We start from the raw sequence: 56066 nt of genomic DNA, 5'->3' as shown, positions 1-56066 counted from the left end.
GGCGCTGTCTGGGCCGTGCCGCAAACCGCGCTTGGCCTGGTGCAGCAGGTCGCGGCCGCACTGGCCAGCGGCAACCCGTGCTGGCTGGAAACGCCTGCGGCCAAGAGCCCCGTGGCGCTGGCGCTGGCTGCGCTGCCGGCCGAGGTGCAGGCCTTTGTCCAAACCCGAAGCGCCGGGCAATTGATGGGCGACACGCAGTTGAGCGCCCTGGTGTTCGAGGGCGACGGCGACGCCTTGCAGGCCTTGCTGCCGCGCATTGCCGAGCACCCTGGCGCCATCGTGCGGGTTGAAAACCTGACGTCGGCGCAACTGGCCGCCGGTGCCGTGTATGACGTGAGCGCGCTGATGCATGAGCAAAGCATCAGCACCAACACGGCTGCCGCCGGCGGCAACGCGCAACTCATGACCATGGGTTGAGCGCAACCTTCGTCCGGTTACTTTTTTCGCAGCACTTTTTCTCCACGACGGCCGCCCTGCTACCCCGGGGCGGCCCGGCGCCATCTGCCTACCGGCAGGGACCGCGCTCATTTTTTGATTCATCACATCCCGCTTTGAGGAGACCTTCATGAACTTCACGGATCCCACCGTCATCACCTTTGGCATCTACCTGTTTGGCATGCTGTTCATCGGCTTTCTGGGCTACCGCGCCACCGACAACCTCGACGACTACATCCTGGGCGGCCGCAGCCTGGGCAGCTTTGTCACTGCCCTGTCGGCCGGCGCGTCCGACATGAGCGGCTGGCTGCTGCTGGGCTTGCCGGGCGCGATTTATTTGTCAGGCCTGAGCGAAGCCTGGATCGGCGTTGGCCTGATCATGGGCGCCTACCTGAACTGGCGTTTTGTGGCCGCGCGGCTGCGGCTGTACACCGAACGGGCCGGCAATGCGCTGACCCTGCCCGACTACTTCGCCAACCGCTTTGAGGACAAGGCCAACCTGCTGCGCATTTTGACAACGGTCGTGATTCTGGTGTTCTTCACCGTGTACTGTGCCTCGGGTGTGGTGGCCGGCGCCAGGCTGTTCGAGAACATGTTCGGCCTGCCTTACCAGACCGCACTGTGGGTGGGCGCTGCCTGCACCATCGCCTATGTGTTCATCGGCGGCTTTCTGGCCGTGAGCTGGACCGACACCATCCAGGCGTCGCTGATGATCACCGCGCTGATCGTGGCGCCGGTCGTGGCCTACCTTGCCGTCACCGGCGGGCTGCAGCCCACGCAAACCATTGCCGACCTGATGGAGCCGGCCAAGCTGGACATGATGCAGGGCGCTTCATTTGTCGGCATCGTGTCGCTGCTGGCCTGGGGGCTGGGTTACTTTGGCCAGCCGCACATCCTGGTGCGCTTCATGGCCGCTGAATCGGTGGCCACCATTCCGGCCGCGCGCCGCATCAGCATGACCTGGATGATCCTGTGCCTGTTCGGTGCGGTGGCGGTCGGCTTCATCGGCATTCCCTACTTCCTGGCACATCCCGAAGGCGCGGCGGCCGTCAACGCCAACTCCGAAACCGTGTTCATCGAGCTGGCCAAGCAGCTGTTCAACCCGTGGATCGCCGGCGTGCTGCTGGCCGCCATTTTGGGCGCCGTGATGAGCACGCTGTCGTGCCAGTTGCTGGTCTGCTCCAGCGCGCTGACCGAAGACATCTACCGCACCTTCCTGCGCAAGAACGCCGGCCAGACCGAACTGGTGTGGGTTGGCCGGGCCATGGTGATGGCCATTGCGCTGGTCGCCATCGGCATCGCCAGCGACCCTGAAGCCAAGGTGCTGGGCATGGTCAGCTACGCCTGGGCAGGTTTTGGCGCGGCCTTTGGCCCGGTCATCATCCTGTCGCTGTTCTGGTCGCACATGACGCGCAACGGCGCGCTGGCCGGCATTGTGGTGGGCGCGGTGACAGTGGTGGTCTGGAAGCAGGCCGGCTGGTTCGGTCTGTATGAAATCGTTCCCGGCTTCATCCTGGCCTGGCTGGTCACCGTGGTGGTCAGCCGCCTGGGCCAGCCTTCGGTCACCATGCTGCAGAGCCACCAGGCGGTGGAAACAGAACTGCGCACGGTCCAGGCCTGAGGCCCCTTTGCGCACCAGCGCTGGCTACAAGACCACGCGTCTTGATTCGGCCATGCGCTGCGCGGTGCGGCTGCCCGACAGCACAAAACCGCGCTGCACGCCGGCCTCGTCCAGCCACTGCCAGAGGCCCGTTTCCGGCGCATGCCACTGGCCGGCCGTTCCCGGCTTGGGCGGGGCCACCACCAGCGGCAGGGCCGGGGTTTTGACCGACACCGGCATCAGCGCAAACACCGCGTCGCTCGGCGTTCCGGCCAGCGTGGCCGCCAGCGCCCGGGCCGCCGTCATGATGGGCATGACGTAGGGCAGGGTGACGCCGTGCGCATACTGCGCGCAGTCGCCCAGCGCATGAATGTGCGCCGCGCTGGTCTGGAGCTGGCAGTTCACCACGATGCCGCGCTCGACCGCCAGCCCGGCGGCCTTCGCCAGACGCGTGTCTGCTCTTAAACCGATAGCGCTCAGCACACAGTCAGCATGCGCCAGCAGCCCATTTGACAATAAAACCTGCAAACTGCCAGCGTTTTCGGCCGCGTCAACGCTGCGCACGGTGACGCCAAAGTGAAACGTCACGCCCAGTGCTTCCAGGGCCTGGCGCAATTCGGCGCTGGCCGCCTCGGGCAGCAGGGCGGCCAGCGGGCGCATGCCCGGGTCCACCACGCTGACGCGAAAACCGGCGCTGGCCAGGTCGTTGGCAAACTCGCAGCCGATCAGGCCCGCGCCCATGATGAGCACCGGGCGGTCGCTGCCGCTGCCGGCTTGCAACTGCGCATGCAGCGCCGCAAAGTCGTCCAGCGAATTGACGCTGAGCACCCGGTCTGCCGCATCGCCTTCAACCGGCACGCGAATCGGCTGCGCGCCGGTGGCCAGCACCAGGTCGCGAAAGGCGATGCGGCCTGCGCGGGTCACGACAGTCTGGGTTGCGGCATCCAGCGCCTGGACACGGGTGTGCGCCACCAGGGTGACGCCCAGTGTTTCGGCCATTTTGGCGGCCGGCGTGCTGATGAGCTGGGCCGGCAGTCGGCCCTGTGCAAAGGCGTTGGACAGCGACGGCTTGGCGTAAAAGTCGCCGCTGTCGCCGGTGATCAAGGTCACCGGTGTGGCGCTGTCGCGCTTGCGGAACTCGCGCACCGTGGTCCAGCCTGCCAGGCCGGCGCCTATGACAACCACGGTATTTGTCATGCCGAAGCGCCTGCCAGCGCAGTCGCGGACCTGGCCTTGCGGCCCCAGCGTTGCCAGGCTTTTTCATGGAAGAAAAAGGCAAACGCCTGCACCGTCGGCTCCAGCAGGCTGAGCGTCAGTGACAGCAGAAAGTTGCCGGTCACCGCATAGGCCACCAGCGCCGCCACCGTGACGTGCAACAGGTAATAGGTGGCGGTTTTCTTCAGCGTGGGCAAATTGTCACGGGCAAACTTGGCCATGGGGAACTCCTCGAATGCAATCAAAAAAACACAAGGTCGTCAGGTCGGAATTTAAATCTCGACCGCTTCAAAATCGGCCTTGGCCACCCCGCATTCCGGGCAGGCCCAGCTTTCGGGCACATCGGCCCAGCGCGTGCCGGGGGCAATGCCGTCTTCGGGGCAGCCGGCGGCTTCGTCGTAGATAAAACCGCAAACGATGCAGAGGTAGGTTTTCATGGGGATTCTTTCGATTTTGGTGATGAAAAAGGCTGTTTGCGCAATAGGGACGTTCGCAAACAGCTATCAAAAAAGTAGTGAATGGCGTTACGCTGGCTGTGCGTTGACTTTGTCGAGCTGCGCCTGGTAATGCCGGGCGTGGCGCTCTTCGACCCTGGCCAGCGCGGCAAAACGCTTTTGCGCTTTTTCCAGCGTCGCCCTGAACTGCGCGGCATGCACTTTCGATTCTTCGATCTGCTCGTCCATCTCGGCGACGGCGGCGGCGTTTCCTTCGGCTTCGGCCGTGGCGCGAAAGCCGGGGTACATCTCGGAATATTCGTAAGTCTCGCCGTCAATCGCAATCTGCAGCGCCCTGGCCGGCGTCATGGAGGCCTTGGGGTAGAGCAGGTCAAGGTGGCCAAACGCATGCATGACTTCCTGGTCGGCCGTGGCTTCAAAGGTTGTTGCCGTGTCCTCGTCACCGGCTTCGCGCGCCAGCTTGGCGAAATAACGGTACTTGATGTGGGTCCATGGACTCGCCGGCAAAGGCGGCTTCCAGATTGGCCAGGGTCTTGATGTCGGGGTGTGGTGTGTTCATGGTGAAACGCCTGCTATTTAATAGTTTTTACTAATTCGTATGGCTTTAATGGTAAACAAAAACTATCAATTCGGCCATTTGCTTTTCCTAAGCAGGCGATAGGCAAAGCGTGCGCCCTTTGTTGCCTGCAAAATCATTGTCATTCCATTTCTACATCATGCCGATATGTCGCTGCTTCGCCTTGCCGTGCTGCAGCACTGTGTGCGGCTTGGCGCCTAATCTCGGAATGATTTGGAAATGGACTCAGATGCGCCGGCTTGAACGCTTCTCGGCAGCCAGCTCGTTTTGCGGCATGGAAAAGCGCATCGCCCCCAGGGCTGGCACCGCTTGAAAGCGTGATGCACGCAACGTGATTGAAGGGCTGCCGGCCCGCCGCGCTTGACGAATGCAGCCTGCTTGTGCCTTTCCGTCCGGGACCGGGCGGGAAGAGGGCTTCCCGATGGCAATTTTGTTCAAGGTACCCACCCCGGCTGGCCCCTGTTCGTGCCGAGTCACGGGTTTGCCTGCGCTTGCGCCCCTGGCCGGTCGGTCACTGCGCTGCCAGGCCATGTTGTGGCCCCGGAACGAGTCGCCTGTTTTTTCGCAAATCCTTGGCCCGCCTGGCGGGGCTGGAATGGCGAATAAGCACTGATTTTTAGGACAAACAAGGCTTTTGCGCAGACTGTACGCGCATATACAGCTATGTTTTCAAGAGCACGACACCCGTTGCCTGTGGCCACGCATCAGGGGCTGGCGCGGTCCGGTTCGGCGGGCGATGAAATGTCCCCCAGCGAGTTGGCGACGTCCACGTCGCCGTCCGGCCCTTTGGCGGCAATGTCGCCAAGCGACACAATGCCGATCAGCCGGTTTTGTTCGTCGACCACCGGCATGCGGCGAATCTGGCTCATGCCCATTGTCCCAAGGATGTCGTCCAGGTCATCGTCTTCCCGGGCGGTGCGCACATGGCTGCTCATCACCTCGGCCAGTGTCGCGGTGCCGGCATCGAGTCCCTGGGCCACGCCGCGCACCACGATGTCGCGGTCCGTCACCATGCCCACCAGCCGCTCGCCGTCGCAAACCGGAATCACGCCCACGTTCAACTCCTCCATGGCCTGGGCGGCCAGCAGGACGGTGTCGGTCGGGCGCAGGCTGCGCGGATCACGGGTCATGACGTCGGAAACAGTGCTCATCGGAAGACTCCTTGCGTTGTGCCGGCGGGTTGCCGGTGCTGGCAGTCAGCTTATTCGGTCTGCCATGCCTGGCTATCGGCGGCTGCGCAAGCTGGCGTAGGACGGCAACGCGCACAGCCGGCTGCCAACTCAGCCCAGACACTTGGCGCCAGGCGCAGGTTGGGTCAGCCTGCGAACCGCGCTGCACCCATGCGCAATCGCATCCGCCTGACGCAGCGCGGCTTGCACGCTTTGCGGCCTGGCAGCGTGTTGGGCCTGCGCCAGTCGCCGCAGGACGGCGTCCTTTTACGGCAGCACCCGCAGGCTGGTCCACAGGGCCGCGTCGGACCTTTCTTCCCGCAAGTGGGCCAGGCTGCGCAGGCTGAACGCATGGCCGGCATGGCAGCGCAAACGCACCCGGCGCGTGCCGTCCAGCTCGAACAGCACGCCGCCGCAATCGGGGCATGTGAAGGGCGACGGGCTGGACATGGCCTTGAGGTTTTCCATCCCATTGACCCCCAGGCTGACCGCATGCTCCCAGCGAAGCGCGGCAGGCGATACCGGCATGCCGGTGGCGCCGTCCACCACCGCCGCACGGCTGGCCAGGTCGTAGAGCAGTGGCCCCAGCGCCGCCAGCGGCACCACGTGGTCCGCATAGACGCACGCCAGGGCGCTTCGGGGCATGCTGGGCGCATGGGCATCGGCCGGGTCCTGGACCACGGCCGTGCCGCCGCAGTCCTTGATGGCGCGCAGGCCGTCACTGCCATCGTCGAGCATGCCGGTCAGCACCACCCCGATGGCGCGCGGGCCGTAGTTCAGCGCCGCCGAGCGGAACAGCGGGTCGATGGCCGGCCGCGCATGGTGTTCCTTGGGGCCGCGCGACAGCCGGATGACGTGGCCGTCAAGCAGCATGTGCTGGTCTGGCGGAGCGATATAGATGGTGCCAGGCCGGGGCACGTCCCCCTCAGACGCGGTGACCGCCGCGTTTGGACCGCGCGCGTTGACCAGTTTCCACAGTTCACTGCGGTGCGCGCCAATGTGCTGCACAAACAGGATGGGTGCTGGAAAGTCGCGCGGCAGGGCAGGGGCCAGTTCAAGGATCGCATGCACGCCGCCTGCCGAAGCGCCCATGACAATAACCGGTTCGGGCGGGGAAGGGTTCATGGCAATGCTCTTTTTGTTCCAGGGGATCAGCCTTTCCAATATGGCCGAGCCAGGCGCAGGAATCTGTGGGTTCTCAGCGCTTGGCGGCGTAGGCTTTCATCAGCGGCCAGTGAATCCGCTTGGGAGCGGTCACCCGGCCCTGAAGGGTATTGCGCCCTTCCTCTGCCTCACCTGAATTTCGCCAGTGGGCTGGCACTTGCCGGCCCGTCGATGTCAGTTGCCAAACTGCGTTCCTGTTGACCAGCCGGTACACCACGCCCGCCGGATTGATTCACTCTTGTGGCTTGGTCCTGATTGGCGCAAAATGCGCCAATCAGGAGATTTTCATGGCATCACTTTCCAGCGGTTTTTCATCTGTCAAGCTTCCTGCCGCACTGGTTCAGCAAGCGCGCGAGGCGGCCCAGCCCTTGCGTCGTTCCGTCGCCGGCCAGGTCGAATACTGGGCCACGCTCGGCCGCATCGTCGAGCATTCCGGCCTGACGGCGCAGGAAGCGCAGGCGGCGATCGAGGGGTATGAGGCGGCAGCAGGCAAGGTCCCCCTGGACCGGGTGCTGGATGCCATCGAGGCACGGTTCAATGCCGCCGATGAAAGCGGCTGCCTGGCTGACCGGGTTCGGCAGGTCGTGGGGGGCAACCGTGCCAAAGCCGCAGGCCTGAAGAAAGCCGCCTGAGGGTGGCACAGGCCGTTTTCTATCTGCTGGCGGGCCCGAACGGTGCCGGCAAGTCCACTTTGTTCCGGGCCGCTGTCGCCGAAGGCTTGATTCCGGCTGAGGCGGAATTCGTCAATGCCGACTTGTTTGAGGCCGCTCATCTGGCGCACCTGGACAACCCGCAACTGCGCTCGGAGAAGGCGCGTGAGTGGGCTGACGGACGGCGTGCCGCGTTGCTGGAAGCAGGGCAGTCGTTTGCCAGTGAAACCGTGTTTTCCCACGAATCCAAACTGGCGCTGATTGAAAACGCCCAGCGCTGCGGTTTTGTCGTCGTATTGCTGGTGGTCTGCATGGATGATCCGCAACGCCTGCTGGCCCGGGTGCGCCAGCGTGTGGCGGAGGGTGGCCACACAGTGCCCACCGAACGCATTTTGGCCCGCTATCCCCGTACCCTTTTACACTTGGCGCGGGCCGTGCGGCTGGCTGACCTGGCGCTGCTTTACGACACCGGTGGTGCCAGCGATGATGCGGACAAGGTCAGTCCGCCGGTGCGCGTGGCGGTGTGCCGGGGGCAGCAAACCCAGCGCCTGGTGACGCGTCTGCCAAAGTGGGCCAAGCAGGTTCTGGGTTGAGGCCCGCCCTCAGGGCGCCACAAACCGCCCGCGCAGATACGCAATGATCTGGTCCGAGTCATAGAGCCATTCGCTCCGGCCGGCCTTGTCGGTGATTTTCAGGCAGGGCACCTTGGTCTGGCCACCGCCCTTGAGCAAGGCCTGCCGGTCCGGGCCTTCGGGCTGGGCGTCAATGCGCTGGATGTTCAGCGACAGGCGGCTCATTTCCTGTCGCACCTTGATGCAGAACGGGCAGGTCTTGTACTGGTACAGCGTCAGCGACTTGCATTGCCGGTTGACCTTGTCCTGCGCGGCCTGGATGCGCACCACGCCCTTGGGTCGGGTGAGGTTTTCCTTGAGCAGCATCACCGGGCCAAGGACGGTGCGCAGGGTTTTAAAAAAGGCGCGGATAAAAAATTTCATGGCCGATTTTAGGGCCGCGCCACGCCAGCCCGGCGCCACGCCCGGGTCAGCCGCGCATCAGGGCCTCGATCTCGTCGGCTTTCACCGGCACGCCGCGCGTCATCAGCTCGCAGCCTTGGGCAGTGACCAGCGCATCGTCCTCGATGCGGATGCCGATGTCCCAGAATTTCTTCGGCACGCCCTTGGCCGGTCGCACGTAGAGGCCCGGCTCGATGGTCAGCACCATGCCGGGCTGGAGGAGGCGCGACGGCTTGCGCATGACCATCTGGCCCAAGGCGTCTTTTTCGGGCTGGGGCTGGCTGCCGGGCTCGGTGTAGTCGCCGCAGTCGTGCACGTCCATGCCCATCCAGTGGCCGGTGCGGTGCATGTAGAACTGGCGGTAAGCGCCCGATTCGAGCACGTCATCGACGCTGCCGTGTTTGGCCCGGGCCAGCAGGCCGGTGTCCAGCATGCCTTCGACCAGCACGCGCGTGGCGGCGTTGTGCGGGTCGATGAAGCGGTTGCCCGGCCGCGTGGCGTCGATGGCCGCTTCCTGCGAGGCCTGCACGATGTCGTAGAGGATGCGCTGCGCCGGGGTGAATTTTCCATCGGCCGGAAAGGTGCGGGTGATGTCGCTGGCGTAGCCTTCGAGTTCGCAGCCGGCGTCGATCAGGCACAGCTGGCCGGGTTTCAGTTCGGCGTTGCCGGCGCGGTAATGCAGCACGCAGGCGTTGGCGCCGGCGGCGACGATGCTGGTGTAGGCCGGGAATTCGGAGCCGTGGCGGCGGAATTCGTGCAGCAGTTCGGCTTCGAGGTGGTATTCACGCAGGCCGCCTGTCACGCCATTTTTCCCGGCGCGCAGCATGGCCGCCGAGGTCTGCATGGCGCGCACATGGGCGCCGGCCGAGATGGCACCGGCACGCCGCAAGATGGCGATTTCATGCGCGTCCTTGACCAGCCGCATCTCGTCGAGCAATTTGCACAGGTCGTGCTGGCTTTGCGGGCATTCGGCACCCAAGCGCACGCGGGCGCGCACCTGGTTCAGCCAGCCATCGACCTGTGTTTCCAGGCCCTTGTGGGTGGCGAAGGGAAACCACACGGCGTTCTGGTTTGCCAGCAGCTCGGGCATTTTCTCGTCGAGCATGTCCGCGCTGAAGGCCGCATCGACACCGAGTTGCGCGGGCGCCGCTTCGGGGCCAAGCCGGATGCCGTCCCAGATTTCACGCTCCAGGTCCTTGGGTCGACAAAACAGCGTGCTTGTAATGGCTTTTCCGCTGGCTTCGATCACCAGCCAGGCGCCGGGCTCGCTGAAGCCGGTCAGGTAGTAAAAATAGCTGTCGTGGCGGTAAGGAAAGTCGCTGTCGCGGTTGCGCGGCATCTCGGGCGCCGTCGGCAGCACGGCGACGCCGCCGCCGGCCTTGGTCAAGGCGCGGCCAATGGCGGCGCGGCGTTTGGCGTAGACGGCAGAAGGATTCAACAGGGTGCTCATGGGGCGGGATGCTTTCAGTTCGGAAAATTTTGGTTCAGTTCGGCCAGTCGCTCGGGTGTGCCGACATCGGTCCAGGCACCCAGGTACAGCTCGGCGCTGACTTGCTGGCGGTCCATGGCCTCGCGCAGCAGCGGCGCCAGCGCGACCGCCAGCCCTGGCGAATTGCCGAAGGGCAGGGGGTCGAACAGCGCGCGCCGGTACAGGCCGATGGTGCTGTAGGTGTAACGCGGCGCGGCATCGCCGGCGGGCAGGTTGCGCGCCAGGCCGTCCGCGCCCAGGCCGAAATCGCCGCCCGGGTGCTGCGGCGGATTGGGCACCAGCCACAGGTGGGCCAGCTTGCCGCCGGCGATGAAACGGCTGACGGCCTCTGGCGTGAATTCAAAACCGGGCACGAACACATCGGCGGCCAGCAGCCAGAACACCTCGCCCAGCATTGGCAGCGCGCGCGCAATGCCGCCGGCGGTTTCCAGCGCATAGCCAAAATCATCGCCTTCTTTCGAGTATGAAATTGATAGCTGCTCGTGCCCGCTGGTAGTGCGCAAAAGGCCTAAATGGCTTGAAATTTGTTCGCCCAGCCAGGCGGTGTTGACGACCAGTTCGTGAAAACCTCCGCGTGTTAGCGCATCGACATGCCAGTCGATCAGCGCCTTGCCCGCTACCCGCAGCAGCGGCTTCGGGCAGTCGTCGGTCAGCGGGCGCATGCGCTCGCCGCGCCCGGCAGCCAGGATCATGGCCGGGATCGGCGGGCTCATCTGCACCGCCTGAATGGCCGGTGGGCGTGGCAGAAGGAAAGGCAGGCACAGAAGGGCTTGGTTTGCATGAACACGACTTTAGGGCATTTGCTGCCGCCGTTGTTGCGGCGCTGCAGAAAGCGGCGCCAAGGGGCGGTCAGCGCAGCGGCCGTTAAAATGCCGGATTACCTTGACGATCGATACTTCCGGAGCTAAAGCCTGATGGCCAAAAACGAAATGATGGCGAATGCGATCCGCGCACTTGCAATGGACGCCGTACAACAAGCCAACTCTGGTCACCCCGGCGCCCCCATGGGCATGGCCGACATGGCCGTGGCGCTCTGGGGCGACCACCTCAGGCACAACCCCGCCAACCCGCACTGGACGAACCGCGACCGCTTCGTGCTGAGCAACGGCCATGCGTCGATGCTGATCTATTCGGTGCTGCACCTGACCGGCTACCAGCTGCCCATCGACGAGCTGAAGAACTTCCGCCAGCTGCACAGCAAGACCCCCGGCCACCCCGAAGTCGACGTGACGCCCGGCATCGAGACCACCACCGGTCCGCTCGGCCAGGGCCTGACCAATGCCGTCGGCATGGCGCTGGCTGAAAAGTTGCTGGCCAAGGAATTCAACCGCTCCAACGGCAAGACCGACCACAGCATCGTCGACCACCACACCTATGTGTTCCTGGGCGACGGTTGCCTGATGGAAGGCGTCAGCCACGAGGCCATCGCGCTGGCCGGCGCCTGGCGCCTGAACAAGCTGATTGCGCTGTACGACGACAACGGCATTTCCATCGACGGCCAGGTCGCGCCCTGGTTCATCGACAACACGCCGATGCGTTTTGCCGCCTGCGGCTGGAACGTGATCGACGCGGTGGACGGCCATGATGCCGCTGCCGTGTCGGCCGCCATTGCCAGCGCCCGCAGCAGCACCGACAAGCCGACGCTGATCGTCTGCAAGACGCATATCGGCAAGGGCTCGCCAAACCGCGCCAACACCGCCAAGGCCCACGGCGAACCGCTGGGCGCCGAGGAAATCGGTCTGACCCGCACCGCGCTGAACTGGCCGCACACGCCGTTTGACCTGCCCAAGGAAACCTATGCGGCCTGGGACGCCAAGGCCCGGGGCGGCAAGCATGAAGCGGCCTGGGACAAGAAGTTCGCCGCCTACACCAAGGCCCATCCCGAACTGGCCGCCGAGTTTCTTCGCCGCATGCAGGGCGAGCTGCCAAAAAGCTTTTCACAACTGGCCGTCGATACCGTCGTGGGTGCGCACACCAGGGCCGAAACCGTGGCGTCGCGCAAGGCCTCGCAACTGGCACTGGAATCGTTCACCGCTGGCCTGCCCGAACTGCTGGGCGGCTCGGCCGACCTGACCGGCTCCAACCTGACCAACACCAAGGCAACACCCAGCCTGCGCTTTGACGCCAACGGCGACGTGGTGCAGGTGGAAGCGGCCAACGGCAGCCTGGTCGGCGGCCGCCACATCAACTACGGCGTGCGCGAATTCGGCATGGCCGCGATCATGAATGGCGTGGCGCTGCATGGCGGCTTCATTCCCTACGGCGGTACGTTCCTCACGTTCAGCGACTACTCGCGCAACGCCATCCGCATGGCCGCGCTGATGAAGCTGCGCGTGGTGCATGTGTTCACCCACGACTCGATCGGTCTGGGCGAAGACGGCCCGACGCACCAGTCGATCGAACACGCCGCCAGCCTGCGCCTGATTCCGAACCTGGACGTCTGGCGTCCGGGCGACACCGCCGAGACCGCCGTGGCTTGGGCCGTGGCGCTGGAAAACAAGACCCGGCCGACGGCCTTGCTGCTGAGCCGCCAGAACCTGCCCTACGCGCCGAAAGACGATGTCGGCCAGATCAGCAAGGGCGCCTACGTGCTGGCCGAGCCGGCAGAAGTCGGCCTGAAGAAAAAAGCCCAGGCCGTCATCATTGCCACCGGCTCCGAAGTGCAGCTGGCGCTGAAGGCGCAGGAACTGCTTGCTACGCAAAAGATAGCCGTACGCGTCGTGTCCATGCCCAGTACCACCACCTTTGACCGCCAGGACGCGGCCTACAAGTCGAAAATCCTGCCTGAAGGCATTCCCCGCATTGCGGTGGAAATGGGCGTGACCGACGGCTGGTGGAAATACGGCTGCGCCGCCGTCATCGGCATCGACACCTTCGGCGAGTCGGCCCCGGCTGGCGTGCTGTTCAAGCATTTCGGCTTCACGCCGGAAAATGTGGTGGCGACCGTGCGCAAGGTGCTGCGTAAAAAGTAAGCTCCAGGTCACATCCACACCATCATGGCTTCATCCCTGCTGTTAAACACCGCTACGCCAACTTTTGGCGAGTTGTTCACCAATGGGCGAACCTTTGCGGTTCCACGATTCCAGCGGAACTACAAATGGGACGAAGACCAGTGGGAGGAGTTGTGGCAAGACCTGATTGCCTCTGCTGAAAACGACAAAGAGCACTACATGGGCTCTATCGTTCTCAAGACGCATGAAACGCGAAAGCACTTTGAGGTCATTGATGGACAGCAGCGCTTGGTCACGCTCACGCTATTGGTTTTGGCTGCCGTGAAATGTTTTGAATCATGGGCGGAAGAAGGCCATGAGCCTGAAGCCAACAAAGAGCGGGCGCAACTTTTTCGGGGCCGCTTCTTACGGGCCAAAGATGCTGCCTCTTTAATGGAAACCAGCCGGCTTGAATTGAACCGCAACGACGGTGCATTTTTCAGAAGCACGCTGCTGCAGCTTCGCAAGCCCGTTTCTGTCAACCGGCTGCGCGAGTCGGAAAGGCTGATGTGGCGCGCTTTCAGTTATTTTGTGAGCCAGTTGCAAGCCCGATTCCAGGCCGGCCATGACGCCGCAGGCCTGAGCCATCTGCTCGATGCTGCATCTGACAAATTGCTCTTTATCCAGATTCTGGTGAGCGATGAGATGGATGCCTACACGGTGTTTGAGACGCTCAATGCGCGAGGCACCCAGCTGACGGTGACCGATCTGCTGAAAAATTATTTGTTTTCCCGGTTTGGCCATGACGAACATGCCATTGATGTGGCGGAAGACCAGTGGATTCGAATCACCACCAATCGTGAAAAAGAATTTCCCAGACTGCTGCGGCATTACTGGAATTCTCACCATGGTGTAACAAGGCCCCCAAGGCTGTTCAAAGAGATTCGTGAGTCGGTCAAGAAGCATGACGATGCACTGATGCTGCTTGACGAGCTGGAAACGGTTTCAGTGCTTTATTCAGCGCTTCGTAATCCAGATGACGAGCTATGGCTCGAAGTCCCTGCAGCGCGAAAATTTGTTGGCGAAATTGACCTTTTTGGCGTGACGCAATGCTATCCGCTGCTTTTTGCCGCCTGGCACCACATGCGGGATGAGTTTGTGGCTGTGCTCCGGATATGCGCCGTGATTTCCTTTCGGTATATCGTGATTGGCAAGCTCAATACGCAGCCCATGGAACGCGAATATGTTGAGGCGGCCCGCAAGGTGCGCAGCGGTGCGATCACGACGCCAGCGCAGTTGTTTGCAAGTCTGCGACTGCTCTATGTTTCTGATGAGCAGTTTGAGGCCGACTTTGCCTTGGCCAAAATTCCAACGCCTAACAATCGCGAATTGGTTCGCTATGTGCTGTTTGCGATTGAGAACCAGCTGAGTGGAAACAGCCGCTCTTATCGGAGTGACGGCGCAACCGTTGAGCACATACTGCCTGAAAATCCTGACGAAGCCTGGCTGGCTGTTTTTCCGGAGCCTGGCGTCGATATTTACAGGTTGGGAAACTACACCTTGCTTGAGGCTGCGGCCAATCGAAAGATTGAACGCAAACAGATCATTGATAAAAAAATTGAATATTTGAAAAGTGGGTACAAGCTCTCCAGCGGTTTTGGCTGGCGGGAATGGACACGCACTCAACTCAATGAGCGGCAACGATGGATGGCCAAAACAGCAACTGCTGTCTGGCGATTGAATTATTAACTACAGGAGCTAAGGAAAATGACGATCAAGATGGGTATCAACGGCTTCGGCCGCATCGGCCGCAACGTGTTGCGCGCCGCTGTTCAAAACTTCAGCGACATTGAAATTGTCGCCATCAACGACCTGCTGGAGCCGGACTACCTGGCTTACATGCTGCAGTACGACTCGGTGCATGGCCGCTTCAAGGGCGAGGTTTCGGTCGAAGGCAACACGCTGATCGTCAACGGCAAGCGCATCCGCCTGACGCAGGAACGCGACCCGCTGAACCTGAAGTGGGACGAAGTTGGCGCCGACGTGGTGCTGGAAGCCACCGGCCTGTTCCTGGACAAGGCGGCTGGCGAAAAGCACCTCGCCGCCGGTGCCAAGAAGGTCATCTTCTCGGCCCCGTCGAAAGACGACACGCCGATGTTCGTCTTCGGCGTGAACGACGCCACCTATGCCGGCCAGGCGATCATCAGCAACGCCAGCTGCACCACCAACTGCCTGGCGCCCATCGCCAAGGTGCTGAACGACAAATGGGGCATCAAGCGCGGCCTGATGACCACGGTGCATGCCACCACCGCCACGCAAAAAACCGTCGATGGCCCGAGCAACAAGGACTGGCGCGGCGGTCGCGGCATTCTGGAAAACATCATTCCTTCGAGCACCGGTGCCGCCAAGGCCGTCGGCGTCGTCATCCCCGAGCTGAACAAGAAGCTCACCGGCATGTCATTCCGCGTGCCCACGTCTGACGTGTCGGTGGTTGACCTGACCTGCGAGCTGAGCAGCGAAGCGACGCTGAAGGAAATCTGCGCCGAGATGAAGGCACAAAGCGAAGGCGCGCTCAAGGGCGTGCTGGGCTACACCGAAGACAAGGTTGTGGCGACCGACTTCCGGGGCGACACCCGCACCTCGATTTTTGACGCCGACGCCAGCATTGCGCTGGACGGCACCTTCGTGAAGATCGTCGCCTGGTACGACAACGAATGGGGCTATTCAAACAAGTGCCTGGAAATGGCGCGGGTCGTGTCGAAGTAAACCCGCTTCGCTTTTATCAAAAATGCGCCTTCGGGCGCTTTTTTTTGCGCAGAATTTTCCCTGTATTTTTTGAAAGTATCTATTCTTAATAATGAGAAAAATCGTGAATTTACTTATGATTATGGCTGAAATTATTCATGCATAAATCTATTCATCATTCCCTCCCATGGCAACCCACGCGCTGAATGACGCCCTGCTGGCGGCCCTGCGCGTGCAAGGCGGTGTGGCCACCAGCATTGAATTGCAGGCGCGCCTAAGCGTCAGCCAATCGACCGTGTCGCGCGCACTCGCGCCCCTGCTGGCGGCAGGCGATGTTCGCCAGACCGGCGCGGCGCGGGCGCGGCGCTACCTGCTGCCGCGCCGCATTCCGGGTGCGGGGAGCCAGTTGCCGGTGATGCGCGTCGATGCGCGCGGGCAGGTCACGCCGTTTGGCCGCATCGTGCCGCTGGCGGGCGGGCGCTTTTGGGTGGATGAGGCCGATGGCGTGAGCGAGCTGCACGCCGGCCTGCCCTGGTTTCTCGACGACATGCGCCCGCAAGGCTTCATGGGCCGCACCTTTGCCCACAGCCACCCTGCCCTGGGGCTGGCGGCCGATCCGCGCCACTGGAGCGCCGACGACACGCTCAAGGCGCTGGTCAGCTTTGGCGACGACCTGCCGGGCAACCTGATCGTGGGCGAACCGGCCTTCGAGCGCTTTCACACGCTGGGCGAGCGCGCCTCGCGGGCGGCCTCCAGCGCCGACTACCCGCGCCTGGCGCAGCAGGCCATGCTGGGCGCGCTGCCCGGTTCGTCAGCCGGTGGCGAGCAGCCCAAGTTCTGCACGCTTGTCGATGGCCGTTCGGTGATCGTCAAATTCTCGCCCGCAGGCGATTCCGACGTGGACCAGCGCACCCGCGACCTGCTGGTGTGCGAGCACCTGGCGCTGCAAACGCTGGCCAGTGCGGGCCTGCCCGCCGCCCGCACGCACGTGTTTTTCATCGGCAACCGCTTGTTTCTGGAATCCGAGCGCTTTGACCGCACGCCCGCCGGGCGCATCGGCATGGTGTCGCTGCAAGTCTATGACGCGCAATACGTCGGCGAGGAAGACAACTGGGCCGCCACCGCCCGCCGCATGGAAGCACGGTCGCTGTTGCGGCCGCAGGACGCGGCGCACCTGCGCTTTCTGGAAGCCTACGGCGTGCTGATTGCCAACACCGACCGCCATTACGGCAACATTTCCCTGCTGCTCGACGACGACGACTGGCGGCTGTCACCCACCTACGACATGCTGCCCATGCTGTACGCGCCGGTGGGCGGCGAACTGGTGGCGCGCGATTTTGCCGCCCGCCCGCTGCAACCCAGCGCCGCGACGCTCGACCAGTGGGTGCCGGCCAGGGAACTGGCGATGGCCTTCTGGCAAACCGCCGCGCAGGACGCACGGATTTCGGCAGGTTTCAGGGCCGTGGCATCAGGCAACCTGCAAACCCTTCGCACGCTGTAGCGCATTCGTTCAGAGTAGTAAAAGCCGGTTTAGTCATCAAACAGGTCATTTGCGCATGCTGCATATGCGTATACAGCTATTAATACCGTAGCAAGCATGCTGGATTCCTTGCCCGCTGTGATTTTCCGTCAAGCAGATTCCGTTTTAACCGGCTACGGCGCCCACGCAAGGTTCAGCCGGCGCGGCGACTGGCTGCTGCCTGTGCAATCGCAGGCGGCAGGCGCTTGAGCAGCCAGCGAATCGCCAGCGGCACCAGCACCAGGTCGTCGACCAGGCCGATCACCGGCAGCACGTCGGGAATCAGGTCGATGGGCGAAAAGAGATACAGCGCAATCAGCGCCGTGCCCCATTTCAGCCAGCCTGGCGCGTCCGGGTGGCGCAGCGCAAAACACAACTGCCGCGCGTCGCCACGCAAAACAGTCCAAAGCAGGGTCAAGCGTTTCAACATGGCAATCAACCTCCTTGCTGATCGGCTCCTGATGGACCCGCATCCAGGGCAGATGGCGCTGGCGGGGGCGACTGCAAGGGTTTTTCACCGGACGTTACATTCGGCGCCTTGCGCTGCTTGCAACGCTCAGGCGCGTTTAAAAATCGTGGTCGTGGTCGTACATCAACGCGGCCGACCCTGCACAGGCAGGGGCAGCGCCGTTTTGTAGCGCACCTGCTTGAGCGCAAAACTGGAGCGTATCTTTTCGATGCCCGGGATCGGCGTGAGCTGTTCCACGATGAATTTCTCCAGGGCGGCAATGTCGGTGATGGCCACGCGGATCAGGTAATCGCTGTCGCCGCTCATCAAATAGCATTCCATGACCTCGTCATGCTCTGCAATGCGTTTCTCGAACTCGGCCAGCGCGGCCTTGCTCTGGCTTGTGAGGCTGATGGAAATAAAAACGTTCAGGCCAATGCCCAGGGCTGCGGCGTTCACCAGTGCCACGTAGCGCTCTATGACGCCGTGGTCCTTCAGCGCCTTGACGCGCGCCAGACAAGGCGAAGGCGACAGGTGGACCTGCCGCGCCAGCTCCACGTTGGTCAGTCCACCGTCGCGCTGCAAGGCATCAATAATGCGCAAGTCAACCGAATCAAGCATAAAAATCCGAAAAAATAATTTAATTCAGCATATTGTGTCGTGAGTTCGGGTATGTCTTCCCCGAGATCAGCAGCCTGTGCGCACTTTATTTGCGTAAATTCGTTCAGATGACTTGTTTGTTTCCACTCCATGGACTTTGCGCAGATGAATGACCCGCTCGATACCGATCCCGGGGAAACCGGCGAGTGGCAGGACGCCCTGGCGGCCCTGCTGGCCACGCAGGGACCGGAACGCGCCCGCTTTGTGCTCGACACCCTGGCGCGCCAGGCGCGCACCGCCCGCATCGGCTGGCAGCCCGAGCTGTGCACGCCTTACGTGAACACCATTGCGGTGGACCAGCAGCCGCCGTTTGCGGGCGACCTGGCCATTGAGGAGCGGCTCGCCTCGCTGATGCGCTGGAACGCCCTGGCGATGGTGGCGCGGGCCAACCAGGCCTACGGAGACCTCGGCGGTCACATTGCCAGCTATGCCAGTGCCGCTGATCTGTTCGAGGTCGGCTTCAACCACTTTTTTCATGCCCGTGACCAGAGCCCGGAAGGCGGGCATCTGGGCGATCTGGTGTTCTTCCAGCCGCACAGCGCCCCAGGCGTGTACGCGCGGGCCTACCTCGAAGGCCGCTTGAGCGAGGCCGACCTGGGCTACTACCGTCAGGAGCTGACCAGCCCTGCCGCGCTGGGCGGAACGGGCGCGCGCGGCCTGTGCAGCTATCCGCACCCCTACCTGATGCCCGATTTCTGGCAGTTCCCGACCGGCTCCATGGGCATCGGCCCGATCAGTTCGATCTACCACGCCCGTTTCATGCGCTACCTGACCCACCGGCAACTGCTGGACTGCGCGAATCGCAAGGTGTGGGGCGTTTTCGGCGACGGTGAAATGGACGAGCCTGAAAGCATGAGCGCGCTGACACTGGCGGCCCGCGAGGGGCTGGACAACCTGGTCTGGGTCGTCAATTGCAACCTGCAGCGGCTGGACGGGCCGGTGCGCGGCAATGGCCGCATCATTGACGAGCTGGAAAAGTTGTTTTCCGGTGCCGGCTGGAACGTCATCAAGCTGATTTGGGGCAGCGACTGGGACGGACTTTTCGCCCGTGACACGAGCGGTGCGCTGGCCCGCGCATTTGCCGGCACTGTCGATGGCCAGATGCAGACGTTTGCCGCCAAGGACGGACGCTACAACCGGGAAACCTTTTTTGGCCAGAACGAAGAACTGGCCCGCTTGGCGCAGGGCATGACCGACGAGCAGATAGACCGCCTCAAGCGCGGCGGGCATGACCTGGTGAAGATTCATGCGGCCTATGCCGCCGCCGCCGCGCACCAGGGTCAACCGACGGTCATTCTGGCGCACACCAAAAAAGGCTACGGCATGGGCAAGGCCGGGCAGGGCAAGATGACCACCCACAGCCAGAAAAAACTCGACGAAAAAGAGCTGATCGAATTCAGAAACCGCTTCAACCTGCCGCTGAGCGACGCGCAGGCCACGTCCCTGGCGTTTTTCAAGCCCGCAGCGGACAGCCCTGAAATCCAGTACCTCCATGCGCGCCGCCAGGCTTTGGGCGGCTACCTGCCGCGCCGTGACACCGCATGCGCAACCCTGCCGGTGCCAGAGCTGGCGCGCTATGCCGCCTTTGCACTGCAGCCCGAAGGCAAGGAGATGAGCACGACCATGGCTTTTGTCCGCATGCTGGGCGGATTGCTGAAAGATGCCAAGCTGGGTCCGCGCATCGTGCCCATCGTGGCCGACGAAGCGCGCACGTTCGGCATGGCCAATCTTTTCAAACAGGTGGGTATCTATTCCAGCCTTGGCCAGCGCTATGCGCCTGAAGACATTGGCTCGGTCCTGAGTTACCGCGAAGCCATCGACGGCCAGATTTTGGAAGAAGGCATCAGCGAGGCCGGCGCCATGGCCAGCTGGACGGCGGCGGCCACCAGCTACAGCGTGCATGGCCTTGCCATGCTGCCGTTTTATATCTACTACTCCATGTTCGGGTTCCAGCGGGTGGGCGACCAGATCTGGGCCGCTGCCGACCAGCGTGCCCGGGGTTTCCTGCTGGGCGCGACCTCGGGGCGCACCACCCTGAGCGGGGAAGGGCTGCAGCACCAGGACGGCAGCAGCCACCTGATCGCCGCGACCATTCCGAACTGCAAGGCCTACGACCCGGCCTTTGCCGGTGAACTGGCCGTGATCCTCCAGCACGGCATGCATGAAATGCTGGTCGAGCAGCAGGACGTGTTTTATTACCTGACGCTGATGAACGAGAACTATGCCCAGCCCAATTTGCCGCCCAATGTGCACGCTGATGTGATTTCGGGCTGCTACCGGTTCGGCCACTATCCGGCGGCCGCCGGGGCGCGCGAACCGGGCAGCGCTGCCCTGAAGGTCACGCTGATGGGGTCAGGGGCGATTCTCACCGAGGTGATCAAGGCGGCCCATCTGCTGGCAGCGCAAGGCGTTGACGCCGAGGTGATCAGCGTGACCAGCTGGAGCGAGCTGGCACGCCAGGCCCAGGCCAGCTCGCCAGGCGAGACCAGTGCCGCCTGCGATACTGATGCGGGCGCAGCGTTTGTCACAGCGAAGCTTCTGCAAACCGAGGGGCCAATCGTGGCGGCAACCGACTACGTGCGCGCCGTGCCTGAAAGCATCCGGGCTTACCTGCCGCCGGGCCGTGCTTACACCACACTGGGCACCGACGGCTTTGGCCGCAGCGACACCCGGGCGGCGCTGCGCCGGTATTTCTCGGTGGACGCGGCCAGCATTGAACGCGCGGCATGGCGCGCGCTTCAGGCCAGTCCGTGAGTGCATCACGAAGAATTCTTGCGGCCGATTGAATAGGATAAAAATGTGATTCAGCTGAAAAATGTGCACAAGAGTTACGTGGTCAAGGACAAGCAGATTCCGGCCCTGAGCGGAATTGACCTGTCCATCGTGAAGGGAGAGATATTTGGCGTGATTGGCCATTCGGGGGCGGGCAAGTCCACCCTGGTCAGGCTGATCAATCTGCTGGAGCGGCCGTCCGGGGGCGAGATCATCGTCGACGGCGAGGCCATACTGGCCTACGACAACCTGGCGCTGCGGAACTTCAGAAGAAATATCGGCATGATCTTTCAGCATTTCAACCTGCTGAGCTCCAAGACGGTGGCTGAAAATGTCGCATTTCCCATCCGCATTGCCGGCGAACGGGACACTGCAAAAATTGATGCGCGGGTTGACGAGATGCTTGACCTGGTGGGGTTGAGCCGGCACAAGCACAAATATCCCAAGCAACTGTCAGGCGGCGAAAAGCAGCGCGTGGGCATTGCCCGCGCTCTGGCCAACCGGCCAAAAATCTTGTTGTGCGACGAGGCCACCAGTGCGCTCGATCCGCAGACCACCCGGTCCATCCTGCAACTGCTGCGGGAAATCAATGAAAAACTGAACCTGACGATTGTCCTGATCACGCACGAGATGGATGTCATCCGCACGATTTGCGACCGCGTCGCCGTGATTGATGGCGGCAAGATCGTGGAAAGCGGGCCGGTGACGCAGGTGTTTTTGCATCCCCGGCATCCGACGACCCGCAACTTTGTCATGGAGGCAGAAGACTTCTCTGAAGACGAATTCAGCGAAGGCCTCAACCAGACCGGTGAGGGCATGGTGCGGCGCCTTACCTTCATGAACGAATCCATGACGCAACCGGTTTTTACCCGCATTGCCAGGCAATGCGAGGTTGATTTTCTGATCCTCAATGGCCGTTTTGGAAAAATCAAGTCAACGCCCTGCGGGCAACTGACCGTCGCTTTCAAGGGTGACACCGAGAACGCATTGGCGGCTATCAAACAACTCGCCGAGGCCGGTGTGGTTGTCGAGGAGAGCTTTTGATGAATGAATTTTTTCAAAGCCTGATGTCGGGCGGTGTGGCCTGGGACGACATCGGCTGGGCGTCGGTCGACACGCTGCTGATGCTGGGCGGCGCGCTGTCGCTGACGCTTTTGCTGGGTTTGCCGCTCGGCATCCTGCTTTTCCTGACGAGTCCCAAAAAACTGCTGGCGTCGCCGCGAACCTACGCGTCAGTTTCTTTTGGCGTGAATATCCTGCGGTCCCTGCCCTTTGTCATATTGCTGATTGCCATGATTCCGGTGACCGTTTTGCTGACGGGCACATCGCTCGGTGTGGCCGGTGCCATTCCGCCGCTGGTCGTCGGCGGGACGCCATTTTTTGCACGTCTGGTGGAAACCGCGCTGCGTGAGGTCGATCACGGCATTATTGAAGCCTCCATGGCGATGGGTGCCAGCGTGCGGCAGATTGTGACCGGAGCGCTGCTGCCCGAAGCCTTGCCAGGCATCATTGCGGCGGCCACGGTCACTGCCATTGCGCTGGTGTCTTACACCGCCTTGTCCGGTGTGGTCGGCGGTGGCGGCCTGGGCGACCTGGCCATTCGTTATGGCTACCAGCGCTTTCAGCTGAATGTGATGTTCATCACCATCATCTTGCTGCTGATTCTGGTCCAGATGCTGCAATGGGCCGGGGACCGGCTGGTCACGCATTTCAGTCGCTGAAATTTGGTTTTTTTAACGCAAGGAAAATCTATGAAGAAGTTATTGATGGCGCTCGTATTGGGCACTTCGCTGCTGGCGCATGCCGCCGACAAGCTGGTGATTGGCGCAAGCCCGACGCCGCATGCCGAGTTGCTCGAACACCTCAAGCCCATGCTTTTGCAGCAGGGGGTGGACCTGGACATCAAGGTCTACACCGATTATGTTCAGCCTAATGTCCAGCTGGTCGAGAAACGCATCGATGCCAATTTCTTCCAGCACAAGCCCTACATGGATGAATTCAACCGCAGCCGCGGCGCGTCCATCCAGGCGGTGGCCGATGTCTTGATTGCCCCCTTTGGCGCTTACTCGAAAAAAATCACCAACATCTCGGAACTGAAGGACGGCGCGGTGGTGGCCATACCGAACGATGCCGTGAATGGCGGCCGCGCCCTGCAATTGCTCGACCAGGCCAAGGTCATCAAGCTGACCGATCCCAAAAACAACATGTCCACCGAAAAAGACATTGCGCAGAACCTGAAAAACATCAAGATCAAGCAGCTTGAAGCCCCCATGCTGCCGCGCGTGCTCGGCGAAGTCGATCTGGCCATCATCAACACCACCTTTGCGCTGGAAGCCAAGCTCAGCCCGAGCAAGGATGCGCTGATCCTTGAAAGCGGACAGTCCAGCTACGTCAACCTGCTCGCGGCCAGGGCCGACAACAAGGACAGCCCCGCCATGAAAAAGCTGATGGCGGCATTGCAGTCCCCGGAGTCGAAGAAGTTCATTCTTGAGCGATTCAAGGGCAATATCGTCCCGGCTTTCTGAATCCCTTGCCCCTTTTGTCTGTCTGCTCCATTTAATCCCTACGCTCTGAAAAATCCATGAAACCCGGAAAACAATACAAAATCGAAACCCTGGCGGTGCATGCCGGACACGCTGTCGATGTCGGCACCGGCGCCGTCACCGAAGCCATCCACCTTTCAACCACTTTCGAGCGCGATGCGGACGGGGGTTATTCGCGTGGCTTTCTTTATTCGCGCAATCACAACCCGAACCGCAATGGGCTGGAAGCCGCGCTCGCCGCGCTTGAAGGCGGCGCTGCAAGTGCCGCCTTCGGCTCCGGTCTGGCGGCCGTGACCGCGATTTTTCAGGGTTTGATGCCGGGCGACCATGTCATTGCACCGGTCGACATTTACCACGGCACGGCCAATGTCCTGAAGCATCTTTTCGCCAAATGGGGCGTCACCGCTTCGTTTGTCGACATGACGAATCTGGACAGCGTGCGCCAGGCCTTGACGCCGCAGACCAAAATCATCTGGATTGAAACGCCGTCAAATCCGCTGCTGCAATGCGTTGACATCACTGCCATTGCAGAGATAGCCCGCCAGCATGGCGCGCGCGCCATTGCCGACAACACGTTTGCCAGCCCGGTGCTTCAGCAGCCGCTGGCGCTGGGTTGCGACATGGTGATGCATGCCACCACCAAGTACCTGGGCGGGCGCAGCGACGTGCTGGGCGGGGCCGTCGTGTCGCGGCTGGACGACGAGCATTTTGCCCAGTTACGAACCGCGCAGCTCTTTGGCGGCGCGGTGCCTTCGCCGTTCGACTGCTGGCTGGTCATGCGTAGCCTGCCAACCCTGCCGTACCGCATGCAGGCGCATTGTGCCAATGCACAAAAGGTCGCTGAATTTTTGCAGCAGCATGAAAAAGTCAGTGTGGTGCATTACCCCGGCTTGCCGGACAACGCTTTTCATGCCATTGCCAGCAAGCAGATGTCCGGCTTTGGCGGCATGCTGTCGTTCGAGGTCAAGGGCGGCAAGGACTCGGCAATGGCACTGGCCGCGCATGTGGAAATTTTCACCCGCGCCACCAGCCTGGGCGGCGTCGAAAGCCTGATTGAACACCGCGCATCGATCGAGGGCCCTGAAAGCAAGACGCCACAAGGCTTGCTGCGGGTGTCTGTCGGACTTGAAAACGCCGACGACCTGATCGACGACCTGAGCTCGGCGCTGACGCACTGTTCATGAACCAGCGGCGGTGGGCCGTTGCGTTGATCGTGTCGGCCCAGTGGCTGGGCACGTCGCTGTGGTTCAGTCCAAACAGTGCCGCCGATGACCTGATGGCGGCCTGGCATATCGGGCCTGCCCAGTTTGCCTGGCTGATTGCGGCAACCCAGTCAGGCTTCATTGCAGGTACGCTGTGGCTGGCTTACTCTGGCTGGGCAGACCGGTATTCAACCAGTCGGATTTTTGCGATGGCCTGCGTGTCAGGCGCCCTTGTCAATGCAGCGTTTTCAGGGGGCTGGGTTGGTTTCGAGTCGGGGCTGCTGCTGCGCTTTGCGGTGGGCGTGTGCCTGGCGGGAATCTACCCCCTGGGCATGAAGATGATCGTCGGTTGGGTGGGCGGCAAGTCCGGTGCGGCGCTGGGTCTGCTGGTGGGCATGTTGACGCTGGGCACCGCGCTGCCCCATGGCGTGCGGGCGCTGGGCGCAACCCTGCCCTGGCAAACCGTGATCCAGGTGTCTTCTGCCTTGGCGTTGGCCGGGGCGGCGCTGGTGTATTTTCTGGGGGATGGTCCTTACCTGAAAAAGAGCGACGGCCACCGGGGCGCTTCATTGGGCAGGGCGTTTGGCGTCTTCAAAATCCCCGATTTCAGGGCCGCTGCCCTGGGCTACTTTGGCCATATGTGGGAGTTGTATGCATTTTGGGCCGTGTTGCCCTGGCTTGCTGCCCAGTTGCTGCTGGATGCGGGGCAAGTCCACTGGGGTCTGCCGGGGTCGGTTGCCGCGATCAGCTTTTTCTGCATTGCAGCGGGTTTTCTCGGCTGTGTTTGCGGCGGGCGTGTCAGCATCAGGCTGGACAGTGTTTATGTGGCCGCGTTCGCCTTGCTGGCCTCGGGCCTGTTGTGCTTGACTTATCCCTTGCTGCCCCCCGACTGGCTGCTGCTGCGCTTTGTGGTGCTGCTGGCCTGGGGCTTTTTTGTGGTGGCCGATTCTCCGCAGTTCTCGTCCATCTCGGCCAGAAGCTGCCCGCCGCAATCGGTAGGCAGTGCGCTGGCTGTGCAGAACAGCCTAGGGTTTTTGATCACCATCGTCAGCATCACCATTTTGTTGAGCGTCATTGAAGGGTTGGGCAGCAAGGCTGTCTGGATCCTGCTGCCAGGACCGCTTTTGGGCCTGGCGGGAATGTGGCCCCTGCTGAAAAAAACCAGAGCCGGCGTCGCCGTTTAAATACACCCACCATGAGGAATCAAGCATGACCGAATCAGTCGCGGAAATTTCGAGGCGCTACCAGAGTTACATGGTGGAGCTGCGGCGCAAGATACACAGCCATCCTGAACTTTCGTTCGAGGAACAAGGCACCTCAACGCTGGTACAGGACGAGTTGAACAGGCTGGGCATTCCCTTTGAGCTTGCAGGCGACTACGGAATTGTTGCGACCATTGAAGGCAAGAATCCGCACCAGATGGTGGCCCTGCGTGCCGACATGGACGCCTTACCCATCCATGAAAACAACGCGCATCTGCCGTATTGCTCAAAAACCCCCGGTGTCATGCACGCCTGCGGCCATGACGGCCACGTTGCCATGCTGCTGGGCGCCGCACAGGTTTTTCAGCATGTCAAGGACACGATGAATGGAACGGTGAAACTGTGTTTCCAGCAGGCCGAGGAGCGCGGCGGCGGCACGGCGGAAATACTCAAGCTACTGGCGCCATTTCCGGTCAAAAGTGCCTTTGCCATTCATCTGTGGTCAGAGATTGAAAGTGGAAAATTTTCCGTACAGGCCGGGCCGCGCATGGCAGCGGGCGACAACTTTGAAATTGTCATTCAGGGGGTGGGCTGCCACGGGGCCACGCCGCACCGGGGGGTCGACCCGATCGTAGTGGCGTCGGCCATCGTGATGAACGTGTCGCACCTGATCGCGCGGGAAATTGATCCGACGCACGCGGCAGCGCTCACGTTTGGCAAGCTGCACAGCGGCGAAGCGGGCAATGTCATTCCTGACAAGGCCGTTTTGGCAGGCACCCTCAGGACCACGGACAAGGCGGATCAGGTTCATCTGCAGGCGGCGTTGCGTCGGGTGGTGCAAAGCACGGCGGACGCCTTTCGGGCCCGTGCGGAGGTGAGCATCAAGCGCGGCGGGCCCATGCTTTTCAACGAGGCGCGCTGCAGCCAGCTGGCCGAGCAGACCGTTCAGGAACTGTTCGGGGCCGGCGACCTGATGGCGTTTCCCCCGCTGATGGTGTCTGAAAACTTCGGTGACTTTCTCGAGGTGTACCCGGGGTTGATGGCCTTCATCGGGGTGCGCAACGAAAGCCGGGGTGCCTGCTTTGCGCACCATCATCCCCAGTTCAATATTGACGAAGACGCTCTGTACAGAGGGGCGGCGCTTCATGTGGGCTACGCGCTGAAGTGTTTCGAAAGCCTGTAGTTCGGCGTGGCCTGCCTCGCGGTCAAACGCCTTATACCAATCCCGACATGGGATGGCCTACCATGCCCAAACTGCCGCAGTTCCCGAACGTTTCCTTGTTGCCGCTGCCTGCGGGCTCACCCGAACTCAACCCGGCCGAGCAGGTGTGGCAGCAACTGCGCGACCGGCCCCTGGCCAACCGCTGCTGCGACGGGTATGCGCAACAGTGGACGCCTGCAATGCCTTCACGCAAATCCCTGGCGCCATCCGTTCCCTGTGCTCGCGCAGCTGGGCAGTGCTGCCTGCGGCTTCTGTCATTTCATGACACGGGATTGGGATAACTGCTTGCATTAGCAATCCATCATCGCGACCGCTGCGCTCGCGATGACGAGAATGTTCAGCCCACGACCCCAGCCCGCTCCAGCATCGCATGCAGCAGCACATTGCACCCCGCCGTGAGGTGTTCGGGCTTGGCGTCTTCGATCTCGTTGTGGCTGATGCCGTCCTTGCAGGGGATGAAGATCATGCCGGACGGCGCCAGATTGGCCATGTACACCGCGTCGTGTCCGGCGCCGGAGACAACCGGCATGTTCGAGTAACCCAGCTTGTGGGCGGCGCGCGCCACGGCATCGACGCAGTCCGGGTGAAACACCTGCGCCGGGTAGCTGGACACTTGCTCGATCTGGATGCCCAAGCCGGACTCTGCGCTGAGACGGGCGGCAAGGGCTTTGACCTCGTCGGCCATCTCATCGACCAATTCATCGGTGCTGTTGCGCAGGTCGATGCTGAACTTCACCCGCCCCGGAATCACGTTGCGGCTGTTTGGAAACACCTGCACCATGCCCACCGTGCCGCGCCCGTGCGGCGGGTGGCGACGCGCTGCCGCCACCACGTCCTGCATCAGCGGGGTGGCGACCTGCAGCGCGTCCTTGCGCAGCGCCATCGGCGTGGGGCCGGCGTGCGCTTCCATGCCGGTCACGGTGCAGTCGAACCAGCGGATGCCCAGCACGCCCTGCACCACGCCGATGGTGGTGTCGTTGTCTTCGAGCACCGGGCCTTGCTCGATGTGGGTTTCAAAATACGCGCCGATCGGGTGGTCGCCGGGCTCCTGCTCGCCGATGTAGCCGATGCGCGCGAGCTCGTCCTTCACTGTTTTGCCTTCGGTGTCGGTGGCGGCGTAGGCGTGCGCCAGCGTGAAGGCCTTGGCGAACACGCCCGAACCCATCATCACCGGCACGAAGCGCGAGCCTTCCTCGTTGGTCCAGAAGGCGACTTCAATCGGCGCTTCGGTCTCGATGCCATGGTCGTTCAGCGTGCGGACGACTTCGATGCCCGCCAGCACGCCGTAGTTGCCGTCGAACTTGCCGCCGGTCGGCTGGGTGTCGATGTGGCTGCCGGTCATGATCGGCGGCAGCGCGTTGTTGCGCCCGGCTCGGCGCATGAAGCCGTTGCCGATCTGGTCGATGGTGATGCGCATGCCGGCATCGATGGCCCAGCCGATGACCAGGTCGCGGCCCTGCTTGTCGAGGTCGGTCAGCGTCAGGCGGCAGACGCCGCCCTTGGGTGTGGCACCAATTTGGGCCAGTTGCATGAGCGAGTCCCAGAGGCGCTCGCCATTGATGCGCAGGCTGTCGATGGTGGTGGCGGTATTCATGGGTGACCTTGTTGGCATCGGCTGAAAATTGACAGTCAGAATTGATCCAGCGGAAACACCGGGTGTTTCACCTGGGCAAATGGAAACAGCGCGTAGTCCGAGCTGGTGACGCCCGGGCTGTCGCACTCGACCAGCGCGTGCGCAAGAGGCTCAAAAACCGGCCGGCAGTACATGCGTGACTTGAGCAACAGGAAGCGGTGCGCGCCAGGGTCCACGCCGACGCACTGAAACACCCCGAGGTCCCAGGGTTCATGGGGGCGTTCGGTGACAACGATCCGGGCGACGCCAATGTCGAGCAGCACGGTGCGGCCCATGCAGCAGCGCTGCCCGGTGTAGATGGGACCTGTCACGGTGTATTCGCCGTCGCTGATGGCGCGCACGGTGCCGCGCACCGGCATGGGCTGCTTGACGATGCCCAACTGGGTCAAGGCAACCTTGTTGCCCAGCGCGATGCTGACCTCGGCGCCAATGCCCGCCTGAACCAGGGCCTGAACCGCCTGGGCGTCGCAGAGCGGGCCCACGGCAATGTCCTGCAGGCCCTGTGACAGCGCTGCCTGCAGCACGTCCATGGTGTCGCAGGTGCCGCCTGACATGCAGTTGTCACTGTGGTCGAGCAGCAGCACCGGCCGACTGGCCCCCACGGCCAGCGCCTGCGCCCGTGCCAGAGAGCTCGCCAGCGGCTCACTGTCGTAGACAAACTGCGCCCGGTCGGCCCAGATCTGCTCGGCAATCCGGTCGGCCACGTCTTGCGCGGCGGCCACTCCTTGCGGCGTGGCCGCGCCGGTCACCACCACGCTGACGCATGGGGCCTCGATGTCAGCCAGGGAAAACCCGGCGAACACCGTCACCGCCGGCACGTCTTCGCATTCCGCGTCACGGGCCGACTGCACCGCGCGCAGCATGGCGCCATTCAGGGTGGTGCTGCGCAGGGTGTGGCTCATGAGGGGCAGTTGGTGCCAGCGCACGGTGTAGCGCGCCTGCCCTTGCAGCATGGCCAGCAGCAGGCGGCCCGCATGCTCGCCGGTTTCGTACATGTCCACATGCGGGTAGGTCTTGAAGCCCACCACCACATCGGCGTTGTCGATGATTTTTTGCGTGATGTTGCCGTGCAGGTCCAGGGCCACCCCGATGGGCACGCCCGGCGCGGCGGCGCGCACGCGTGCCAGCAGGTCGCCTTCGCCGTCGGCACTGTTCTCGGCCACCATGGCGCCATGCAGGTCCAGCAAGATGGCGTCGCATCCGGGCGCAGCGTTCACGATGCGTTCGGTGAGGTCGTCATAGGCCTGCGCCTGCACCGGGCCACTGGGGTTGGCCATGGCAGACACCGGCGTCACCAGCGTGGCGCCGGCGATTTGTGCCAGATCAATGAAGGCTGCCATGGCGGTGCGCATGCCCAGGTTGTCGCGGCAGGCCGCCTCGCCGTAGCTGGGGGCAAAGGCTTCCAGCGGCGTGGGCACGGGCGAGAAGGTGTTGGTCTCGTGGTTGAGCCGGGCAATCAAAATCTTCATGTGTGTGTCTCCATCGAAACTCAAACCAGACCGACACCCAGGTAGCGGTCCTTGACGGCCACATCGGCCAGAAAGGTGGCGTTGTCTGCGCTGTAAACGATCGCGCCCTGCTCAATGATGTAATGCCGGTCGGCCAGCTGGGTGCAGACTTCCAGATTCTGCTCAACCAGCAAGATGGCCACGCCTGCTGCCTTGATTTTCTTGAGCTGCGCCACGATTTCTTCGACGATCACGGGGGCCAGCCCCTCCACCGGCTCGTCCAGCATCAGCAGCTTGGGGTCGTTCATCAAGGCGCGCCCGATGGCCAGCATTTGTTGCTCGCCGCCGGAGAGCTGGGCGCCGCCGTTTTTTCGGCGCTCCTTGAGGCGCGGAAAGATGCGGTACACGTCGTCCAGTTGCCAGGGCGAGCGTTTGCGCTGGCCCAGCAACAGGTTTTCTTCCACCGTCAGCAGTTTGAATATGCCACGGTGTTCCGGCACCAGGCACACCCCCCGCTGGGCAATCACGTGGGGCGCCAAGCCGGTCATCGCCTGCCCGCAAAATCGCACGGCGCCCTGGGTCGGCGGCACCACGCCGACGATGCACTTGAGCGTGGTGGTCTTGCCCGCACCATTGCGCCCCAGCAGCGTCACCAGTTCGCCGTCGTTGACCTGCAAGGTGACGCCCTGCAGCACATGGCTCTTGCCATAGTGGGCGTGGCCGTTTTCCACTTCGAGAATCATGCTTTGCCCCCGGTGATCATGTTGCCCAGGTAGGCGGCACGCACACGGTCGTCGCTGCGAATCTCATGCGGCAGCCCTTCGGCCAGCACGCGGCCTTGCTGCATCACGGTCACGGTGTCGGAAATATCCATCACGATGTTCATGTTGTGCTCGATCAGCACCACGGTGTGCTCGTCGCGCAGGCTCTGGATAAAGCGCTTCATGTCGTCCAGGTCATCGATTCCCATTCCGGACGTGGGCTCGTCCAGAAAAATCGCCTTGGGGCGGGCGGCCAGGGCCATGCCCACCTCCAGCCGGCGTTGTTGCCCGTGCGACAGATTGCCGGCCGGCACGGTGGCAAAGCTCTCCAGCCCCAACTTGGCCAATACGCTGGCCACGGTGTCGGCGCAGGCGCGCGGGCCTTCGGGCTCGTGCCAGCAATTCAGCGCCCTGGCCGGTGCCGTTCCCTGCGCGGCAAGGCGCAGGTTTTCGCGCACCGACAGGCTGGGAAACAGGCTGGTAACCTGAAACGAGCGGGCAATGCCGCGCTGCACCCGGCGGTGATCGGGTTCGTTCGTCACGTCATGCCCGTCGAACAGGATGCGGCCAGCGCTGAGCGTCTTGGTGCCCGTCAGCATATGAAACAGCGTGGTTTTGCCAGCGCCGTTTGGACCAATCACCGAATGCACGGTGTTCGCCCGCACCTTGAGGTTGACACCGCCCAGTGCCGCGAATTTGTCGTAGTATTTTTCGACGCCGATGGCTTCCAGCAAGATGGGCGTGCTCATGCCTGCTCTCCTTTGCTGCGCACAGAACGCCGCTTGCTGAGGACTAAATTGCAGAGCTTTTCACCCAGGCCCCACAGGCCACGCTGCATCCACAGGCTGATGGCGATCAGCACCAGCCCCAGCAGCAGCAGCCAGCGCGGCCACAGGCTGGAGAGCCAATCGCCCAGCAGCAGATAAAAGGCCGATCCCAGCACGGAAGCAAACAGGTTGCCGGTGCCGCCAATGACGGTCATGACCAGAATCATCTCGCTGGTGTGGTATTCGGCGTTGGAGAGCGGCGCGATGCCAATCATCATGGCGTGCAGCGCACCGGCCAGCCCGGTCACCGCGCCAGAGATCACAAAAGCCTGCAGTTTGAGCAGTTTGAGGTTGTAGCCGATGGCACCGGCCCGCTCCTCGTTGTCGCGCACGGCGAGCAGCGTGCGCCCGAAGGTTGACCTGGAGACCTTGAGCAACAACCAGAACGCCACCATGAAGATTGCGGCCACAAAACCATAAAACTGCCATGCCGAGGTAAGCGGCCACAGCACGTGGCCGAAAATCGCAAGGCTGGGCCGCGGAATGTCCAGCAACCCGTTGTCCCCGCCCGTGATGCTGGTCGCGGTGTAGGCCACAAAGTAAAACATCTGCGCAAAGGCCAATGTCAGCATCACGAAATAAGTGCCCTTTTGGCGAATGGCGACCCATCCCACAACCGCCGCGCCCAGCGCCCCGGCCACCACGGCCAGCGTCAACGCGAGCGGCATCGGCAGCGGCCAGCGTGTCAGGGTGAGCGCGATGGTGTAACTCCCCAGGCCAAAGAAGATGCCCTGGCCGAATGACAGCAGCCCGGTGAACCCCAGCAACAGGTTGCACCCCATGGCCGCCAGACCGAAGATCAGGACTTCGCTGGCCAGCGAGCCCGATTCCATCATCAGGGGCATCAGCAGCACGACGGCCAAGGCCAGGAGGAGGTGGGTGTGTTTTCTCATGGTGCTTATTCCTTGCGACCGAGCAGGCCATGCGGACGCAGCAACAGCACGGTTGCCATGGCGATGTAAATCATCAAACGTGCGCCTTCCGGCCACAGCGTGCTCATCACGCTTTGCACCACGCCAATCAGCAGCCCGCCCAACAAGGCGCCGCTGAAACTGCCCATGCCGCCCACCACCACGATCACAAAAGCGACACCCAGGGCCTCAATCCCCATGAAGGGCTCGACCCCCCGGATCGGCGCAGCCAGCACGCCTGCCAAAGCCGCCGTCGCCGCGCCCAATGCAAAAACAAGGCTGAAGATCCGGAACACGTTGATGCCCAGCAACGACACCATTTCAGTCGACTCGCTGCCCGCGCGCACGGCACTCCCCAGCCGCGTGCCTTCCAGCACAAACCACAGCAGCACCGCCAGAACAGCGGTGAAGGCAATGACAAACAACCGGTACTTGGGATAAATGAAGCTGCCCCACATGACCACGCCTTGCAGCAGGTCGGGGACGGCGACGTTGTTGCCCAGCGGCCCCCATTGCAGGATGACCAGTTCCTGAACCACCAGCGCCAGGCCCACCGTGACCACGATATGAAACTCATGGGCCTTGTCGTACACGTGGCGCAGCATCAGCTTCTCGGTCAGCCAGCCAACAGCGCCGACCGCCAGCGGCGACACGAGCAGCGTCCACCAGAAACTCAAGCCCCAGCGCGTGAACTGATAGCAAAAATACGCCCCCAGCAGGTAGAACGCGCCGTGGGCAAAATTCACAAAGCGCAACAAGCCAAACACGATGGACAAGCCAACGGCCAACAAGAAGTACAGCATGCCGATGCCGACCCCGTTGATGATCTGAAGCAGATAAATGTTCATGCGGTGTGGGAGGCAAAAATGAAGCACTTGCGCAGCGCCCGAATGCGCTGCGGGCTAGGGACTCGGGGGCGGGACCCAACGCTGCACGCGCCGCATGGGGTCGCCGTGAAACAGAATCAGGTCCGTTTGCAGCCTGTCTGGTCAATCGGAAGGAAGGATTTTCCGGAACTCAGCACATCCACATAATCATCCTTGTTCTTCATTTTGGCTTTGGCCTTGCCTTTGAGCAGGTAGTAGTTTTTAAGCACCTGATGGTCAGCCTTGCGAATTTCCTCTTCGCCGGTCAAGCCCTGGTATTTCATGCCTTCGAGCGCTGCGATCACCGCTTTTTGATCCACGGAACCGGCCTTGATGATGCCGTCGATGAGCAGCTTGGTGCAGATGTAGGAGCCCGCCAGGCTGTAGTTGGGGTTGGCGCGGAATGTGTCGTTGGCGCGTTTTACCAGATCACGGTTGAGCACGGAATCCACGGTATGCCAGTACTGCGCGCCGAAATAGATGCCTTCGCACAGGTCAGCGCCCAGCGATTCAAACTGCTCCAGGCCGGAGGCCCAGGCCACCAGGATGGTCATGTTCTTGTTCATCCCAAAGCTCACCGCCTGGCGCAAGGTGTCGGCGCACTGAGCGCCAAAGTTCAGCAGCAGCAACACGTCCGGCTTGGCCGCGATGGCGTTGGTGATGTAGCCGCTGAATTCTTTCTCGGCCAGCGAGTGGTAGCTGTTGCCCACATGCTCGATGCCTTTTTCCTTGAAAATATTCTTGGCTGCCGACAGCAAGCCGTCGCCAAACACATACTGCGGTGTGATGGTGTACCAGCGCTTGGCCTTGGGCATGGATTCGATCAGCGGACGCACCGTCTGCTCAACCGCGCCGAAGGTGGGAACGGACCAGCGGAAGGTGGCATCGTTGCAGTCTTGCCCGGTAATTTCATCGGCCCCAGCCGTGGTGATGAAGATGCCGCCGACTTTTTCTGCTTCCTTGCCCATGGCCAGTGCTTCGGAGGACAGGATGCCCCCGGCAAAGAAACGGGCGCCATTTTGCTGGGCGGCCTCCTGAACGCGGCGCACCGCAGTCGCCGGTTTCCCTTCGGTGTCCAGCACGGTGTAGGCCAGCGGTCGCTTGATGGCCGTGCCGTATTGTTCGATGGCCAGCTTCATGCCAAGGTCCGCGTATTTGCCGTTGGCCGCGAAAGCACCGGACATGGGAACAGGACAGGCAAACTGGATAGGACCGGACGACTGGGCAAAGGCAGAGTGCGAAAGACCAAGCGATGCTGGCAATGCGCCCAGTGCGGAAAGCTGTAGAAGTTGACGACGTTTCATGAAGGGACTCCTGTGGTTCAGTGTTGGCGAAAATTGATGGCTGTCAATGCTATGCATAGACTGCTGTCCGCAGGAAGTGTGCCAAGATTCATTGCGGGGAAGGCAACGCGTCAAATGGTGGGCATTGACGCCATGGGAGGACTCCAAGATCCGGATGCATCAATTCCTGTTTATACGTATAAATAGAATAAATAGACCTAGTGCAAACCCGGTGCACCATGTTGTTGCCCCCTTGCGGTGCATACTGCACCCGAGATGCGAGAAGGGCGTTCACACACGCCCGCACATTGGAATTTTGAATTCTTGAACTGAACCAGATACACATGGCAACGACAACTCCGGCGGCACCCCAGCGCAAGATCAATCAACTGAAACGCTCGGATTTGGTGGCTGAAGAAATCAAGCGGCTGATCACCGACAAGAACCTGAGCCCTGGCGACAGGCTTCCCCGCGAGAGCGAGTTGCAGGCCCAGTTTGAAGTCAGCAAAGGCACGATCCGTGAGGCGCTGAAGTCGCTCGAAGTGCAGGGGCTGGTGAAGATTTCGACCGGCCCGGCCGGCGGAGGCACGATCATCGAAGTGACGCTGGACCGGACCTTGCAGTTGCTGCAGAACTACCTGTTCTTCAAGGATGTGACCATTGAAGACATTTACGCCGCACGCCGGCTGCTGGAGCCCGAACTGGCGGCGGGCGCGGTGCCGCATTTGACCGAGGCCGATTTTTCCGCCCTGGAGCACAGCATCGCGTGTTGCGATCCCATATCGAGTCATGAAGACATGCTGAGCCAGCGGCGCGAGGATGTCAATTTTCACGACATTCTGGCCGCCGCAAACCCCAATCCATTCCTGCGGTTCACATGTGAACTCATCAACGAAATGATTCGTCAGCTGATTGTTTTCGGCAACCGCACACCCAGGATCGAGCACCGGCGGTTTGGTGAAGCCAACGCCGACATCCACCGGCAAATCACCTTGGCCGCGCGCGAACAAGATGTGGACAAAGTGCGCGAACTGATGGTTCAGCACATGGCCGAGGCCACCAACCACGTCAAGCGGATGAAGGGACGACTTCAGGGCCGGCTTATTTTGGATGCCGACAGCCTGCGCCGGCTTCGTCCAGCGACCCGGAAGTCCTTGAAATAAGCGTCGAATTGCGCAGGGCACGGCATGCATGCTGCCCTTGCAGCACCAGGATCACGGCGAAAGCATGATTTGCTATTTATTTGATAGCTGTTTGACCAGGCAGGACATGCGCTAAAGTCATATTTTATGCATGTTTCGTGGTCGGGACGACATGCGTACGTTCCACGCGAGGGGCCAAGCCCGGGCGCTGCCTTAGCCCGCGCCCTGCCGGGCTGCCGCCTGCGCAATGTCCGGTGGCAGTCGCTTGAGCAGCCAGCGGATCGCCAATGGCACCAGCACGATGTCATCGAGCATGCCGATCACCGGCAGGAAATCGGGAATCAGGTCGATGGGTGAGAGCAGGTACAGCGCGATCAGGGCCGTGCCCCACTTCAGCCAGGCTGGCGCGTCGGGGTGACGCAGGGCAAACCATAACTGGCGGGCATCGCCGCGCAGCACGGTCCACAGCAGGGTCAGGCGTTTGAACATGTCGGATTCCTTGGGTCATTGGCCCCAGCGGGCCTGTATGCAGACCAGATGGCGCTGGACAGGGCGACTGCAAGGATTTTTCACCGGACGTTACATTGCACGCCTTGAAAGGTCGGCGGCGCTCTGGCGCGTTCAGTGTCTATGCCGCGTTTGGACCGCAGCCACCGGCCAGACAGGCGAGCAGGCGCCAGACAAAAAAAGTTCGGCCACGTCCCTTGCCGGACCCCACTAGCACGGCGAAAACAAGACCACGCCCTGAAGCAGGTCAGCCAATTCCGGGCGGTGCAGCGCGAATGTTCTGCTGGCGATTCACTGCGCCGCCAATGGCCGCCGCATGCGAATTTCCGGCTGTCGCCGGCAGACCCGTCTGAAGAGGCATCTACAACCTCTGGCGGCGTTGGCGACACAGGAATTTCAAACTTTCGAAGCTGGGACGGCGCACCTCGGCCGCAGGGATCAGTGTTCAACTGGCGGCGATCCGCGTACCATGCGGCTGAAACCCTCGCCCCGCACGCTTCAACCCCGACAAACATCTTCTGCCATGGACAACTCCTCTTCTTCCCCTTCCTCCTACACGCCGCCCAAGGTCTGGTCTCATGTCATGGAAAGCGGTGGCCGCTTCGCCGGCATCAATCGCCCGACTGCCGGCCCGACCCATGAAAAAGAACTGCCGGTCGGGCGCCATCCGCTGCAACTCTATTCGCTGGGCACGCCCAACGGCGTCAAGGTGACGGTGATGCTCGAAGAACTGCTCGCAGCCGGGCATGGTGGCGCAGAGTACGACGCCTGGCTGATCCGCATCCAGGACGGCGACCAGTTCGGCAGCGGCTTTGTCTCGGCCAATCCAAACTCCAAGATCCCGGCGCTGGTGGACCGCAGCGGACCGACGCCCATCAGGGTGTTCGAGTCAGGCGCGATCCTGATGTATCTTGCCGAAAAGTTCGGCGCCTTCCTGCCCGCAGAAGGCGCCGCGCGCGCCGAATGCCTGTCGTGGCTGTTCTGGCAGATGGGCAGTGCGCCTTTCCTGGGCGGGGGGTTCGGTCACTTCTATGCCTACGCGCCGACCAAGATCGAGTACGCGATCGATCGGTACGCAATGGAAGTGAAGCGCCAGCTCGACGTGCTCGACCGTCGCCTGGCCGAGAGTCCCTATCTGGCCGGAGACGAGTACACCATTGCCGACATGGCGGTGTGGCCTTGGTATGGCACGCTTGCCAAGGGGCAACTGTATGAAGCGGGTGAATTCCTGCAGGTTCAGGCCTACACCCATGTGCTGCGCTGGACCAACCAGATTGCCCAGCGCCCCGCCGTGCGGCGCGGTCGCATGGTCAACCGCACCATGGGCGAGCCCTCGAGCCAGTTGCACGAACGCCATGACGCCAGCGACTTTGACACCCAGACCCAGGACAAGCTGTCCGCGCCGATGTGATGCCCGGCTTGATGCCCTGACCTGTCAACCCAATCCCACCATGATCACTCTTTACGACTGCGCCACTGCACCCAGCCCGCGCCGCGCACGCATCCTGCTCGCTGAAAAAGGCGTTGCCCACGAGACGGTCCAGGTGGACCTGAAAAATTCCGAGCAACTGCGCAGCGCCTTCCAACACATCAATCCGCAGTGCACCGTGCCAGCGCTGCGCACCGACGAGGGAAGCGTGCTGACCGACAACGCGGCAATCACCGCCTATCTGGAGGCCCGTTACCCCGAGCCGCCGCTGCTGGGCATCACCCCCCAGGAAAAAGCGCAAATTGCAAGCTGGAACTGGCGCGTCGAGTTCGAAGGGCTGATGGCCGTCGCCGAAGCACTGCGCAACAGCGCGCCGGCCATGGCCAACCGTGCGCTGCCCGGGCAGATGGACTACCCGCAGATTCCCGAACTGGCGCAGCGCGGCCTGGCCAGGCTGCAACAGTTCCTTGTCATGCTCGACGAACGCCTGGCTGACCGCAACTTCATCGCCACCGACCGTTTCAGCGTGGCCGACATCACGGCGGCAGTCGCGGTTGACTTTGCACGCGTGGTGAGAATCAAGCCTGGTGAACAGCACCCCCACCTTCAGCGCTGGCGGGCGGCAATGGCCCAGCGCCCGTCGATGACGCTTTAGGCAAGAAAGCGCGCTACCTTCAGCCGGATGGCCGCAGCCGAGTCACCGTGACCGCATCGCGCTTTCGGCAGCACAAAGTCCGCATCGCAGCCCGGGCCGTGTCAAGCGGGGTGAAGCCTCTCCAGGCGATGGAACCCGCAAAGCCTGTGCAGGGTGGCCGTTTTCATGCTGAATCGGCCTCTGGCGCTTGGTGCGCCAGTGCTGCGTGCTGTTAAAAAAATAGTGATTGCGGGTTGGATGGAAATCTGGCCCTCAATACACGGCAATCAATCAGGATTTGTCGCGAACGACCGGAATGCAGCGATTTGGGCCATGGGTTTGTCTCCCGTGACTGGCGCAATCCGGCCATCACTGTTCGCGGGTGCGTCCGCGCCGGCTGACAGGACGCTGTTCCGCCACCCCGTTCAGCCCGGAAGAGGGTCGGCGCGATGCTGGCATCGTGCGGCGGCAATCCCCCGGATCCTTTGAGGCACGGACTTGGTGTGACGCGCCAATTGCCAGCGGTTCGCTTCACGACCCGCCGTCGGGTACGCCTGCGCTCCGCAACGCTTGTGCCAGCAGTTCCCGGTCCGCTGAAAACTTTTGGGGAAAGCTGCGTTCGAAGACGCGAATCGAATAGCCCGGGTGGGCGCTGCACGCCCGATGTGCGTAGGCACGTGCTTCGTCATGGCGGTTTGCCAGAGCCAGGCATGCGGCAGCGACCGCATACATGTGGAAGTGGGCGTTTGGCTCGCTGGTGGCGCGAACGCCCCAGGCCGCTGCCTCGTCGTACTTGCCCTGTATCGCAAGCGACATCGCGCGCGAACCGTTGATCGCAAACAGGAGCGGATCGTGTGGACTCAGTCGTTCGGCAGCTGCGAGTGCCGGCAGTGCTTGCGTGGGAATGCCGGTATGCGCACGGATGAAACCGAGCGCGTAATGGGCTTGGGCGAAGTTCGGATTGATCGTGAGGGATGTGTTGACCGACAGGATCGCCCGATCGTGATCCCGCGCGAGAAAGCGGGCCAGGCCCAGCGTCCAGTGCCCCATCGCGTCGCGCGGGTCGAGGTCGATGCTCTGTTGCGCAAACTTGAGCGCCAGCTCGACTTCCGGATCGGGGGCCGATACCGCGTCAAGGAAGGCACGCGAGTAGTGGGTGAAGGAGAGCCCTGCATGGGCGCGCGCGAATCCCGGATCCAGCGCCAGCGCGCGCAGCAACAGGCCATGGGCTTGTTCGGTATGGAACGCGGTGAAGCGAAAGCAATGCCACCACGCGCGGTGATAACACTCCCATGCACTGAGGTCTTCGGATGACTTCAGCCGCACGCGCTCGCCTTCTGCACGGTTGATCTCAGGCTCGATGGCCGAGGCAATGGTGGCCGAGAAGGCGTCCTGCACCGCGAACAGGTCGCTGATGCGCCGATCGAAGTGTTCGCACCAGAGGACGTTATTTCTCTGGGCATCGGCGAGCGTGACGTTGACGCGGACCCGTCGGTCAAGACGCTGCGTCGTGCCGTGAACAAGATAGCGCACCCCGAGCATCTGCCCCGCGAGCGGCAGCAAATCCGCCGACTTTGCCGAAAAGCGTGCCGACGACGCGTGCGCGGTTACAAACAGACCGCGCATATGCCCGAGCGCGAGCGTCAGGTCGGCAGTCAATCCCTCGGCGAGCAAACGACCCTCCTCGTGGCCACCAAGATCGGTGAAACCAAGCACGGCAACCGAGGGCTTGTCGGGAAGATCAAGCGCCGCCGCGGGGTCAAGGCCGCGCCAGCTTGCAACCAGCGCATGGTCCGGGATCCCTTCGGCACGATAGCGTGCGCGCATGCCCTCGAGCGCGGCACGCGCGTGGACGCAACCGTCAACTTCCAGCGATTGGACAAGGAGCCGTGCATTTGCCTCGTTGTCCAGCGGGTCGAGTGCCGCTCGCTTGCGCGCTGTGGCCAGAGCCGCGTCCGCGCTTGCCGCCCGGGCGCTCTGCTCGTCGAGCACACGGCGATGCACACGGCGCATCACTTCGCGCTCGCCGCCAATCCAGAGTTGGTAGCGGTAGCTGGCGGGAATATCCAGATCGCGCGTGTAGCCCGAATCAAGGACTTGTTCCATCAGGTCCAATTGCGCATCGGTGACACCGATCCGGGGCTGATCAAGGAGAGCCTTGGCCTCCCGCGCATCGACGGCGACCAGCGCAAGGTCAAGCTCGACAGCGTGCGTGTCGGCGCGCAACGCCTGGCCGCATGGCGTGTCAAGCAGCGGTCGCAGCTTGCTCAGGCTCCAGCGCAAGGCGGCGCGTGGGTCGTCGGCAGTCTCCCACATGAGCTCGCACAAAGCCTCGCGGCGGACCGGGCATCCCTGGAGGGCGAGATGGGCAAGCAAGGCCCGCGTCTTGCGGGACTTCGGCAGATCACGCGGCAAGCCATTGCACTCGAGGGCCATAGGGCCCAGGAGGCGGAGGATGAGCGGTCGCGCGTGGGTTGCCATGGCTTTTCGGGATTGAAGGGGCTCTGGTGGTGCCCGGAGTTGCAATTCCAGCAGGTCGACGCATGCCGCCAGATTTCAACTGTGTTTCAAACGCTGATGCAAACGGCCTGAGCCGATTATGGCCCTGCCGACAGGGGCGCGCCGACGGGGCGTCGCCAGCATCACCCGATCACTCAAAGGAGCAATGTCATGAACCCATGGACACTCAGCGGCACCTACTTCGAAGCCTGCAATTGCGAGGCTGCCTGTCCTTGCATCTTTACCAGCCCGCCCACGGAAGGCGAGTGCAAGGCCCTGGTCGCCTGGCACATCGACGAGGGCAGCTATGCCGGCACGGCGCTCGACGGACTGAATGTCGCACTCGCCGTGCACGCGCCGGGCACCATGGTCGCGACCAAGTGGAAAGTGGCCGCCTATTTCGACGACAAAGCCAGTGCAGCGCAAAACGACGCGTTGCACGCCATCTTCGGCGGCAAGGCGGGTGGCCACCCGGCTGTACTGGCATCCTTCATCGGCGAGATGGTGGGGGCGAGCAGCGTGCCGATGAAGTACCAGGCCGACGGCCGCAAGAGCAGCCTGTCCATCTCGGGCGTCGCAGACATGGCGATCGAAATGATCGAAGGCCAGGGCGGTCAGCCGATCACCATCGAAGGGCATCCCCTTTGCATTGCACCTGGCAAGGCGGCGACGGTGGCGCGCTCGAGCGGTTTTGCCTTCGCGGATCATGGCTGGGACTGGAAATTCTCGGGTCGCAATGGCCTGATGTCCGACTTCGTCTATCAGTCGGAGTGACACCCGTGCGCAGTGCATGGCGCCTGATTGGAGGAGTTGGCCTGCGCCGCGCACCGGTGTGGATCGGCATGGCGGCCATCGTTGCCATGAGTTGGTATTACCTTGTTCGCATGGACAGCGCCCAGTCGGCAATGCACGGCGGCGCGTCCGCGCACGCGGGGATGGCCATGGGTGGCGACGGGGTGTCCGGGCTGTTGACGGCATTCGGCATGTGGGCAGTGATGATGATGGCGATGATGCTGCCGACGGTGGCGCCTTCAGCGGCGGTGTTCTCGAGCCTGTCGGCGCGCCGCAACCCAGCCCGCACCAATGGCGCGACTGCTGTGTACGTCGCCGGCTACGCAGCGTCCTGGATTGCGTTTGCAGCACCCGCCGCGCTCATGCAATGGTCGCTCACCTATGCCCTGCTGCTCGATCCCATGGCCCGTAGCACGAGCACAATGTTGAGCGCAGCCATTTTGTTGGCTGCAGGCGTCTACCAGTGGCTGCCGCTGAAGAGTGCATGCCTGTCCAGGTGTCGAACGCCGCTGGCCTTCTTCATGGCCAACTGGCGCGACCGCAGATCAGGCGCCTTCTGGCTGGGCCTGCGGCACGGCGGTTACTGCGTCGGCTGCTGCTGGGCCCTGATGGCCGCTATGTTCGCCGTCGGCGCGATGAGCCTTGCCTGGATGGGACTCATCATGCTTCTGGTTCTGAGCGAGAAAGTCATCCCGGCAAGCTGGCGATTCGACAAGGCATTGGGCCTGGCGCTGGTCGCCGCCGGCCTCTGGATTGCCGCCGGGATTTGACACGTCACCCGAGCCAGAAAGGCTGCGCCGCCGCGATGTGGGCGATGCAGCGCCATTGCGCTGGAATCGGTTCAATTTTGGATGTTCCCTGAAAGCCTGCGCATGCGGGGCACCACATGAACCGCCATGGACCACAGCGCCTTGAAGCGGCGAATCATCCGGTGTCCGGCTGTAGAACTGCCCGGTCAAGGCAATGGCAACTGGCAGAGCACGGGGGATCATACGTGGGGGAAGCAACAGCCGCTGATCGCCAGTCTGCGCACCCTCGGTCCCGCCGACCTGGAGGTTGCCTTGGCATCGACAGGAACCCTTTGCCCGTGACCGGCCTCGCAGATTCGGGGCGCCCGGTTTGGGTCGGACGTCGCCCCTGAGTTGTGGCCCATGGATGTCCGCAACCCGTCTCTTTCAGTCATGGGTGCACTTCGAGGCTGATCGAACAGGCCTGCCTCAAAACAGCCACGACGACGGATCGCCAGGCGGCCCTACAAGTCGCTCAGCGCTGTGAAAAACCAACCTCGCCAGGTCGTCCCTCCACCCTCAGCTGCGTCATCACCTCTGGCGTCTCGGCCACCAGTACCCCCTTGCGCCACACCTTCAGCCGGTTCGCCCTTAACCGGATCGCCTCGACCGCATCGCGTGCCTGCAGCAGCACAAAGCTCGCGTCGCAGCCCACCTCCAGCCCGTAGCCTTTCAGGTGCATCACCTTCGCCGCGTTCAGCGTCACTGCGTCGAAGCAGGCGCGCATGCCCTGCTGGCTGGTCATCTGCGCCACGTGCAGGCCCATGTGCGCGACTTCGAGCATGTCGCCGCTGCCCAGCGAATACCACGGGTCCATCACGCAGTCATGGCCGAAGGCGACGTTGACGCCGGCGGCCAGCAGCTCGGGCACGCGGGTCATGCCGCGCCGTTTCGGGTAGCTGTCGTGGCGGCCCTGCAGCGTGATGTTGACCAGCGGGTTGGCGATGACGCTGACGCCGGCCTCAAACATCAGCGGCAGCAGCTTGCTGACGTAGTAGTTGTCCATGCTGTGCATCGACGTGCAATGCGAGCCGGTCACGCGGCCTTCCAGGCCCAGGCGCCGGGTTTCAAAGGCCAGCGTTTCGATGTGGCGCGACAGCGGGTCGTCGGACTCGTCGCAGTGCATGTCCACCAGCCGGCCTTGTTCGGCGGCAAGTTCGCACAGCAGTTTGACGCTCAGCGCGCCCTGTTCAGACGTGCGCTCGAAATGCGGAATGCCGCCGACCACCTCGACGCCCATGGCCAGGGCGCGCTTGAGTTTGTCCATGGCCTGCGGGTCGCGCAGCGCGCCGTCTTGCGGAAAGGCGACCAGCTGCAAATCGAGGTAGGGCGCGACGCGGCGCTTGACGTCGAGCAGCGCTTCGACCGCCAGCAGGCGCGGGTCGCAAATATCGACATGGCTGCGAATCGCCAGCAGGCCCTTGGCGACGGCCCAGTCGCAATAGGTCAGGGCGCGCTCGATCAGCGCTTCCTGGGTCAGGAGCGGCTTGAGTTCGCCCCACAGCGCAATGCCTTCGAGCAGCGTGCCGCTCTGGTTGACGCGCGGCAGGCCGTGGCTCAGGGTGGCGTCCATGTGGAAATGGGCGTCAACAAACGGCGGACTCAGCAGCAGGCCCTGCGCGTCGGTGACTTCGTGCGCCGGCGCGTCCAGGCCCGGTGCGACTTCAACGATGATGCCGCTGCGCACGGCCAGCGACATGCCGGTCCGGCCATCGGGAAAGCTGGCATTTTTGACAAGTAAATCAAGCATCTGCGCCTTTTCGGTACGTTGCACCAGGGTCCGAGGTTAACGGGCTTTGCCGGCGCAGCGAACCGCGCTGGACCGTAACTTGCCTTCAGGCTTTGGAGCGGCGGGTACGCTTCGCCTTCCCTTCGTTTCACCCGCGTCCTTATGATGGTTCCGTGAAGGAAAAAATGATGAACAAACTGACCCTGCACCCGGTGAATGACCAGGTGGTTCGCGTGCTGACCAGCCAGGGCGAATGCGTCGGCCACCTCAAGCTGATTGGCGCTGTGTGGAAGTTCAAGGCCATGGGCCATGACGCCAGTGGCGCCGTGATTCCGGGCGGTGGCCCCCTGACCGACCGGCACAACACGCGCTTTGTGGTTCTGGATGAAACCGTGGTCAACGCCGCGTTGACCGGTTTTTAAGCAGGATTGGCTGTTTGCGCAATGCGGCCGGGCGCTAATAGCTATGTTTTCAGGAGCATTGACCCGTCAATGCGCCACCGTGAAGGCCAGCGGCCCGCCGTCGCACAGGCCGTCTGACAGCACCAGCAGCTTGTAGGCGGCAGGCGTTTCTTCCAGCACCGTGATGGCCTCCGGCTTGAGTTCCTTGTCGCATGTGCGAAGGGTGACGCCGCTCAGGTCCAGCGCCGCCAGCAGCCGGGGTTGCACCACGCTGGCGGACGCCTTGCCATCCCACCAAGAGACCGTCCAGCCCGCGCCCTGGCGGGCGCGGCTGTCGTCAGGCCCGGCCAGCAGCAACAAGCCGGTCTTGACGGCCACCATGTCGCGGATGCCCCGGTGTTGGCCCAGCGCCAGGCGGGTCACCGTGGCCTTGGGGTCGCTGGCCGCCTGCGGGCTGAACAGCGCCTCGGCGTTCACCGCCAGCACGCGGGCCACACCGTCCAGAACCGGGCCGCGAAAACCAACATACAGCCGCCCGCCCTGCACCGCCATGCCCTCGATGTTCACGCCTTGCCGGCCGGCCAGCGTGGGCGCTTCCTTGGGGGGCTCGTCGCCCAGGCATTTGCGCTCGCCCACATACGGCGCCAGTTCGGCCTGGGCCTGCATCAGGGGCCAGAGCCTGCCGCTGTCGGCATGGTCCACCAGCGCGCCGGTGGGCGAGCGCAAGGCGCGGCCCGTGGCCGGATCAAGTCGGAAGCGGATCACGTGGCGGCTGCCGGGGTTGCTGGCGCAGTCGCCGCGTTTGGCCGAGTGCGAGCCGGTGACGTAAAAATAACGGCCGTCGGTGGCGGCGGCCTCGGCGTCCAGTTCGTCGGTGGTGTCGCGCAGCACCACCGGCTCGGCGTCCATGCGCCAGGCCTGCCGGCCGACATGGGCGTAGCGCGCTTCGGCGCCTTCATCAAACGCCAGCAGGCAGATGCGCTGCTGCGCGGCGTCCAGGTTGCAGGCGATGCCACTCACGGACTGGCGGGTTTTTTGCAGCTTCTTCTTTGTCAGGTCAAAGTGAAAACCGGCGCCGCTGTCCCACGGGCCGCTGTCGGGTTTAACGCTGGGCGGCGCTGGCTGCGCGACCACGCCGGCGCTCAGGCCCAGGCTCAGGTTCACGGCGAGCAGCAGCTGAAGCCATCGGGCCTTGGGTCGTGTCATGTGCATCGCCGCACTGTAGCGGAGTGTGGCTTGTGCGTCACCGGTTCATGGCGGGCTGGCGGGCTTGCTGCAAGCGCGCTGCGATGAAATCCACGAAGGTGTGACGGCCCGCAGCCTCAGGCCTTCAACTTCCATCCTGTCCGGAAAATCCACCCTATTGCCCCCAGGCACAGCGCCAGGAAGCCCAGGATGGCGGCCACGCTGGTGCCCACGTTGACATCGGCCACGCCGTAAAAACTCCAGCGAAAGCCGCTGATCAGGTAGACCACCGGGTTGAACAGCGCGATGTTTTGCCACAGCGGCGGCAGCATGTTGATGGAATAAAACGCGCCGCCCAGAAAGGTCAGCGGCGTCACCACCATCAGCGGCACGATCTGCAGCTTCTGGAAATTGTCCGCCCACAGCCCGATGATGAAACCGAACAGGCTGAAGGTCACGGCGGTCAGCAGCAAAAAGCACAGCATCCAGAACGGGTGTGCAATGCTGTAGGGCACAAACAGGCGCGCCGTCGCCAGAATCAACAGGCCCAGCAGCACCGACTTGCTGGCCGCCGCGCCGACATAGCCCATCACCACCTCCATCGACGACACCGGCGCCGACAGCAATTCGTAAATCGTGCCCGACCACTTGGGCATGTAGATGCCGAAGGCCGAGTTGGAGATGCTCTCATTGAGCAGCGACAGCATGATCAGGCCGGGAATGATGAAGGCGCCATAGCTGATGCCGTCGATGTCGCCCATGCGCGAGCCGATGGCCGCGCCGAACACCACGAAATACAGCGACGTTGAGATTACCGGCGCAATGATCGACTGCGCCAGCGTGCGCAAGGTGCGCGCCATTTCAAACCCGTAGATCGCCCGGATGGCATACCAGTTCATGCCCGCTCCTTCATGGTGGTGTTGCCGATGGCCGGCGGCTGGGCCGGCTTGCCCGCATGCACCAGGCTGACAAAAATGTCTTCCAGCGAACTCTCGCTGGACTGCAGGTCCTTGAAGTCGATGCCGAGTGCGGCCAACTGCTTGAGCAACTCGCCGATGCCGGTTTCCTCTTGCTGGGTGTCGAAGGTGTAGACCAGCGTCTGGCCGTTATCGGTCAGCTCCAGCGGCAGACCGGCCAGTGCCTCGGGCAGGGTTGGCAGCGGCGCGCGCAGTTGCAGCGTCAGCTGCTTCTTGCCGAGTTTGCGCATCAGCACCGCCTTGTCTTCCACCACGACCAGCTCGCCCTTGTTGATGACGCCGATGCGGTCGGCCATTTCCTCGGCTTCCTCGATGTAGTGCGTGGTCAGGATGATGGTGACGCCGCTTTCGCGCAGGGTGCGCACCATCTGCCACATGCCCTGGCGCAACTCGACATCAACCCCGGCGGTGGGTTCGTCGAGAAACAAAATTTGCGGCTCGTGCGACAGCGCCTTGGCAATCAGCACCCGGCGCTTCATGCCGCCCGACAGCGTCATGATCTTGCTGTCCTTCTTGTCCCACAGCGACAGGTCGCGGAGCACCTTTTCAATGTGCGCCGGGTTCGCCGGCTTGCCAAACAGCCCGCGGCTGAAGCTGACGGTGGACCAGACGCTTTCAAACGAGTCGGTCGAGAGCTCCTGCGGCACCAGCCCGATCTTGGCGCGCGCCGCACGGTAGTCGCGAACGATGTCGTGTCCGTCGGCCGTCACGCTGCCCGAACTCGGTCTGACGATGCCGCAGACGATGTTGATCAGCGTGGTCTTGCCCGCGCCGTTGGGGCCGAGCAGCGCAAAAATCTCGCCGCGCCGGATGTCAAGGTCCACCGACTTGAGGGCTTGATACCCCGAGGCGTACACCTTGCTGAGCTTTTGAATGGAAATAATCGTTTGCACAGGGAATTCTTATAAAAAAGGCCGGTAGCGCAATAAACGCGTGCGCTGGCAGCTATTAAAAAAGGAGCATCTGCGGGACGCTGCGCGGCACTTGCCTGGCGTGCCGCCGGGTGGGTTGCGGTCATGAAGCGTTTCCAGGTTGGCGTCCGGCTGTAGCGTTTGCGAGTGTAGCGGGCGCCCGTTTTTGCGCTTGTGTCCAATCGTGGTCACGTTCTGAGGGTGGGCTGTTGGGTCTTTGCCGGTGAAGCCACGGCCCTTCCGTGCTAAGCAGATGGCAAAAAAATAACTGTTTTGCGTGATACCCGCGAAGGTGTGCAGGCGCTAAATTAAACCGTTTTGTTCCCTCTCCCTCCGGGAGAGGGTTAGGGTGAGGGCTCTCCCGTGCGGCGAATTCTTCCTTTATTCAGGCTGCCCTCACCCCAGCCCTCTCCCATAGGGAGAGGGGGTGGAGAAACCCGCATTCCGTTAAGTTAACGCCTATGCGCGAAGGTGGGTATCCAGACGCGTTGTAGCGTTTCAGCCCGTGTCGCTGGATTCCCGCCTTCGCGGGAATGAAGGACGGGAAGTTATTGAATGCCACATCCCAAGCATCCGCACTTTAGTCAGCCGCGCGGCGCGGCGCTGCGTCACACATGCCGATGCATGCGCGACTTCGCCTCTTCGCGCGGCAGGTGTTCGGCGCGCTCATGCAGCACCTGCATGATGCGGCACTGCGGCCCGGTGCCGTCGCAGCGTGCACGCAGGTCCAGCAGGTCCTGCTGCAGGGCCTGCAGTTCGGCCAGCCGCTCGCCGACATGCGCGATATGCGATTCGAGCGCCGCATTGGCGGCGGCGCAGTCGGCTTTTTCCGCCAGGTCCAGGTTCAGCAGCGTCCGCACCTCGTCGAGCGACATGTCCATCGCCCGGCACAGCCGGATGAACCTGAGCTGGTGAATGTCACCATCCGAATAGCCCCGGTAGCTGTTGGCCGCACGCACGCCAGGCGCCAGCAGGCCTTCCTTTTCATAAAAACGGATGTTGGCGGTGCTCACGCCGCTCAGGGCGGCGGCTTTCCCGATCAGGTGCAGGGGTTTTTCAGCAGGCATGGCTTGACCTTCAAGTGGCTTCATGGTTTGTAATGGTGGCACAGGAAAGAAAACCATGAACGATTGCTGCCATTCCACCGAAAAAACCAACGACATTCCACCCGCGACGGCGGCGCCCGTGCAGGCAGGCGCCCAACGCTTTCGCATTCCGTCGATGGACTGCCCGGTGGAAGAAAACGACATCCGCCGCGTGCTGGAGCCCATCAAGGGCATCCGCTCGCTGAACTTCCAGCTGGTGGCGCGAACACTGGCGATTGACGCGCCGGACGACGCCTTGCAGGCCGCTGTCGCGGCGATTGGCCAGGCGGGTTACAAGATGCAGCCGTTTGCCACCGCTGCAGCCGGTGGCGGCGCGCATGGCGCACACGACGACCACGATGACCATGACCATGGCAGCGTGCCTTCGGGCCTGCCCCGGCTGGTCGCCGCGCTGGTGCTGGCGGGCGTGGCCGAGGCCATCAGCTTCCTGGCGCCCGAAGGCCGGCCGTGGATGCTGGCCGGCATGGCGGTAGCGCTGGTCGCCATTTACCTGGCGGGGCTGGAGGTGTACCAAAAAGGCCTCACCGCCCTGTTCAAGCGCCGGCTCAACATCAATGCGCTGATGACGGTGGCCGTGACCGGCGCTTTCCTGATTGGCCAGTGGCCCGAGGCGGCCATGGTGATGGCGCTGTATTCCATTGCCGAGCTGATCGAGGCGATGGCCGTGGACCGCGCCCGCAATGCCATCAAGGGCCTGATGGCGCTGGCCCCCGAGGACGCCGACCTGCGCCAGCCCGGCGGCAACTGGCAGACCGTGGCGCTCAATGACGTGCCGCTGGGCGCCACGGTGCGCGTGCGGCCCGGCGGCCGCATTCCGCTGGATGGCACGGTCACGGCCGGTGCCAGCGCGGTGAACCAGGCGCCGGTCACCGGCGAAAGCCTGCCGGTCGACAAGGCCGTGGGCGACAGCGTGTTCGGCGGCACCATCAACGAAACCGGCGAGCTGGAGCTGACGGTGACCGCTGCCGCGCAGGACAGCACGCTGGCGCGCATCATCCACGCCGTCGAGCAGGCGCAAGGCAAGCGCGCGCCCACGCAAACCCTGATCGACCGCTTCGCCGCCGTTTACACGCCAACCGTGTTCGTGCTGGCGCTGGCGGTTGCGCTCTTGACGCCGCTGCTGCTCGACTGGACCTGGCTGGAGGCGCTGTACAAGGCGCTGGTGCTGCTGGTCATCGCCTGCCCGTGCGCGCTGGTGGTGTCCACGCCGGTGACGGTGGTCAGCGGCCTGGCGACGGCGGCGCGGCGCGGCATTTTGATCAAGGGCGGCACCTACCTGGAAGAGGCGCGCCGCCTGAAAGCCGTGGCGCTTGACAAGACCGGCACCCTCACGCAAGGCACGCCCGCGCTGGTCGACTGGCAGGCCTGGGGCGACGCCGACAGGGCGGAAGTGGCCCCTATCGCTGCCCGCCTGGCGGACCGCTCCGACCATCCGGTGTCCAAAGCGATTTCCCAGGGGCTGGCCGACAGCCGCAGTGAAGGCGATGCGCCGGTTGAAGCGTTTGGTGCGGTGGCAGGGCGCGGCGTTCAGGGCAGCATCGATGGCAACCCCTATGTGCTGGGCAACCACCGGATGATGGAAGAACGCGGTCAATGCTCGCCCGCGCTGGAAACGGCGCTGGCGGTGCATGAAGCGCAGGGCCGCACGGTCACGCTGCTGGCCGGCGCGCAAGGGGTGCTGGGCTTTTTTGCGGTCGCCGACACCCTCCGGGACAGCGCGCGTCAGGCGGTTGCCGAATTGAAGGCGCTGGGCGTGGTGCCGGTGATGCTGACCGGCGACAACGCCGCCACCGCCCGGGCCATCGCCGCACAGGCCGGCATCGATGACGTGCGCGGCCAGCTCTTGCCCGAGGACAAGCTCAGCGCCATCCGCCAGCTGCAAAGCCAGTACGGGCCGACCGGCATGGCCGGCGACGGCATCAACGACGCACCGGCGCTGGCGCAGGCCGACATCGGTTTCGCCATGGGCGGCGCGGGCACCGACATTGCCATCGAGGCGGCCGACGTGGTCATCATGAACGACAGCTTGGGGCGCATTGCCGAGACGATTCGTCTGTCGCGGCGCACGCATGCCGTGCTGTGGCAGAACATCACGCTGGCCCTGGGCATCAAGGCGGTGTTTTTCGTGCTGGCGGTGTTTGGCAGCGCGACCCTGTGGATGGCGGTGTTCGCCGACATGGGCGCCAGCCTGCTGGTGGTGGCCAACGGCCTGCGGCTGCTGCGCCGCTAGCGCAACATCGCCCTGAATGTTGATCAGGGTGCGCAAGGCGGCTGATATTTTTTGCTACTTAATTTATAGCGCTTTACAAAGGCTGTGTATGCGCCAGAAGTCTTTTTAATAGCTAAAAAATTGGCTCGCCGCTTGAAACGCAGGCGCGCTGATGCAAAACGGCATCAATGAATCTCGTCGGAAAAGCTGTCGTTTGGCGCGCTGCCAGCGCTGCAACGGGCCTGCTCCAGTTCGGCAATCAGCGCATCCACCGCTGCCAGGAAGTCGTCACGGCTGGCGTGCGGAAAATTGTTGACCAGCGCCGACGAATGCCTGGCCAGCTCCTGCGCCTCGGCCTGGCGCGCCCAGCGCCGAACCTCGCAGTAGGCCAGCAAGGCAAGCCGCCCCAGGTCATTCTTCCTGCGCGCGTACCGGAGGTCTCCCAGGATGTCTTCGAGTCCATTTTGAAGGGATAGGGAAGAAGCATTCATGTTGCAATGCAGCATGAATCGCTTGACTTACCCTAAACTTACAGGCTTGCCTTCCTTTGAACTGTCCAGGCACGCAAGCCATGGCATGGCGCCTGGCCATAATTTCAGCGCTTGAGCCGGCTCTGGTGGGGCGGCGGCATCGCTCAGCACGGCACGTCCTCGCCCAGCCACTGCGCCGCGCACCCGGCGCGCTGGGGAAGGGATTGAAAAGCCTCAAGCCCTGGCGGCGGACTGGACGGCCGACACGGCCGCGCGCAGCGCCAGCAGGTAGCTGTCGGCGCCAAAGCCGCAGATCTGGCCACGCGCGATGTCGGCGAACATCGACACGTGGCGAAATGCTTCGCGTGCATGGATGTTGGACATGTGCACCTCGACGATCGGGCAGCTCAGGATGGCCAGCGCATCGCGGATGCCGTAGCTGTAGTGCGTCCAGGCGCCGGCATTGATCAGCACCGCATCCACGCCTTCGCCATGGGCGCGGTGGATGCGCTCGCACATCTCGCCTTCGATATTGGTCTGGAAGCATTCGACCTCGGTGCCCAGTTCCTTGCCCAGGGCTGCCAATCCAGCATCGATTTCGGCCAGCGTGGTGGTGCCGTATTGCCTGGGGTCGCGCTTGCCGAACATGTTCAGGTTGACGCCGTTGAGCGTGAGGATTTTCATGGGAGTTTCCTGTGAGGTTTGAACGAACAAAAAAAGTGCCTCGCCGGTGCGGACAGGCTGCAGCGCGAGATGCCAATCCGCATTAAAGACGATAACTGCCTGCCCTTGCCTTGCCGCGCAGCCTGGCGATTGAAGGTCAGCCACGCCAACTGCCAGCGCGACTGGGCTTCGGACACTGTGGCGCCGGATTCACGGTGCCCCATGCATAAGCCATGTGTAGCCTGTGGGTTCATGGGCGGTTTCGGTGACCTGATCAGGACGATCTTATTAAACTGGCGGGCTTTACCTTCTTTTCTGAAATCCCATGGAACTACTTTCCGACCCGAACATCTGGATCGCTTTTTTTATGCTCGCGGCCCTCGAGATCGTCCTGGGCATCGACAACATCATCTTCATCAGCATTCTGGTAGGTCGCTTGCCGGCCGAAAACCGGGATTTGGCGCGCCGTCTTGGTCTGGGCTTTGCCATGGTCTCGCGCATTGCGCTGCTGTTCAGCCTGGCCTGGGTCATGACGCTGACCACGCCGATTTTTACCGTGGTGGGCCAGGAAATCAGCGGCCGTGACCTGATCCTGCTTGGGGGCGGGCTGTTCCTGCTGTACAAGGCCTCGCACGAGATTTTCCAGGAGGTCGAAGCGCATGAGTCCGACGCGGTCAGCGCCGGGGTCGACAAGGTCAAGGCCGGTGCCACCTTGTTCTGGGGAACGATTGTGCAGATCGGCATCGTGGACATCGTTTTTTCGCTGGACTCGGTGATCACCGCCGTCGGCATGGTGGACAACATCAGCGTGATGGTGGCCGCCGTCGTCGCGTCCGTGGCCGTCATGATGTTTGCGGCCAAGCCGATCGGCGAATTCGTCGACCGGCACCCCTCCATCAAGGTGTTGGCGCTGGCTTTCCTGACGATGGTGGGAACGCTGCTGGTCGCCGAAGCCTTCGATGTGCATGTGCCCAAGGCGTACGTCTATGTTGCCATGCTGTTTTCCCTGAGCGTCGAGGCGCTCAACATCCGGTCCCGCACCAAGCGTCAGGCCAAGGCACAGGCCGCAACGCCTGCGGCTGGCAGCGTCGTGGGCTCGTGACGGGGTCCCGCCTGCGGCTGGCCGCGTCGCCGGGCTTGCGGCGCGCCGTCATGCGGGGTTTTCTTACCGGCGGCGCGGCTTTTTGCCGGCAGCGAATGTGCTGTTTGGTGCATTCGAAAAGCAAGGGCTGCCAGACGCCCGCGTGACGATTTGTCAGACCAGCGGAACGGTCAGTTTTTCGATCACCGCGCGGGTGTCCGGCCGCACGCCGCGCCACCATTCAAAGGCTTCGGCGGCCTGCTCGGCGAGCATGCCGACGCCGTCGGCCAGTTGCTGCACGCCGGCGTTCTGCGCCAGGCGCAGGAAGGGCGTCAGTCCCTTGCCGTAGGCCAGCTCATAGGCCAGGCAGCCGGGTGCGAAGACGCTGACGGGCACCGGCGGCATCTCGGCGTGCAGGCTGGCCGAGGTGGCATTGAACACCACGTCAAAGGCCTGCCCTGCAATGTCCGCGTAGGTGCAGCCGTGCACCGGGCCGGCGCACGACGCCGCAGCGATGCGCACCAGTTCCTGCGCCTTGTCCGGGCTGCGGTTGGCAATCACCAGTTCAGCGGGCTGCTGCGCCAGGAAAGGCAGCAGCGCCCCCCGGGCCGCACCGCCCGCGCCCAGCAGCAACACGCGCTTGGCCTTGAGCGGGGTGTTCAGGTTGTAGACCACGTCGCGCACCAGGCCCACGCCGTCGAAGTTCTCGGCCAGCACCCGGTCGCCGTCAAACTTCATGGCGTTGGCCGCACCCGCCAGCTCGGCGCGCGCCGAGCGCTGGGTCGCATAGGCAAAGGCGTCGAGCTTGAATGGCGCGGTGATGTTCAGGCCCCGCCCGCCGGCAGCGCGGAACGCATCGACCGCACCGGCGAACCCGCCCAGCGCGCCTTCAATGGCGGTGTATTGCATGTGCTGGCCGGTGGCCAGCGCGAACAGGCCGTGGATCAGCGGCGACTTGCTCTGGTGAATGGGGTTGCCGATCACGGCGTAGGGGTCTGTCATGCCTGGGGCTCCGGATAAAGCACACCGTCCCGCTTCGTGGCGTCGATGTGGCTGGCGCCAAATGCTACACGCTCGGGGAGGTGTTGCAGCCAGGCAAGCGGAACAGCGGCGGCAGGCCTGCTTTTTCTTGAATCTGCGTAACTACTTACCTTGCTGCGTTTGGGTTTTTGGTGTGGGGCGCCCCCCCGCCGGGAAGGTGCTCACCCCTCAAACCACAAAAGAAACTACCCAAAGCCAAAAAACAAAAACAGAAAACGCAGCGATCAAAGCGGAAGAGTTAGCCGTCAAGAATCTGCGGATAAAAAGTGCTTCCTGCGCTTGCTGGTATTGCATATGCAGCTATTCATTAAGTAGCAAAAATCGGGTGGTTGCCATTTCAGCCCGCCAGCCCGCCAGCCCGCGCTCGATGCCTTTGATGCAGGCCACCAGCGTCCGGTTGACCGGCGTTGGCACGCCGACCTTTTCGCCCTGGCGTACCACCGCGCCGTTGATGAAATCGATCTCGGTGACCGAGCCTTTTTCCAGGCTTTGCAGCATCGACGGCTTGAACTCGAAGGGCAGGCCGGCGCCGGCCATGCGCCAGGCCTCGACCGGCTCGGCAATGCTCAGCGTGATGCCGCTGGCCCGGGCCACGGCCATTGCCTCGGCCACGGCCGCCACGCCGCAGGCCCGCAGTTCGGGCGATTGGTACAGCAGGCCGTAGGGCAGACGGCTGATGCCGCTCAACGCGCCCGTCGCCACATTCACCAGCAGCTTGTCCCAGATCGTGCCGGTGATGTTTTCGCTGACAGTGGTGTCCAGCCCGGCCGTGTTGAACAGCGCGGCCATGTGCAACACCCGCTCCGACACGCCGCCGCCCGGTTCGCCCAGCACCGTCAGCTTGTTGACCGTGCCGGCGATCACATGGCCCGGCGCCAGCTGCGTGCCGCCCACATAGGTCTTGCCGGCCAGCAGCCGTTCGCGGCCGACGATGCCGGCCAGCACGTCTTCATGGCCCAGGCCGTTTTGCAGCGACAGCACCGTGGTGCCAGGGGCCAGCAGCGACGTGGCGCTCTGCATGGCCTCGGCGGTGTGGAAGGACTTGACCAGCACGATCACCAGCTCCACCGTGCCCGCCGGCTGCGCCGTGGTGGCCGCATGCACCGCTACCCGGCGGTCCACGCCATGGGTGCGCAAGATCAGTCCCCGGCGGCTCATCGCCTCGACCTGCTCCGCATTGCGGTTGATCAGCCAGACCTCATGGCCGGCCTCGGTCAGCACGCCACCCATGGCGCAACCCAGCGCGCCCGCGCCCAAGATGCCAATTTTCACAGCTTGCTCCTCGCCAATAAATGAGGCGATTCTGGCGCAGGCGGGTCATGCCGTCCAGGCAATGAAGGCCATAGGAATCGGTTGATCTTTCCTTGCCCGGCATTGAGCGGCTGCGGTTGCTCGACCTGCTGCAGGCCGCCCGCCGATTCGGCTGGAAATTTCGGGTTTTTGAAGTGAAGCCGTGCTGGCATTTGCGCCACCATCAAGGCGACAGCACCAAGCGCTGGATGACCTCGAAACCGTTCATGCACAAGCCGCTGGCTGGCCAGCGCGATCTTGCCTGGCGCTTGCGTCACAGCGCTCCTGGCGAGCAGGGCGAACAATGTATCTTGCTACTGAATTCATAGTTGCTTGCGAAAGCCAGATAGACGCCAGCAGCCTGTTTTGTGCTGAAAACTAGTGTCGCGTCATGATGTAGTTGTCGGGTAAAGCCTTTTGAGCTTGGTGCGGGCATCCTTGGTCGTGAACTGCCAGTTGACTTTGGCCTGAAG

At 62.9% G+C, this 56066-nt stretch carries 55 protein-coding genes (1 of these 55 running past the window's edge); 25 read left to right on the top strand and 30 right to left on the bottom strand.

Annotated features, from left to right (window positions below):
* A protein-coding gene (gene putA / locus IWX85_RS17185) for a trifunctional transcriptional regulator/proline dehydrogenase/L-glutamate gamma-semialdehyde dehydrogenase (RefSeq protein ID WP_196870533.1) crosses the window boundary here: on the top strand, positions 1-417 show its 3' end. The gene continues 3663 nt to the left of window position 1, outside the view; only the last 417 of its 4080 coding nucleotides appear in the window; its start codon lies beyond the left edge, outside the window; the stop codon is at positions 415-417.
* 148 nt (positions 418-565) lie between these two features.
* Positions 566-2056 (top strand): sodium/proline symporter PutP, encoded by a 1491-nt coding sequence (gene putP / locus IWX85_RS17180; protein ID WP_196870532.1) that lies wholly within the window; start codon positions 566-568, stop codon positions 2054-2056.
* A gap of 24 nt (positions 2057-2080) precedes the next feature.
* Here putP and IWX85_RS17175 read toward each other — a convergent pair whose 3' ends face one another.
* The 7 genes from IWX85_RS17175 to IWX85_RS17145 all read right to left on the bottom strand — a co-directional run bounded on the left by IWX85_RS17175 (position 2081) and on the right by IWX85_RS17145 (position 6576).
* Complete coding sequence (locus tag IWX85_RS17175; protein ID WP_196870531.1) at positions 2081-3232, bottom strand: FAD-dependent oxidoreductase; 1152 nt, start codon at positions 3230-3232, stop codon at positions 2081-2083.
* A complete protein-coding gene (locus IWX85_RS17170) occupies positions 3229-3471 on the bottom strand; it encodes a DUF2061 domain-containing protein (protein ID WP_036807675.1) in 243 nt (80 codons plus the stop codon). Before IWX85_RS17170 ends, IWX85_RS17175 begins: the two co-directional genes overlap by 4 nt.
* A gap of 51 nt (positions 3472-3522) precedes the next feature.
* Complete coding sequence (locus tag IWX85_RS17165) at positions 3523-3687, bottom strand: rubredoxin (RefSeq protein ID WP_196870530.1); 165 nt, start codon at positions 3685-3687, stop codon at positions 3523-3525.
* Between the two features lie 87 nt (positions 3688-3774).
* Positions 3775-4212 carry a ferritin family protein gene (locus tag IWX85_RS17160; RefSeq protein WP_231379898.1) on the bottom strand — a complete coding sequence of 146 codons (438 nt, stop codon included), beginning with the start codon at positions 4210-4212 and terminating at the stop codon, positions 3775-3777.
* A 295-nt stretch (positions 4213-4507) separates the two neighbouring features.
* Complete coding sequence (locus IWX85_RS17155) at positions 4508-4720, bottom strand: hypothetical protein (RefSeq protein ID WP_196870529.1); 213 nt, start codon at positions 4718-4720, stop codon at positions 4508-4510.
* 266 nt (positions 4721-4986) lie between these two features.
* Positions 4987-5433 (bottom strand): CBS domain-containing protein, encoded by a 447-nt coding sequence (locus IWX85_RS17150; protein ID WP_036807687.1) that lies wholly within the window; start codon positions 5431-5433, stop codon positions 4987-4989.
* A 285-nt stretch (positions 5434-5718) separates the two neighbouring features.
* Positions 5719-6576, bottom strand: a complete 858-nt coding sequence (locus IWX85_RS17145; RefSeq protein WP_196870528.1) for a chemotaxis protein CheB — start codon at positions 6574-6576, stop codon at positions 5719-5721.
* 326 nt (positions 6577-6902) lie between these two features.
* On the opposite strand from IWX85_RS17145, the gene IWX85_RS17140 reads away from it, so the two are divergent.
* Both IWX85_RS17140 and IWX85_RS17135 read left to right on the top strand, forming a co-directional pair.
* The gene (locus tag IWX85_RS17140; RefSeq protein ID WP_196870527.1) at positions 6903-7247 is read left to right on the top strand and encodes a hypothetical protein; all 345 of its coding nucleotides are present in this window, start codon (positions 6903-6905) and stop codon (positions 7245-7247) included.
* A gap of 2 nt (positions 7248-7249) precedes the next feature.
* Positions 7250-7858, top strand: coding sequence for an AAA family ATPase (locus IWX85_RS17135; RefSeq protein WP_370584319.1), 609 nt, complete (start codon positions 7250-7252; stop codon positions 7856-7858).
* A gap of 9 nt (positions 7859-7867) precedes the next feature.
* Here the strand turns inward: IWX85_RS17135 and IWX85_RS17130 are convergent, their stop codons facing one another.
* Genes IWX85_RS17130 through IWX85_RS17120 form a run of 3 tightly spaced genes read right to left on the bottom strand, consistent with a single transcriptional unit; the run spans position 7868 to position 10480 of the window.
* Entirely contained in the window at positions 7868-8260 is a 393-nt protein-coding gene (locus IWX85_RS17130; RefSeq protein WP_196870526.1) for a glutathione S-transferase N-terminal domain-containing protein, read from the bottom strand.
* 46 nt (positions 8261-8306) lie between these two features.
* Entirely contained in the window at positions 8307-9728 is a 1422-nt protein-coding gene (locus tag IWX85_RS17125) for an aminopeptidase P N-terminal domain-containing protein (RefSeq protein ID WP_196870525.1), read from the bottom strand.
* A gap of 14 nt (positions 9729-9742) precedes the next feature.
* Positions 9743-10480 carry a nucleotidyltransferase family protein gene (locus IWX85_RS17120; RefSeq protein WP_196870524.1) on the bottom strand — a complete coding sequence of 246 codons (738 nt, stop codon included), beginning with the start codon at positions 10478-10480 and terminating at the stop codon, positions 9743-9745.
* Positions 10481-10681: 201 nt separating this feature from the next.
* On the opposite strand from IWX85_RS17120, the gene tkt reads away from it, so the two are divergent.
* From tkt to yjjJ, 4 genes are all read left to right on the top strand, one after another.
* Positions 10682-12739 (top strand): transketolase, encoded by a 2058-nt coding sequence (gene tkt, locus IWX85_RS17115; RefSeq protein WP_196870523.1) that lies wholly within the window; start codon positions 10682-10684, stop codon positions 12737-12739.
* Between the two features lie 24 nt (positions 12740-12763).
* Positions 12764-14446 carry a DUF262 domain-containing protein gene (locus tag IWX85_RS17110; RefSeq protein ID WP_196870522.1) on the top strand — a complete coding sequence of 561 codons (1683 nt, stop codon included), beginning with the start codon at positions 12764-12766 and terminating at the stop codon, positions 14444-14446.
* 18 nt (positions 14447-14464) lie between these two features.
* Positions 14465-15463 (top strand): type I glyceraldehyde-3-phosphate dehydrogenase, encoded by a 999-nt coding sequence (gap, locus tag IWX85_RS17105; RefSeq protein WP_036807705.1) that lies wholly within the window; start codon positions 14465-14467, stop codon positions 15461-15463.
* 166 nt (positions 15464-15629) lie between these two features.
* The gene (yjjJ, locus tag IWX85_RS17100; RefSeq protein WP_196870521.1) at positions 15630-16943 is read left to right on the top strand and encodes a type II toxin-antitoxin system HipA family toxin YjjJ; all 1314 of its coding nucleotides are present in this window, start codon (positions 15630-15632) and stop codon (positions 16941-16943) included.
* Positions 16944-17115: 172 nt separating this feature from the next.
* Here yjjJ and IWX85_RS17095 read toward each other — a convergent pair whose 3' ends face one another.
* Both IWX85_RS17095 and IWX85_RS17090 read right to left on the bottom strand, forming a co-directional pair.
* Positions 17116-17391, bottom strand: a complete 276-nt coding sequence (locus IWX85_RS17095) for a YkvA family protein (RefSeq protein ID WP_196870520.1) — start codon at positions 17389-17391, stop codon at positions 17116-17118.
* Positions 17392-17553: 162 nt separating this feature from the next.
* Entirely contained in the window at positions 17554-18030 is a 477-nt protein-coding gene (locus IWX85_RS17090; protein WP_036807714.1) for an Lrp/AsnC family transcriptional regulator, read from the bottom strand.
* A 129-nt stretch (positions 18031-18159) separates the two neighbouring features.
* On the opposite strand from IWX85_RS17090, the gene mdeB reads away from it, so the two are divergent.
* The 7 genes from mdeB to IWX85_RS17055 are packed head-to-tail and all read left to right on the top strand — an operon-like array spanning position 18160 to position 26971.
* A complete protein-coding gene (gene mdeB / locus IWX85_RS17085; protein ID WP_231379897.1) occupies positions 18160-20823 on the top strand; it encodes an alpha-ketoglutarate dehydrogenase in 2664 nt (887 codons plus the stop codon).
* A gap of 45 nt (positions 20824-20868) precedes the next feature.
* Positions 20869-21885, top strand: a complete 1017-nt coding sequence (locus tag IWX85_RS17080; protein ID WP_196870519.1) for a methionine ABC transporter ATP-binding protein — start codon at positions 20869-20871, stop codon at positions 21883-21885.
* Positions 21885-22562, top strand: coding sequence for a methionine ABC transporter permease (locus tag IWX85_RS17075; RefSeq protein ID WP_231379895.1), 678 nt, complete (start codon positions 21885-21887; stop codon positions 22560-22562). Before IWX85_RS17080 ends, IWX85_RS17075 begins: the two co-directional genes overlap by 1 nt.
* Before the next feature lie 30 nt (positions 22563-22592).
* Entirely contained in the window at positions 22593-23366 is a 774-nt protein-coding gene (locus IWX85_RS17070; protein WP_196870518.1) for a MetQ/NlpA family ABC transporter substrate-binding protein, read from the top strand.
* A gap of 56 nt (positions 23367-23422) precedes the next feature.
* Positions 23423-24568: a PLP-dependent aspartate aminotransferase family protein gene (locus IWX85_RS17065; RefSeq protein WP_196870517.1), complete on the top strand. Its 1146-nt coding sequence runs from the start codon at positions 23423-23425 to the stop codon at positions 24566-24568.
* The gene (locus IWX85_RS17060; protein WP_196870516.1) at positions 24565-25770 is read left to right on the top strand and encodes an MFS transporter; all 1206 of its coding nucleotides are present in this window, start codon (positions 24565-24567) and stop codon (positions 25768-25770) included. Before IWX85_RS17065 ends, IWX85_RS17060 begins: the two co-directional genes overlap by 4 nt.
* 25 nt (positions 25771-25795) lie before the next feature.
* A complete protein-coding gene (locus tag IWX85_RS17055; RefSeq protein WP_196870515.1) occupies positions 25796-26971 on the top strand; it encodes a M20 family metallopeptidase in 1176 nt (391 codons plus the stop codon).
* A gap of 376 nt (positions 26972-27347) precedes the next feature.
* Here the strand turns inward: IWX85_RS17055 and IWX85_RS17050 are convergent, their stop codons facing one another.
* The 7 genes from IWX85_RS17050 to IWX85_RS17020 form a co-directional block, all read right to left on the bottom strand.
* Entirely contained in the window at positions 27348-28604 is a 1257-nt protein-coding gene (locus IWX85_RS17050; protein WP_036807736.1) for a Zn-dependent hydrolase, read from the bottom strand.
* Positions 28605-28639: 35 nt separating this feature from the next.
* The gene (locus IWX85_RS17045; protein ID WP_196870514.1) at positions 28640-30112 is read right to left on the bottom strand and encodes a M81 family metallopeptidase; all 1473 of its coding nucleotides are present in this window, start codon (positions 30110-30112) and stop codon (positions 28640-28642) included.
* Between the two features lie 20 nt (positions 30113-30132).
* Complete coding sequence (locus tag IWX85_RS17040) at positions 30133-30834, bottom strand: ABC transporter ATP-binding protein (RefSeq protein WP_036807742.1); 702 nt, start codon at positions 30832-30834, stop codon at positions 30133-30135.
* On the bottom strand, positions 30831-31601 hold the full coding sequence (locus IWX85_RS17035) for an ABC transporter ATP-binding protein (RefSeq protein WP_036807745.1): 771 nt from the start codon (positions 31599-31601) through the stop codon (positions 30831-30833). Before IWX85_RS17035 ends, IWX85_RS17040 begins: the two co-directional genes overlap by 4 nt.
* Positions 31598-32572 (bottom strand): branched-chain amino acid ABC transporter permease, encoded by a 975-nt coding sequence (locus tag IWX85_RS17030; RefSeq protein ID WP_036807748.1) that lies wholly within the window; start codon positions 32570-32572, stop codon positions 31598-31600. The genes IWX85_RS17035 and IWX85_RS17030 overlap by 4 nt, the downstream gene beginning before the upstream one ends.
* A gap of 5 nt (positions 32573-32577) precedes the next feature.
* Entirely contained in the window at positions 32578-33438 is an 861-nt protein-coding gene (locus IWX85_RS17025; RefSeq protein ID WP_036807750.1) for a branched-chain amino acid ABC transporter permease, read from the bottom strand.
* 116 nt (positions 33439-33554) lie between these two features.
* Positions 33555-34760 (bottom strand): ABC transporter substrate-binding protein, encoded by a 1206-nt coding sequence (locus tag IWX85_RS17020; RefSeq protein WP_036807753.1) that lies wholly within the window; start codon positions 34758-34760, stop codon positions 33555-33557.
* A 323-nt stretch (positions 34761-35083) separates the two neighbouring features.
* On the opposite strand from IWX85_RS17020, the gene IWX85_RS17015 reads away from it, so the two are divergent.
* Positions 35084-35902: a FadR/GntR family transcriptional regulator gene (locus tag IWX85_RS17015; RefSeq protein ID WP_036807755.1), complete on the top strand. Its 819-nt coding sequence runs from the start codon at positions 35084-35086 to the stop codon at positions 35900-35902.
* A gap of 192 nt (positions 35903-36094) precedes the next feature.
* Here the strand turns inward: IWX85_RS17015 and IWX85_RS17010 are convergent, their stop codons facing one another.
* On the bottom strand, positions 36095-36370 hold the full coding sequence (locus tag IWX85_RS17010) for a YkvA family protein (protein ID WP_036807758.1): 276 nt from the start codon (positions 36368-36370) through the stop codon (positions 36095-36097).
* Positions 36371-36911: 541 nt separating this feature from the next.
* Here IWX85_RS17010 and yghU point away from each other — a divergent pair.
* Both yghU and IWX85_RS17000 read left to right on the top strand, forming a co-directional pair.
* Positions 36912-37799, top strand: a complete 888-nt coding sequence (yghU, locus tag IWX85_RS17005) for a glutathione-dependent disulfide-bond oxidoreductase (RefSeq protein ID WP_036807761.1) — start codon at positions 36912-36914, stop codon at positions 37797-37799.
* Positions 37800-37839: 40 nt separating this feature from the next.
* Positions 37840-38472, top strand: a complete 633-nt coding sequence (locus IWX85_RS17000; protein ID WP_036807765.1) for a glutathione S-transferase family protein — start codon at positions 37840-37842, stop codon at positions 38470-38472.
* Positions 38473-38982: 510 nt separating this feature from the next.
* Here the strand turns inward: IWX85_RS17000 and IWX85_RS16995 are convergent.
* Positions 38983-40557, bottom strand: a complete 1575-nt coding sequence (locus IWX85_RS16995) for a hypothetical protein (protein ID WP_196870513.1) — start codon at positions 40555-40557, stop codon at positions 38983-38985.
* Here IWX85_RS16995 and IWX85_RS16990 point away from each other — a divergent pair.
* From IWX85_RS16990 to IWX85_RS16980, 3 genes are all read left to right on the top strand, one after another.
* The gene (locus tag IWX85_RS16990) at positions 40549-41043 is read left to right on the top strand and encodes a hypothetical protein (protein WP_196870512.1); all 495 of its coding nucleotides are present in this window, start codon (positions 40549-40551) and stop codon (positions 41041-41043) included. The two genes, IWX85_RS16995 and IWX85_RS16990, sit on opposite strands and share 9 nt — an antisense overlap.
* Before the next feature lie 78 nt (positions 41044-41121).
* A complete protein-coding gene (locus tag IWX85_RS16985) occupies positions 41122-41724 on the top strand; it encodes a DUF1326 domain-containing protein (protein WP_196870511.1) in 603 nt (200 codons plus the stop codon).
* Positions 41725-41729: 5 nt separating this feature from the next.
* Positions 41730-42512 (top strand): DUF2182 domain-containing protein, encoded by a 783-nt coding sequence (locus IWX85_RS16980; protein WP_196870510.1) that lies wholly within the window; start codon positions 41730-41732, stop codon positions 42510-42512.
* A gap of 493 nt (positions 42513-43005) precedes the next feature.
* Here IWX85_RS16980 and IWX85_RS16975 read toward each other — a convergent pair whose 3' ends face one another.
* Positions 43006-44280, bottom strand: coding sequence for an amidohydrolase family protein (locus IWX85_RS16975; protein WP_196870535.1), 1275 nt, complete (start codon positions 44278-44280; stop codon positions 43006-43008).
* Positions 44281-44447: 167 nt separating this feature from the next.
* Between IWX85_RS16975 and IWX85_RS16970 the strand changes: the two genes are divergently transcribed.
* Entirely contained in the window at positions 44448-44681 is a 234-nt protein-coding gene (locus IWX85_RS16970) for a hypothetical protein (RefSeq protein WP_196870509.1), read from the top strand.
* A 66-nt stretch (positions 44682-44747) separates the two neighbouring features.
* Here the strand turns inward: IWX85_RS16970 and IWX85_RS16965 are convergent, their stop codons facing one another.
* The 4 genes from IWX85_RS16965 to IWX85_RS16950 all read right to left on the bottom strand — a co-directional run bounded on the left by IWX85_RS16965 (position 44748) and on the right by IWX85_RS16950 (position 48824).
* Positions 44748-45866 (bottom strand): DUF3616 domain-containing protein, encoded by a 1119-nt coding sequence (locus IWX85_RS16965; RefSeq protein ID WP_196870508.1) that lies wholly within the window; start codon positions 45864-45866, stop codon positions 44748-44750.
* 116 nt (positions 45867-45982) lie between these two features.
* Complete coding sequence (locus tag IWX85_RS16960; protein ID WP_196870507.1) at positions 45983-46744, bottom strand: ABC transporter permease; 762 nt, start codon at positions 46742-46744, stop codon at positions 45983-45985.
* On the bottom strand, positions 46741-47715 hold the full coding sequence (locus IWX85_RS16955) for an ABC transporter ATP-binding protein (RefSeq protein WP_196870506.1): 975 nt from the start codon (positions 47713-47715) through the stop codon (positions 46741-46743). The genes IWX85_RS16960 and IWX85_RS16955 overlap by 4 nt, the downstream gene beginning before the upstream one ends.
* Positions 47716-48341: 626 nt before the next feature.
* Positions 48342-48824 carry a MerR family transcriptional regulator gene (locus IWX85_RS16950; RefSeq protein WP_370584317.1) on the bottom strand — a complete coding sequence of 161 codons (483 nt, stop codon included), beginning with the start codon at positions 48822-48824 and terminating at the stop codon, positions 48342-48344.
* Positions 48825-48855: 31 nt separating this feature from the next.
* Between IWX85_RS16950 and IWX85_RS16945 the strand changes: the two genes are divergently transcribed.
* On the top strand, positions 48856-51069 hold the full coding sequence (locus IWX85_RS16945; protein WP_196870505.1) for a cation-translocating P-type ATPase: 2214 nt from the start codon (positions 48856-48858) through the stop codon (positions 51067-51069).
* Positions 51070-51233: 164 nt separating this feature from the next.
* Here IWX85_RS16945 and IWX85_RS16940 read toward each other — a convergent pair whose 3' ends face one another.
* On the bottom strand, positions 51234-51539 hold the full coding sequence (locus IWX85_RS16940; protein ID WP_196870504.1) for a hypothetical protein: 306 nt from the start codon (positions 51537-51539) through the stop codon (positions 51234-51236).
* Between the two features lie 213 nt (positions 51540-51752).
* Positions 51753-52202, bottom strand: a complete 450-nt coding sequence (gene aroQ / locus IWX85_RS16935; protein ID WP_196870503.1) for a type II 3-dehydroquinate dehydratase — start codon at positions 52200-52202, stop codon at positions 51753-51755.
* Between the two features lie 304 nt (positions 52203-52506).
* Here aroQ and IWX85_RS16930 point away from each other — a divergent pair, with 304 nt between their 5' ends.
* Positions 52507-53283 carry a TerC family protein gene (locus tag IWX85_RS16930; protein WP_036807789.1) on the top strand — a complete coding sequence of 259 codons (777 nt, stop codon included), beginning with the start codon at positions 52507-52509 and terminating at the stop codon, positions 53281-53283.
* Between the two features lie 153 nt (positions 53284-53436).
* Here the strand turns inward: IWX85_RS16930 and aroE are convergent, their stop codons facing one another.
* A complete protein-coding gene (gene aroE / locus IWX85_RS16925) occupies positions 53437-54264 on the bottom strand; it encodes a shikimate dehydrogenase (protein ID WP_196870502.1) in 828 nt (275 codons plus the stop codon).
* A gap of 339 nt (positions 54265-54603) precedes the next feature.
* Complete coding sequence (locus IWX85_RS16920; RefSeq protein WP_196870501.1) at positions 54604-55575, bottom strand: ketopantoate reductase family protein; 972 nt, start codon at positions 55573-55575, stop codon at positions 54604-54606.
* A gap of 116 nt (positions 55576-55691) precedes the next feature.
* On the opposite strand from IWX85_RS16920, the gene IWX85_RS20570 reads away from it, so the two are divergent.
* Complete coding sequence (locus IWX85_RS20570; RefSeq protein WP_231379894.1) at positions 55692-55922, top strand: hypothetical protein; 231 nt, start codon at positions 55692-55694, stop codon at positions 55920-55922.
* The last annotated feature ends 144 nt before the right edge of the window (positions 55923-56066 follow it).

Source organism: Polaromonas sp. CG_9.11, from assembly GCF_015752225.1.
Classification (GTDB): Bacteria; Pseudomonadota; Gammaproteobacteria; order Burkholderiales; family Burkholderiaceae_C; genus Polaromonas.
This window is presented reverse-complemented; position numbering and strand designations above follow the sequence as displayed.

Bases quoted from the DNA above. Each gene is read 5' to 3' on its own strand.
- putP (WP_196870532.1), top strand. From the start codon at position 566: ATGAACTTCACGGATCCCACCGTCATCACCTTTGGCATCTACCTGTTT.
- IWX85_RS17175 (WP_196870531.1), bottom strand. From the start codon at position 3,232: ATGACAAATACCGTGGTTGTCATAGGCGCCGGCCTGGCAGGCTGGACC.
- IWX85_RS17170 (WP_036807675.1), bottom strand. From the start codon at position 3,471: ATGGCCAAGTTTGCCCGTGACAATTTGCCCACGCTGAAGAAAACCGCC.
- IWX85_RS17165 (WP_196870530.1), bottom strand. From the start codon at position 3,687: ATGAAAACCTACCTCTGCATCGTTTGCGGTTTTATCTACGACGAAGCC.
- IWX85_RS17150 (WP_036807687.1), bottom strand. From the start codon at position 5,433: ATGAGCACTGTTTCCGACGTCATGACCCGTGATCCGCGCAGCCTGCGC.
- IWX85_RS17145 (WP_196870528.1), bottom strand. From the start codon at position 6,576: ATGAACCCTTCCCCGCCCGAACCGGTTATTGTCATGGGCGCTTCGGCA.
- IWX85_RS17140 (WP_196870527.1), top strand. From the start codon at position 6,903: ATGGCATCACTTTCCAGCGGTTTTTCATCTGTCAAGCTTCCTGCCGCA.
- IWX85_RS17130 (WP_196870526.1), bottom strand. From the start codon at position 8,260: ATGAAATTTTTTATCCGCGCCTTTTTTAAAACCCTGCGCACCGTCCTT.
- IWX85_RS17125 (WP_196870525.1), bottom strand. From the start codon at position 9,728: ATGAGCACCCTGTTGAATCCTTCTGCCGTCTACGCCAAACGCCGCGCC.
- IWX85_RS17120 (WP_196870524.1), bottom strand. From the start codon at position 10,480: ATGAGCCCGCCGATCCCGGCCATGATCCTGGCTGCCGGGCGCGGCGAG.
- tkt (WP_196870523.1), top strand. From the start codon at position 10,682: ATGGCCAAAAACGAAATGATGGCGAATGCGATCCGCGCACTTGCAATG.
- IWX85_RS17110 (WP_196870522.1), top strand. From the start codon at position 12,764: ATGGCTTCATCCCTGCTGTTAAACACCGCTACGCCAACTTTTGGCGAG.
- gap (WP_036807705.1), top strand. From the start codon at position 14,465: ATGACGATCAAGATGGGTATCAACGGCTTCGGCCGCATCGGCCGCAAC.
- yjjJ (WP_196870521.1), top strand. From the start codon at position 15,630: ATGGCAACCCACGCGCTGAATGACGCCCTGCTGGCGGCCCTGCGCGTG.
- IWX85_RS17095 (WP_196870520.1), bottom strand. From the start codon at position 17,391: ATGTTGAAACGCTTGACCCTGCTTTGGACTGTTTTGCGTGGCGACGCG.
- IWX85_RS17090 (WP_036807714.1), bottom strand. From the start codon at position 18,030: ATGCTTGATTCGGTTGACTTGCGCATTATTGATGCCTTGCAGCGCGAC.
- mdeB (WP_231379897.1), top strand. From the start codon at position 18,160: ATGGACTTTGCGCAGATGAATGACCCGCTCGATACCGATCCCGGGGAA.
- IWX85_RS17075 (WP_231379895.1), top strand. From the start codon at position 21,885: ATGAATGAATTTTTTCAAAGCCTGATGTCGGGCGGTGTGGCCTGGGAC.
- IWX85_RS17070 (WP_196870518.1), top strand. From the start codon at position 22,593: ATGAAGAAGTTATTGATGGCGCTCGTATTGGGCACTTCGCTGCTGGCG.
- IWX85_RS17065 (WP_196870517.1), top strand. From the start codon at position 23,423: ATGAAACCCGGAAAACAATACAAAATCGAAACCCTGGCGGTGCATGCC.
- IWX85_RS17060 (WP_196870516.1), top strand. From the start codon at position 24,565: ATGAACCAGCGGCGGTGGGCCGTTGCGTTGATCGTGTCGGCCCAGTGG.
- IWX85_RS17055 (WP_196870515.1), top strand. From the start codon at position 25,796: ATGACCGAATCAGTCGCGGAAATTTCGAGGCGCTACCAGAGTTACATG.
- IWX85_RS17050 (WP_036807736.1), bottom strand. From the start codon at position 28,604: ATGAATACCGCCACCACCATCGACAGCCTGCGCATCAATGGCGAGCGC.
- IWX85_RS17045 (WP_196870514.1), bottom strand. From the start codon at position 30,112: ATGAAGATTTTGATTGCCCGGCTCAACCACGAGACCAACACCTTCTCG.
- IWX85_RS17040 (WP_036807742.1), bottom strand. From the start codon at position 30,834: ATGATTCTCGAAGTGGAAAACGGCCACGCCCACTATGGCAAGAGCCAT.
- IWX85_RS17035 (WP_036807745.1), bottom strand. From the start codon at position 31,601: ATGAGCACGCCCATCTTGCTGGAAGCCATCGGCGTCGAAAAATACTAC.
- IWX85_RS17030 (WP_036807748.1), bottom strand. From the start codon at position 32,572: ATGAGAAAACACACCCACCTCCTCCTGGCCTTGGCCGTCGTGCTGCTG.
- IWX85_RS17025 (WP_036807750.1), bottom strand. From the start codon at position 33,438: ATGAACATTTATCTGCTTCAGATCATCAACGGGGTCGGCATCGGCATG.
- IWX85_RS17020 (WP_036807753.1), bottom strand. From the start codon at position 34,760: ATGAAACGTCGTCAACTTCTACAGCTTTCCGCACTGGGCGCATTGCCA.
- IWX85_RS17015 (WP_036807755.1), top strand. From the start codon at position 35,084: ATGGCAACGACAACTCCGGCGGCACCCCAGCGCAAGATCAATCAACTG.
- IWX85_RS17010 (WP_036807758.1), bottom strand. From the start codon at position 36,370: ATGTTCAAACGCCTGACCCTGCTGTGGACCGTGCTGCGCGGCGATGCC.
- yghU (WP_036807761.1), top strand. From the start codon at position 36,912: ATGGACAACTCCTCTTCTTCCCCTTCCTCCTACACGCCGCCCAAGGTC.
- IWX85_RS17000 (WP_036807765.1), top strand. From the start codon at position 37,840: ATGATCACTCTTTACGACTGCGCCACTGCACCCAGCCCGCGCCGCGCA.
- IWX85_RS16995 (WP_196870513.1), bottom strand. From the start codon at position 40,557: ATGGAACAAGTCCTTGATTCGGGCTACACGCGCGATCTGGATATTCCC.
- IWX85_RS16985 (WP_196870511.1), top strand. From the start codon at position 41,122: ATGAACCCATGGACACTCAGCGGCACCTACTTCGAAGCCTGCAATTGC.
- IWX85_RS16975 (WP_196870535.1), bottom strand. From the start codon at position 44,280: ATGCTTGATTTACTTGTCAAAAATGCCAGCTTTCCCGATGGCCGGACC.
- IWX85_RS16970 (WP_196870509.1), top strand. From the start codon at position 44,448: ATGAACAAACTGACCCTGCACCCGGTGAATGACCAGGTGGTTCGCGTG.
- IWX85_RS16965 (WP_196870508.1), bottom strand. From the start codon at position 45,866: ATGACACGACCCAAGGCCCGATGGCTTCAGCTGCTGCTCGCCGTGAAC.
- IWX85_RS16960 (WP_196870507.1), bottom strand. From the start codon at position 46,744: ATGAACTGGTATGCCATCCGGGCGATCTACGGGTTTGAAATGGCGCGC.
- IWX85_RS16950 (WP_370584317.1), bottom strand. From the start codon at position 48,824: ATGAAGCCACTTGAAGGTCAAGCCATGCCTGCTGAAAAACCCCTGCAC.
- IWX85_RS16945 (WP_196870505.1), top strand. From the start codon at position 48,856: ATGAACGATTGCTGCCATTCCACCGAAAAAACCAACGACATTCCACCC.
- IWX85_RS16940 (WP_196870504.1), bottom strand. From the start codon at position 51,539: ATGAATGCTTCTTCCCTATCCCTTCAAAATGGACTCGAAGACATCCTG.
- aroQ (WP_196870503.1), bottom strand. From the start codon at position 52,202: ATGAAAATCCTCACGCTCAACGGCGTCAACCTGAACATGTTCGGCAAG.
- IWX85_RS16930 (WP_036807789.1), top strand. From the start codon at position 52,507: ATGGAACTACTTTCCGACCCGAACATCTGGATCGCTTTTTTTATGCTC.
- aroE (WP_196870502.1), bottom strand. From the start codon at position 54,264: ATGACAGACCCCTACGCCGTGATCGGCAACCCCATTCACCAGAGCAAG.